Below are 57671 nucleotides of genomic sequence, written 5' to 3'. Positions count from 1 at the left end.
GAAGTGTTTGGTGCAGACATTATGTGTGCAAGCTGTGTTAACGCGCCATCATCAAAAGATACATATGAGTGGCTACAAGCTGCTATCGAACGAAAATATCCTGAACAACCGTTTACAATTCGTTATATTGATATTGAAGGTGTAATTGATAATGAGCGCGATCAAGATTATGCTAACCGTATTCAAGAAGATGAATTTTTCTATCCCCTTGTTTTAGTGAATGAAGAAGTTGTTGGGGAAGGTTATGTGCAAATTAAACCTGTCTTCGCAGCACTAGAAAATGCTGGCTTTAAAGCAGTTGAAGAATAATAAAATGTCCTGCGAGCAGTAAGAGCTTACAGGACATGTTTTGTATTAGTTCTCGTTTTGACGTTTGTACATCCAAAGTAAACCAGATTTCATTAAACGTGCAATACGACCCGTTACTGTTGTATCCGCTAAATGAACAAAGCCTTGTTTTTTACCAAGCGAGCCCATGAAGCCTTTTAGTTTAATTTCTGATAGTTGCTCTGGTAATGTTTCACCATTCCAACGCATACGTAGCACTTTCACAATACGCTCACCTTGCTCCTCAGCTAATTGAGCTGTTGGTGGTAAGTGTGAAGATGCACAGTCCCCTACTACATACACATCTTCATCCCCAACTACATGGTAATGATTCGTTACGATTGGACGATTGAATTTGTCCTTTTCTACGTCTAATTCACGTACGATTTTTACTGGCTGTACACCAGCTGTCCATACGATAACATCCGCTTCGATGACTTCATCGTGGTTGAATAATCGCCCTTCTTCTACACGTGTAATGTTTGATTCTGCAATCACATCTACATTATGCTTTATGAACCAAGATTTTACGTAGTGGCTTAATTTTTCAGGGAAATCACGTAAAATACGTGCAGAACGGTCAAATAATTTAATATTTAAATCTGCTCGGCTTTCACGTAATTCACTTGCAAGTTCAATACCTGAAAGACCTGCTCCTACGATTGCAACCGTTGAGCCTGCTGGTAAACCGCAAACTTTTTCAAATGTCGTACGAGATTTTGCGATTGTTTGAATGCTGTAAGTGAATTCATCAGCACCTGGTACGCCATGATACTTATCTTCACAGCCAAGACCGATAACAAGTTGATCATATGCGACTTCTTGACCTTCATCTAAATAAACTTTTTTGTCTTCACGATCGATTCGAACGATTTCTCCATATACTCGTTTTAAACGATCATGTTCTGGAAAGGCAACACGAATTTCCTTATCTGTTGACGTTCCTGCAGCTAGTGCATAAAATTCTGTTTTTAAACTATGGAAAGGCGTACGGTCCACTAAAGTGATTTCTACGTCTTTTGGTAAGTTCGGTAATAAACGAAGTAAAATACGCATATTACCATATCCGCCACCTAATAATACTAATTTCTTCATAGGTTACTCCCTCATATCTCCATTAATAAGCTTGTTCACAAATATTCCATAATCATTATAACCATTTGTGATAGATTTCACAATATCTTTAATGATATTTTGTGAAGTTTTTCACATATAAGTTTAATAATAATAATACCTTCTCAAACATAGAAATTGACGCCAACAAAAAAACAAAGTAGCATGGCTAATAGTGAGGTGAACGAGTTGAATCCATTAGTAGAGTTTTGTATTAGTAATCTCGCAAACGGTGCCCAAGAAACTTACGAAGCACTTGAAAGAGATCCAAATATTGATGTGCTTGAATATGGCTGTTTAAGCTATTGTACAAAGTGTGCAAATTCCCTTTATGCAGTCGTAAACGGCGATCTTGTCGAAGCTGAAACGCCTACTGAGCTAACTAAGCGCATTTATGAATATATCGAAGAAAATCCGATGTGGTAAAGATACCACATCGGATTTTATTATTGCTGTTTATTTTAATAGTTCTAGTAAATTGTCAACACAATAGGTTGGCAATAGCTTCTGTTGCTTAACGATATGTGTTGGTGTAACTCCAGTATTGACATGGATCGTATCACAGCCAAAATGGATACCACATAATATATCGGTGTCGTAATTATCCCCAACCATGATCATCTCCTCCTTTGAGAAGTGATGATCCTCGGCAATAATTTGCAGCATAACTGGCGACGGCTTCCCGACAAAAGTAGGCGACACCCCTGCAACATTCGCAACTAAATGTACGAAAGAGCCATTACCTGGTGCAAAGCCATCCTCTCTTGGAAATTTTATATCTCCGTTCGTACCGATTAACTGTGCACCATTTTGTACGTAAGTACTTGCTTTAACAAGTTTTTCATACGTCATTTGACGATCAATGCCCATCACAAGCACCGCACTTTGCTCCTCGGTAATTTCAATACCTTCTTGAAATAGTGCTTGACGAATTCCATCTTCCCCAACAACATTAACCCGTTTTTCTGGGCAAATTTTTGCAACGTATTTCGCCGTAGCTAACGAGCTTGAATATATATGTTCCAGTGGTGCTTGAATCCCTATATTCGCCAATATTTGCTGGAGCATTTCACGAGTTTTCGATGAATTGTTTGTTAAATAAAATGGTTCGATATTTTGTTGCTGTAAGTAGTGAACAAATTTCACAGCGGACTCTATTTCTGCCCTCCCACGATAAATTGTCCCATCTAAATCAAAACAATATGCTTTGTAATTGATCATTGATGATCCTCTGGTAAAAATGCTGAAACAGGACCTAATTCATTTGTTAAATAGTCATGTACTTTTCCAGAGAATTGCTTCATTGATGCTAAATTTGCTGTTAAGACATTTATAATTTCTTCGTTATCTACTGCAACAAATTCACGTACAATCATTTTACGCAAGCCAACTACTGCCTTCAATGGGGCGTCCATATCTGGTGTGATAACCTTTTCATCAACAAAAATATCGATAATATCCTCATAACTACCAGGATCACGCATAATGAAGCCGTCGATTACTAAGTTCCCAACATCCATCATCGCTTCCATCACATTATGACCGATACGTTGTAATGCTAATTTATGAATATCATCTGATAACCAATTATCATTTGCTTCAAAAATGGCTAATAGCTCGTCTAAGTGTTTTAAGTTTAATGTAATTTTATTTCTATCTACGAAGTACATAGATAAAGCCTCCATTCAATCAATAAAAGTTGATAGTGTTTTCCCTTATATAGTACCATATTCTTTAGAGATGGAAGGGGTTCAAAACAAAATGGAACGATTTTTCTTATATGATGATGTAGAAGATACAAAAACGCGCTTTGTCAGCTTTGCTGGAAAAACACTGCGCTATGATTTAGCCATATTACAAAGCAGTCGTTTTTTTGGTAAAGTACTTGTTTTAGATATTCAGTTCGGACGCTTTGCGATTATCGGCGCAGATGATGTGGAAGAGCCTGGCTATTTAGAGCATGTGTACAATCGTTCTGAAGCAGACACTGTGGAATTACGCGAGTACTTACGTGAATTATTAAGTTAGCATTTTATTCATTAAAAACCGCCACAACATAATAAAACGGGGAAGCAAAATAATCGCATCCCCGTCTTGTTAACTTTCTAATGTGTCTAGCTCTAAATCTTCTGCAAATTCCTCAGCTACTCGCTCTGGTGCACGCCCTGTTTTTTGAACAATAAAATACGCACAACCGAAGTTGCAGTATTCAAATAAATAATCCTCAATTGTACTAATCTTCGTATCGAAAGTAGATTTTTGATTTCGATCATCAAAAAATCCCTTTAATCGTAATTGACCGTATCCCCAGTCCCCTACAATATAATCATATTTCGATAAAATATCTGAATAACGTGCAATAAACGCATCTTCCTTAAAGCCATCCCGCACATTTTCGATTACTTCATAAATAAAACCTTCTACAATTACCAAATTGCACACCACCTATCTTCATTCCATGTTAAAGAATATTAATACCGAAAGCAATATTCCTAACAAATTTTGTAGGTATATGAATTGAAATCTCTATTGCATAGAATGATTCTTTTTATTGTCTTCTGCTCCTGTCGCTTCGCTTTCGTCGCAAATCAAACGGGTCATCATACGGAATGACTCGTTTTTATTGTCTCCTGCTCCTGTCGCTTCGCTTTCGTCGCAAATCAAACGTGTCATCATACGGAATGACTCGTTTTTATTGCCTCCTGCTCCTGTCGCTTCGCTTTCGTCGCAAATCAAACGAGTCATCATACGGAATGACTCGTTTTTATTGTCTCCTGCTCCTGTCGCTTCGCTTTCGTCGCAAATCAAACGAGTCATCATACGGAATGACTCGTTTTTATTGTCTCCTGCTCCTGTCGCTTCGCTTTCGTCGCAAATCAAACGAGTCATCATACGGAATGACTCGTTTTTATTGCCTCCTGCTCCTGTCGCTTCGCTTTCGTCGCAAATCAAACGAGTCATCATACGGAATGACTCGTTTTTATTGTCTCCTGCTCCTGTCGCTTCGCTTTCGTCGCAAATCAAACGAGTCATCATACGGAATGACTCGTTTTTATTGTCTCCTGCTCCTGTCGCTTCGCTTTCGTCGCAAATCAAACGAGTCATCATACGGAATGACTCGTTTGATTCGCTGCATTTACTTGTTCATCTGCATGATAGCTACTACGTACTAAAGGACCTGCTTCACAATGGCTAAAGCCTTTCTCCATCGCAATTTTACGTAGTTTACCAAATTCAAGAGGTGAATAATATTTTTTTACTGGTAAATGTTTTTTCGTTGGTTGTAAATATTGTCCGATTGTCATAATGTCTACGTTGTTTGCACGGAGATCATCCATGACCTCATAGATTTCTTCTAATGTTTCACCTAAACCAATCATTAACGAAGATTTCGTTGGAATTGTCGGCTGTAACTCTTTTGCACGACGTAAAAATTCAAGGGAGCGTTCATAAGTTGCTTTTGCACGTACTCTTGGTGTTAAGCTACGTACAGTTTCAATATTATGATTTAATATGTCTGGCTTGGCATCCATTAGTAAGCGTAAGTTTTCTTCATGACCACCTAAATCGGAAGGTAAAACTTCAATCGACGTTAGTGGACTTTTTCGACGAATTGCTCGCACTGTTTCTGCTAAAACTTCAGCGCCGCCATCTTTTAAATCATCACGAGCTACCATTGTAATTACAATGTGCTTTAAATTCATTAAAGCTACTGAATCAGCTACGCGTTCTGGTTCAGCTAAATCTAATTCATTCGGTAAACCTGTTTTGACAGCACAGAAGCGACAAGCACGCGTACATACGGATCCTAAAATCATCATTGTCGCTGTACGACGTTCGCCCCAACATTCATGAATATTTGGGCAGCGGGCTTCCTCACAAACTGTATGCAAATTTTTCTCACGCATTAGTTTTTTTAACGCTTTGTACTCGTCGTTTGTATTAAGCTTTATTTTTAGCCATTCAGGTTTTCGTAAATGTTCTTGTTTAGTATTAGTTGGTTTACAAGATGTCATATTATTTCTCCCTTTCACTCAACTATTTCTATAATGTTGCTGTTGTCAATGTAACATATTCCACTAGTTGCAACAACTTACTTTTCTTATAAATTTGATTATTTCAATTTCTTTTAATACGAAAGCAAATTGGTATTATTCATATGGAACTGGTACTTCTAAAGATGGTTGAGGGCCTTCCCCCGCACTATAAATATGTGGTACAGTCCCTCTTACTAAACCTATCGCAACTGGGATTACTTGTTCTACAGATGTTGAACTACTAGCAAAAGGTATAATTATTTGCACATTCACGTTAATAAATATATTTACTTCAACCTTCGCATTATTAATTCCAAACTCTTGAATATCCGTGTCAACAGTACTATCTACACTACCGATAATATGGAATCTTATTGGAATTTTCGGTCCTAGATTTCCGATAATTGGTATATTCATTGCTTGCCCGAGTGGTACAAAAAATACAATCCCATCACCGGCTTCCATTTTACCAACATCATATTCAACATTTTCTAAGTTTGGTAAAGTTGCTAAATCACCGTTTTCAGCTTGCTCTAAATATTCCTTTACTAATGTTACGGTTTCTGAACGGACTTGATTAATAATATCTGTATTAAATTTTGTTGTAATCATATCATCTGACTGCGTCGGTAAATCAACAATTATTTCATTAATATCCAGTACACTTGATGTTCTGGAGTTAATTGCTTTCGTAACCACGTAGGAAGCTACTTTATGTGTTTGTACTTCTGCATATTCTAAATAGATTGGCATTAATCGCATATTAATTACATATATACTAATACTTACTGTTATAACAAGGCTCACCAGTAAAATGGTAATTAAATTCTTCCATTTTTTCTTTGGTTGAACAAAATGCATCCGCCTCTTTTTCGGAAAACGCAAAAAAATCCCCCTTACTCATAAAATATGAGTAGGAGGTGCTATCTATTCCGAATATACGACAAAATTCGTATCAACTTTTTCTATATTTAAGATTGGATAATCACTTAAACAAATTTCATATGTTGCTTCTAGTAAAATATTGTATTCCTCAAAAATACGAATCCACGGACGTGTTACATCGACTAGATTCTGCTTTGAAACGATACCCCGTCGTCCATCACTTAATAACACAATTGTTCCATTTGCATAATGCACAACACTGCGCTTTAACGCCTCAACTACCCGCTCATCAAATTGAATCCCTTTACCTTGTTCAATAATTCCTATAGCTTCCTTTGGTAATGTTTTATTTCGGTAAACACGATTCGAGGTTAATGCATCAAATACATCCGCCACAGCTATAATTTTTGCAAATGGGTGGATTTCAAAATCAACTAATCCTCTTGGATAGCCACTACCATCAATTCGTTCATGATGCTGATACGCGCAATGTGCAACTAGTAGCGACACAGAATGTAAATTTCTAAGTAAATCAAAACCATATCGTGTATGCTGCTTTATTTCCTCGAATTCTTCATTCGTTAGCTTTGTTGGCTTCATCAAAATCTCTGAAGGAATTAATAATTTACCAACGTCGTGCAACAAAGCTCCGATTCCTATTATGCGAATATCATCAGCGGGATAGCCCATTTCTTTCGCAATTGCAATGGCGTACATTGTTACTTGGAACGAATGTTGATATATGTATTCATCAAATAAATATACATCCGTTAATACCATTAAAACTTCGTCACTGTTAGTAATTGAATTCAAAATATCTTCTACAATCAATCCTATAACTTTCGATTGTTGATCCAGTACATACGAGGCTTGAGAAGATTTCGCTTGCTTCACTTCATTAAAGGTTTTTGTAATATTTTTAACTGCCTCAATTCGCTTTGTCGGAGCGACTGTTTCTTCTATTTCAATGCCGTTAGATATATCGTCCTCAATGTATAAATACTGTATATTAAGCTCACGTAAGCGCTCCACAATTCGGCTCGTTACGATAACATCTTTATGTAGTAATGGGTGGCCGGCTTCATTCCAAATCGTTCGACCTACCACCATTCCTTTTTTTAGTACATCAATAGATATTAATCGCATGTAATTGTAATGTCTCCAATCTATTGTTAAGTTACGTATCATTATATATTCCAAATTATTCAATGAAAAGCGGTATTTTCATTTTCTATGCGAATTTCTTGCTACAATATTCTTTAAAAATATCCCGAATAAACTCTGGTAAATAGTACTGTTTTTTTGCATACTTAAAGCTCGGAAAGAAAAAGCCAAATGTATACATATCCAATGTCGCTAATCTATATTCTTTATCTGGCTGGATTAATTCCCCGTTAATGTAAAATTCACGTTGCTTATTCATTGTTAGTCCATAATTTAACATTTTACCGAAAATAACCCCTCGGAAACCTAATCCTTTTAGTTCTAACCTTGGCCACTCTTCATTTTCTGACTGTAAATATATCTCTTTTAACTCATTACCTGTCAATTGTATAACACAAAGATTAATTGGATGTGGTAATATTTTGTGAATATCGTAAGAAGTGACGAAACCTTTATTCAAATTTTCTACAAAAATGCCCGCGTTAAACATACAACAATCAGCATTTGTATATTCATATAAGCACTCTGCAAATAAATTAGAAAGTTGTGAACGATGAAACCATTCTTTATTTAATGGCTTTGTTAATGCAAATGCAGGCTTTTCTAATACATCCTTTGCTTGCTTTTGAAGCTCGTTAAGCCATGCATTCTCTTCCTCTACTTCAGGTAAAAGTGCATTTTCATATAAACGGTCGGATTTGTGTACTAATTGATGTTTTACATGGTCAAATTCTAGTGTTAAATGTCCTGTATATTGTCCAAACTTCCCTCCACCTGTTAGAAGAACACCATTGTCTATTTGTCCTTGTTCAAAAATATGATGGGTATGTGCACCAAAAATAACATCTATCGCTGGGCATTCCTTTGCTAATAATTCATCTTCAGTAATTCCTAAATGCGATAAACAAATGATAATATCCACTTCATTTTGAAGTTGTAGTACTTGTTCAATTAGTAAGTCGCGAGGAGGTACAACAATCCAACCAAGCTCTTTATAAAATGCATCAAACTGAGCTGTTGCTGCAATGACCGCAATTTTAGTACCATACTTTGTCGTTAAAATCGTATACGGCTTTAACCACCCTGGATTGTCTCCACATTTTGACTGTAAATTACCTACAACTACCTCAAATTGAGCATCATCATATAAATGATATAGCTCATTATGAGGTAAAGTAATTCCTTCATTATTCCCGATTGTCACGACATCATATTCAGCTTCGTTTAGCATATTGACATTGCCTTTTCCTAACGTAGCCTCCGTATATAAATTCGAACGATCTATATGATCGCCAATATCTACTAAAAAACTCGTCTCGCCTCGAGCTGACAGCAAACGGCGCTGCATTTGTATAAACGACTGACTACGTTTCCAATAGTTAAAATGACTATGTAAATCATTTGTATGAAAGAAATGAATTACTTCCTGCACCTTTGCCACCTCTATTCATTTATTTTCGCTTAATTATTCATCAAAAAATTTCATTTGTTTTGGTGCTAGTCCATCAAACTCGAGCTGTAGTATTTGCTGCATACGCTTTGCATTTTTCGCAGCATGTCCACCAGAGTTATTATTAAATAGAACGTAAACTTCTTTTGCCTGTTTATTTAAAAAGGATATTTGCTCACCTAGTTTTCGTAATTCATCCTCATTATAATCATATAAAAAGCGCACTTTACGCCAATTTTCCCCATGACCAATATTACGCCACCCATGTACATTTCGCCCATGAATACGGACTAGCACCTTATCATTTGTTGCAATTGGAACAAAAGGAACAGACCCACTCCCCGCTTGTGGCTCATCACATACTGTATGAATGAGGCCATTATCCTTTAAAAATTGCAATGTCTTATCCTTCATTTGCTGTGAATACCAAGTCTGATTGCGGAATTCAATGGCGATTGGAAAGCCATGTAATCGTTGCTTCATATATCGAATATATTGCACATTTTTCCCTTGGCAGTCAAACCATGGAGGAAATTGCACTAAAATCATTGCTAGTTTACCATTTTTTTGGAAGGCGTCCGCACATGCACGGAATGCATTGAACATATCATTGCGTGTTTCAAATGGGAGCTCATCCCTTAGATGCCCTGTCATCCCTTGATATGTTTTTACAACAAATTGAAAGTTACCCGGTGTTTCCTTACACCACTTTTCTACATTTTCTACAGATGGTATCGCATAAAACGATGTATCTAATTCGACAATTGGAAAATGTCCGCTATAATCAAATAATTTATCTTTTGCAGCTGTTACTTCACTATATACATCTGGGTGATCCCCCCAGCCAGTTAATCCGATTGAAATCATCCCTATCACCTCACTCCTATTGTACAACATCAACTATTAAATCGTTGTAAAGTGATTGCAATTTCCAAGTAGAGCACTATAATTAACTGAAAAAGGAGGCACTTATTCATGCAAATATTACAATCAATTGAGCAATTTGAAGAATTAAGAAATGGGGCACCGGTTATTTTTGAATTTACCGCAGATTGGTGTGGGGACTGTCGTTTTATCGACCCGTTCATGCCTGAGGTAGTAGAAAAATTCGCTGACTTTACATTTTATAAAGTCGACAGAGATCGATTCATCGATTTATGCATCGAGTTAGGGATTATTGGAATTCCAAGCTTTCTAGCATATGAAAGCGGGGTAGAGTTAGGACGCTTTGTAAGTAAGGACCGTAAAACACAAGAAGAAATCGAACAGTTTATTGCAACCTTGAAATAATTCATTTAAAAAAGGTGCTGCAAACGCTCAATCTGCGTTTACAGCACCTCCTTTAATCGAGAATAGATTATTTTATAACCCCTTCATGCTCTTCATTTTTCCATAGCTTACCGCTCTTTTTTTGTCCTAATGCATAGAAAATTACGAGTACTGCAACGACTAAGACAACAGATGGTACCCCTAACGTAATTGGCCAAAATAAGTTTTCCATATAAATTCGCTCCCTTATCAAATTAGATTCAATTAATGACTTCTTGCATTAATTATTTCATCGGACGAATTTATTGTAAATATTTTCTAAGTTAACAATTAATGAACAATGCCCTGTAACGTCTATTTTTCACTAAAAATACATATTTCCTGCTATGTTTCAATGTTTATATTCGAAATCTCAACTCACCGTTCCCAAAAATATACCACCATTTTACTCTTCCTTATTTTCAATAATTTCTTTAATGACTTTTGCAAGAATATCAGCCGTTCTATAAGACTCTTCTAACGTATTTTCAGTCCCACCTATTTCTACTAATGTAGAATTTATATGGAGATCCTGATTATACGTGTTTCTTGGATCCACTCCTTTTTCAAAAACACCTTTTGATAATTGAGGATACAATTCTTCCAATTTTTCGTGAAGGAGATTTGCAAACTCCCTATTCTCCTTATAGTTATCAGTCGTTTTAGAGACAACAAATAAAACCTTTGCATAATCAACTCCATCAATATTTACAGTCCTATCTGCTTGTCCTAGTGATCCCCTGTGTATATCAAAAACCATTTTCACAGTATCATGTTCATTTAATAGGTTTGTAAGTATTTCCCTTGTAACTGCATACGAATCGGTAAAACGTAAGTTACGTTCCTTTAAAATTCCCATTACATCCGTATCATCAAAGACCGTGTTAATATTATTTCCTTTTAACGCATTACTTAATGCCCGTCCTACTAATGTTATATTAGTAGATTCACTATATGGATTTTTAGTTTCTGGAATAAATGATTCATAATTGTGCGTATGATAAATGAGAACTAATGGATCTTCATTTTCAATAGTCGAAAATACTGATTGATCTTTTACATTATTTACATCATTTATTATTTCCTTCCCATAAAAAAAGAATATCCATGTGAAAGCTAAAGTAAAAAGTAAAATGCTACTAGAAATTAAAGAAAACTTTTTAATCGTCCCTTTTTTATTCATGCCTCTTGCTTGTTGTCTAAGTTTATTTTCAACTGTGACGATAAACTCTTTTCTTGGATTTTGTGGGTAAGTGTCCTTAATCAAATCAAATAATTCTTTTTCATTTTGCATTTGTAAAAACCCCTTCCACATCAAAATTTAGTTTTCGTTTAAGTTCTTTTAATGCTCTGTGATAATCGACTTTCACCTTAGATTCACTACATTGCAAGATTTCTGAAGTTTCTTTTATGGAAAATTCATTTATTCCGCGAATAATAACTACTGCTCTATATTTAGGCTTTAATTTTGAAATCGCCTCATGGACAATTTGTTTTATTTCTGTAATTTCATACACTTCATCCGGTTTATTTCCAGTAAACTCTAGTTTATTGAAGAAACCGTCCTTAAAAACCGATGCAAATTTCTTTTTCCGATAATGATCAACCGCTACATGCTTTGCTATGGAAAAAATCCATGTTTTTAAATTGTTTTGGCCATTAAAGTTGGGCAAATTTTTTAATACCCGGATAAATACTTCTTGTGTCATGTCTTCAGCATCGTTTTGATTTCCTGAAAAACAAATAAGAAATTTGTACACGTTTAAATAATGATCATTATAAATATTAACAATACGAGACTCTAAACTTTTAGAATCAAGCAAACTTTTCCCTCCTTTTTATGTAATCACTTATTATTCGTTTGAGGTTTGAAAAAGGTTACAATTATTTTCGGTACTTTAAGAAAAGTCCACTTTGAATATCCCGTGCATAACAGACATGATGCATACTTCCACTACGTTCCAACATATTATTAAAAAAAAAGAGATTTCAAGCAACGGTTTGCTGCTTGAAATCTCTTGATGTTTGAATATTAAATTATCCGATAGAACCTTCCATCTCGAACTTGATTAGACGGTTCATTTCTACTGCGTATTCCATTGGTAATTCTTTTGTGAATGGCTCAATGAAGCCCATTACGATCATTTCTGTCGCTTCTTCTTCAGAAATACCACGAGACATTAAGTAGAATAATTGCTCTTCAGATACTTTCGAAACTTTCGCTTCGTGCTCTAAAGATACGTTATCATTTAAAATCTCATTGTATGGAATTGTATCAGACGTTGATTGATTATCCATAATTAACGTGTCACACTCGATGTTTGCACGAGCACCTGACGCATTTTTACCGAACTTCACTTGACCAAGGTATGTTACTTTACCACCTTGCTTCGCAATCGATTTAGAAACGATTGTAGAAGATGTGTTTGGTGCTAAGTGAATCATTTTGGCACCAGCGTGTTGGTGTTGACCTTTACCTGCTAATGCAATTGATAATGTCATACCACGAGCACCTTCGCCTTTAAGGATACATGCTGGGTATTTCATTGTTAGTTTAGAACCGATGTTACCGTCGATCCATTCCATCGTACCGTTTTCTTCAACTACAGTACGTTTTGTAACTAGGTTGTATACGTTGTTCGCCCAGTTTTGGATTGTTGTATAACGGCAATATGCGTTCTTTTTAACGATAATTTCTACTACAGCTGAGTGTAGAGAGTTTGTTGTGTAAACTGGTGCTGTACATCCTTCTACGTAGTGTACAGATGCATCTTCATCTACAATGATCAGCGTACGCTCGAATTGACCCATGTTTTCAGAGTTAATACGGAAGTATGCTTGTAATGGTGTATCTAATTTAACACCTTTAGGCATGTAGATGAATGAACCACCAGACCAAACTGCAGAGTTTAAAGCCGCAAATTTGTTGTCAGTGTAAGGGATTACTGTACCCCAGTGTTTTTTGAAGATTTCTTCGTTTTCTTTTAATGCTGAGTCTGTATCTTTAAAAATAACACCCATATCTTCAAGGTCTTGCTTCATGTTGTGGTAAACTACTTCAGATTCATACTGAGCAGATACACCTGCAAGATACTTTTGCTCTGCTTCAGGAATACCTAATTTATCAAATGTTGTTTTGATTTCTTCAGGTACTTCATCCCATGAACGTTGTGTCGCTTCAGATGGCTTTACATAATACGTAATTTCATCGAAGTTTAATGAGCCAAGGTCGCCGCCCCATTGAGGCATTGGCATTTCGTAGAATTTTTCAAGAGCTTTTAAGCGGTAGTCAAGCATCCACTGTGGCTCTTCTTTCATGTTTGAGATTTCACGAACGATTTCTTCTGTTAGTCCACGCTCAGAACGGAAAATTGATACGTCCTTGTCATGGAAGCCATATTTGTAATCGCCGATATCAGGCATTTTTTTAGCCATGTTGTCTCCTCCGTTCATTATATGAGAAGTGTGCTAAAATGCATGATGCAATCATTCATTTTAGCCTTACTTACAGTCATTATTTCATTTCGTTATTAACGCCTTTTTCCATCGCTTTCCAGGCTAATGTAGCGCATTTAATACGTGCTGGGAATTTTGCAACACCTTGTAGTGCCTCTACGTCCCCAAGGTCATATTTTTCATCGTCGAAGTCTTCACCTAGCATCATTTTTGAGAAAATGTCTGCAAGTTCAAGTGCTTCTTCTAATTTTTTGCCTTTAACGATTTGTGTCATCATTGATGCAGAAGACATCGAAATTGAACAGCCTTCACCGTCAAATTTCGCAGCTTCTACAATGCCGTCATTCAGCTTTAGTGTTAAATGGATACGGTCGCCACATGTTGGGTTATTCATATCGATTGTTACACTGTTTTCTTCTAGTGACCCTTTATTACGTGGGTTTTTATAGTGATCCATAATTACGGAACGGTATAGTTGATCTAAGTTATTAAAAGACATCGCCAAAATACTCCTTCGCTGAGCGCAATCCAGCAACAAGACGATCGATATCCTCTTCATCATTGTACATGTAGAAGCTTGCACGAGCTGTTGCTGTTACTTGAAGCCATTTCATTAAAGGCTGAGCACAGTGATGACCCGCACGAACTGCAATACCACTCATATCTAGTACAGTTGCGACATCATGAGGATGCACATCATCTAAATTGAATGTTACAAGTCCGCAGCGTTTCATTGGGTCACGTGGTCCGAAAATCGTTAAACCATCAATTGTTTCTAATTGATCCATCGCATAGCCGGCTAATTTATGCTCATGCGCTGCAATGTTGTCCAAACCGATTTCTTCTAAAAAGTCGATTGCTGCACCTAATCCGATTGCACCTGCAATGATTGGTGTACCACCTTCAAACTTCCACGGTAACTCCTTCCATGTCGATTCCTGTAAACCTACAAAATCGATCATTTCGCCACCAAACTCAACTGGTTCCATGTTTTCAAGAAGCTCTCTTTTACCATATAGTACACCAATTCCAGTAGGAGCACACATTTTATGTCCTGAAAACGCGAGGAAGTCACAATCTAAATCTTGCACGTCGATTTTCATATGAGGAGCTGCTTGAGCACCATCTACAACCATAATTGCACCATTTTTATGGGCAATTTTAGCGATTTCCTTTACTGGATTAATTGAACCTAATACGTTTGATACATACATTACAGACACAATTTTCGTTTTTGGCGTAATTGTTTCACGTACTTTTTCTATAGAAATCGTACCATCTGCTTCTAAATCAATGTATTTAAGTACCGCTCCTTTTTCTTTTGCAAGCTGCTGCCAAGGAATAATGTTCGAATGGTGTTCCATGTACGTAATGACAATTTCGTCACCTTCTTGCACATTTTGACGTCCATAAGCTGCTGCTACAGTATTTAAAGAAGTCGTTGTACCACGTGTAAAAATAACCTCTTGTGTCGAACTTGCATTAATGAACTTACGAACTTTTTCACGTGCACCCTCATAAGAATCCGTTGCACGATTCCCTAATGTATGCACACCACGGTGAACATTTGAGTTATCTAAGTGATAATAGTTCGTTAAAGCTTCAATTACCTGGATTGGCTTTTGAGATGTAGCGGCACTATCCAAATAAACTAACGGATGTCCATTCACTTCCTGATTTAAAATCGGAAAAAAGCTTTTAATGTCTTTTGATATCATTATCGAACTTTCCTTTCGATAACCTCCGTCAGCTGCTTTTTAACACCTTCGATTGGTAAGTTAGTAACAACTGGCGCAAGGAATCCATGAATTACAAGGCGCTCTGCTTCTGTTTTTGAGATACCGCGGCTCATTAAGTAGTAAAGTTGAGTCGGGTCAACACGTCCAACAGATGCTGCGTGTCCTGCTGTTACATCGTCTTCATCAATTAAAAGAATTGGGTTTGCATCACCACGGGCTTGTTCAGAAAGCATTAATACGCGAGATTCTTGCTCTGCATTTGCTTTTGTACCGCCATGCATGATATGACCAATACCATTAAAAATTGATTGTGCGGCATCTTTCATTACACCGTGCTTTAAGATTTGACCGTCAGAGTTTTTACCCCATTGACGAATTAATGTTGTAAAGTTTAATTTTTGGTTGCCGCTACCTACAGTTACCATTTTGAAATCAGAAGTTGAGTTGTCACCAACTAAGTTCGTTGTATTTTCATAAACAGTATCTGAGTTCGTCATTAAGCCTAATGCCCAGTCGATTTTTGCATCACGCTCTGCATGACCACGACGGTTTACATAAGCTGTAAATCCTTTAGCTAAGTTGTCTACTGCACCAAATGTAACTTGTGCATTATTTGAAGCAATTACTTCTGTTACAACGTTTACTTGACCTTTCGCTTCTTCAAACGTAGATACATAAGTTTCTACATATGTTACTGCTGAAGATTCTTCTGCTACCACTAAAACGTGATTGAATAATGAAGCTTCTGGATTGTCATTTACGAAGACAACTTGCAATGGTGCATCGATAATAACGTTGCGAGGAACGTAAACGAAAATACCGCCATTAACAAGAGCTGCATGGTAAGCAGTCAATTTATGCTCGTCCACTTTTACAGCCGTTGTCATAAAGTATTTTTCTACTAAATCCGCATGCTCGCGAATTGCAGTTTGAATATCTGTGAAAATAACACCTTTATTCATAAGTTCTTCTGAAACTTTAATGTACGCTGGTGTGTTGTTACGTTGAATGTATAGGTTTTCTTGATTTTCTATATCAATAATTGCCTTTACTTCTTCTGGTAACTCTTCAAGTGATGCGTATGCAGCACTTTCTACAGTATGCGCAGGAAAATCAACGAAATTCCATTTTGCAATATTCGTTCTATCTGGTTTTGGTAATTCAAGCGCAGCAGCTTTTTCTAATGCGCTCACACGGAAATCAGCAAATGCTGCTGGTTCGTTGTTCATTTCAGAGAACGAGCGTACATCTTGTGCTGATAACGCTAATTTTGTTTCAACCGTCATCTTAGTCGTCCTCCTTAATTATGCTTCTTCTGTAACAGCATCAGTATTCTCAATACCTAGCTCTTGTTTAATCCATTCATAGCCTTCTGCTTCTAAACGTTGTGCTAATTCTGCACCACCAGATTTAACTACGCGCCCTTGCATCATTACGTGTACGTGGTCCGGAGTGATGTAGTTAAGTAAACGTTGGTAGTGTGTGATCATTAAGCAACCGAAGCCTTCGCCGCGCATTTCGTTAATACCTTTAGATACTACTTTTAATGCGTCGATATCTAAACCAGAGTCAATTTCATCTAAAATACCGAAAGTTGGTTTAATCATCATCATTTGTAAAATTTCATTACGTTTTTTCTCACCGCCAGAGAAGCCTTCGTTTAAGTAACGTTGCGCCATTTCTTCTGGCATTTCTAAGAATTCCATTGTTTTGTCTAATTCACGGATGAATTTCATTAATGAAATTTCATCGCCTTCTTCACGACTAGCGTTAATTGCTGAACGTAAGAAGTCTGCATTTGTAACACCTGCGATTTCTGATGGATATTGCATAGCTAAAAATAGACCTGCTTGAGCACGCTCATCTACTTCCATTTCTAATACGTTTTCACCATCGATTAATACGTCACCTTGTGTTACTACGTATTTTGGATGCCCCATAATTGCTGAAGCTAAAGTTGATTTACCAGTACCGTTTGGACCCATGATCGCGTGTACTTCGTTTGTGTTAATTGTAAGGTTTAAACCTTTTAAAATCTCTTTTCCGTCGATTTCAACGTGAAGATCTTTAATTTCTAAAGTTGCCATTAGATTACCTCCAAATGTTCATTTGCATGACAAATGCATGCCAAATTAATATCATTACAATCTTACCCGAAATGAATGTTTGTTGCAAATAGTTTAGAATGATTTTAATTAAAAAATCTTTATTAATCTTTAAAAACGCTTTTATTTAGTTTGTTTCTACTATATAAATAGAGTTTATTATGAATCCATCATTTTCAATTCGAAACTTCTAATTGAGAATCAATTTCACTTATTCGTTGATTATCAGTATTAACGATTAAAAGTGAGAAAAAAAACGTCATTTCGATTAGCCGAAATGACGTTTTTAAAATGTTTAGTTTTTAACTAGTACATCCGTTAAATAGTAATGTACGCTTGCTGCAACCGCACGCCCTTCTTTAATTGCCCATACGATTAAGCTTTGACCACGGCGCGCATCACCTGCCGCAAAAACACCCGGTACTGAAGTCTCGTAATCTTTAATAGAAGCACGAATCCGATTATTCGTTACATCAACACCAAAATGCTCTGGTGTTTCTTTTTCTGTCCCTTCAAATCCGATCGCTACGAATACATGTTGTGCCGGCCACACCTTTTCAGTACCCGGAAGCTCTTTAAAATAGTGGAAGCCATCTTCACCTAGTATTTTTTCCATTTGAATAGTGTGAAGTTCTTTCACATTATTGTTTGCATCCTTAATAATTTTCGTAGTTTGAATACAATACTCACGTGGATCACGTCCAAATTTCGCATCAGCCTCCGCATACGCATAGTCTAACGTATAAATGTTAGGATCCTTTGGCCACATCGTCTCATCAGTACGCGTTTTTGCCTGTTGAGGGTGCTTACCGAATTGGTATACTGAGCGACACTTTTGACGTAGCGACGTTGCTACACAGTCCGCACCAGTATCACCACCACCGATCACGATAACATCCTTTCCTTCCACGTTTAATGCCTTTTTATCCTCAAAGTTGGAATCGAGCAAGCTTTTTGTAACACACGTTAAATAATCCATCGCTAAATGAATATTGCCTGCATCGCTACCTTCCATATGAAGCTGACGTTGCTTTTGTGCACCAGTACATAAAATGACAGCATCAAAATCAGCTTGCAGTTGTTCTTTTGTTACATCTTTTCCTACTTCAGTATTTGCAACAAAGCGTATTCCTTCTAATGATAGTAAGTGTATACGACGTTCTATAATTTCCTTTTCAAGCTTCATGTTTGGAATACCATACATTAGCAAGCCACCAAAACGGTCTGAACGTTCAAATACTGTTACGTTATGTCCCATTTGATTTAATTGATCAGCTGCTGCTAACCCAGCAGGTCCCGATCCAACGATTGCTACTTTATAAGTAGTACGCTCCTTTGGAACACGAGGTGTTACCCAACCATCCTCAAAGCCTTTATCGATAATCGTACGCTCAATAGATTTAATCGCGACAGCTGGATCTGTAATAGCTAACGTACAGGAACCTTCACAGGGCGCTGGACAAACTCTCCCTGTAAATTCAGGGAAGTTATTCGTCATATGCAAGCGATCTAATGCTTCCTTCCACTTGCCTTTATATACTAAGTCATTCCATTCTGGTATTACGTTGTTAATTGGGCAACCTGCTGCCGTACCGCGAATTTCGATTCCCATATGGCAAAAAGGTGTACCACAATCCATGCAACGAGCCCCTTGAGTTTGTAATTTTTCATCAGAAAGCTTACTTGCATATTCATTCCAGCTTGAAATGCGCTCTAGTGGAGGTTTTTCCTGTACTTTTTCACGTTTATATTCCATAAATCCTGTTGTTTTTCCCATGCTAGAACCCTCCTCTTATTTTGAACTCACAAGCTTTTTTTGACTTTCTGTTACTTCTACAAACGCCTGCATCGCTGCATTATCTGCCGTTAACCCATTTAATTTATGCAGTTCAATTTTTTCGATAATCGCTTTATAATCTGACGGTACAACTTTCACAAATTTTGGAACAAATTTCTCCCATTTCGCTAAAATATCTAACGCATACGAACTATCCGTTTCCTCTAAGTGTTTAATAATCATTTGACGCACTGATTCAATTTCATGCTCCTCGGTTAACTTTTCAAATTCAATCATCTCCATGTTGCATTGTGCTTTAAATTGTTCTTCGTCTGTCGGTAACACATAACCGATGCCGCCTGACATCCCTGCACCAAAGTTTTGACCAACATCACCTAAAATGACAATTTTACCACCCGTCATATATTCACAACCGTGATCGCCAATACCTTCCACCACTATGTTTGCACCTGAGTTCCGGACACCAAAACGATGACCTGCGCGCCCATTAATAAACGCTTTACCGCTCGTTGCACCATATAAACAAACATTCCCAGCAATAACGTTTTTCTCTTGCTCTCCTTTAATGGGTGCAATCGCTACAACTTTACCACCAGATAGGCCTTTACCAAAGTAGTCATTGACATCTCCAACAACGCGCATTGTCATTCCTCGTGGTGCAAATGCACCGAAGCTTTGACCTGCATGACCAGTGAAATTAAGTTGAATTGTATTGTCTGGTAAGCCGACTTCCCCGTATTTACGTGAAATTACACTACCTACAATTGTCCCCATAACACGATCTGTATTTTTTATCGGATAATCAAGTTCTACTACTTGTTTTTCAGCAATTGCTTTTTCGACTTTTGGTAATAGCTCACGTACATCGAAACTTTCTGCAATATGATGATCTTGCTCTACTTGCTTTGTACGAGTACCTTGTATTTGATAAAGTAGGGCAGTTAAATCTAACTGACTTGCTTTCCAATGCTTTTTCGTACGTTCTGAAATTTGCAATACATCTGTTCGCCCAACCATTTCTTCTACAGTACGGAAACCTAGAATACTCATATACTCTCGCATTTCCTCTGCAATGAAACGCATATAATTAACAACGTGATCTGCATTCCCCATAAATTTTGCACGTAGCTCTGGATTTTGTGTTGCTACGCCTACCGGACATGTATCTAAATGACACGCACGCATCATCACACAGCCTAAAACGATTAATGGTGCTGTTGCGAATCCGAATTCTTCAGCTCCTAATAATGCTGCCATAATAACATCTTTACCTGTCATTAGCTTTCCATCCGTCTCTAAAATAACGCGGTCCCTTAAGCCATTTAACATTAATGTTTGATGAGCTTCTGCTAATCCTAGCTCCCACGGTAAACCTGTATGCTTAATCGACGTCTTCGGGGATGCACCTGTACCACCGTCATATCCTGAAATAACGATTACATCAGCAGCACCCTTCGCCACACCCGCTGCAATCGTACCAACGCCTGCTTTTGCGACAAGCTTTACTGAAATGCGAGCATAACGGTTTGCATTTTTTAAATCATGAATCAATTCCGCCATATCCTCGATCGAATAAATATCATGATGTGGTGGTGGTGAAATTAAACCAACGCCAGGTGTCGAGCCACGTACTTCTGCTACCCAAGGATATACTTTATTGCCCGGTAATTGACCACCTTCACCTGGCTTCGCTCCTTGTGCCATTTTGATTTGAAGTTCATCAGCATTAACTAAATAATGCGATTTTACGCCAAAACGACCTGATGCGATTTGCTTTATTGCTGAACGCTTACTATCACCATTAGTTTCTGGTGTAAATCGAGCAGGATCTTCCCCACCTTCACCAGAATTTGAACGTGCACCTAATTTATTCATCGCAATTGCCAATGTTTCATGCGCTTCTTTCGATAAAGAACCAAATGACATCGCACCTGATTTGAATCGTTTAACAATTGACTCAACTGATTCAACCTCTTCCATCGGTAAACGACGTTCTGCCTTTTTAAACTCAAAAAGATTTCGTAAAAAACCAATTCTCTCTTCATTAGCCATTTCAGCAAACATGCGATATAGACCATAATCATTTTTGCGTGTCGCCCATTGCAAGGTATGAATTGTTTTTGGATTGAAAGCATGATGTTCACCGTCAGCACGCCATTGGAAATCTGACCCTGATTGAAGCTCCGGATTCATTGACAATACAGCTGCCTCATGGCGTCGTGTCGCTTCCTCGCCAATTGTCGCTAAATCAATGCCATCTATTTGAGAAGCTGTACCTGTAAAATATTCTTCAATAACAGTCTTTGAAATACCTACCGCCTCAAATACTTGTGCGCCACGATAAGATTGTACAGTTGAAATCCCCATTTTTGACATGACCTTCACAACACCATCTGCCGCTCCTTTGCGGAATTTTTGTATGGCCTTTTCATAAGCAATGTCTAAATGATCCTTTTCAATTGCTTCTGCAATCGTTGCATATGCTAAATACGGATGAATGGCATCAACACCAAAGCCGATTAATGCAGCAAAATGATGTACCTCACGAACTTCACCACTATTCACAACGATACTTACTTTTGTTCGTAAGCCAATTCGTACCAAATATTGGTGGATTGCACTAGCCGCAAGTAAAACTGGTATTGTAAGTTGTTTTGCATCCTCTACATAATCCGATAACACTAAAATCGTTTTACCACCAAAAATTGCCGCTTCTGCCTCTGCTTTAATTCGATTTAATTCACTTTCTAAATTTTCAGTAAATAATAAAGAAATTTCAGCTACTTCAAAATCTTCTTCTTTATTATTTATTAATTGCTCATACTCAGCAGTCGTTAACACTGGTGTATTTAAAATTATCCTACGCGCATTTTGAGCTGTTGGATGTAATAAATCACCTTCTGCCCCTAAAAGCGTCATTGTCGACGTTACAACATGTTCACGAATCGAATCAATTGGTGGATTTGTTACTTGTGCGAAAAGCTGCTTAAAGTAATTAAATAATGATTGTGGTCGCTCAGATAATACAGCAAGCGGTGAGTCGTTCCCCATCGAGCCTAGCGGATCTTTTCCTTCTTTAGCTAATGGCACAATATATTTTTGAACGTCTTCATATGTGTAGCCGTGAATTTTTTGACGTAATGTAATATCTGTTACCTCTGCAAGCTTTTCTACTTTTGTTTCAAGCTTTAGCATATTTTCTTCCAACCACGTTGCATACGGCTGTGCAGCTGCCATTTCTGATTTCAACTCTTCATCTGAAATGATTCGTCCTTGCTCTAAATCGATTAGAAGCATACGCCCTGGGCTTAAACGGTCTTTATATAAAATATCTTCCTCTGCGTAATCAACAACACCCGTTTCTGATGAGAAAATGACATGGTCATCTTTCGTTACATACAAACGTCCTGGACGTAATCCGTTGCGATCTAAAATTGCACCGATTTGTTTCCCATCGGTGAAGCAAATGGCTGTCGGACCATCCCATGGTTCCATTAAACTTGCGTGATATTGATAAAATGCTTTGCGGTCTTCCTCGATGCGTGGATTTTCTGTCCATGGCTCTGGAATCATCATCATAGCTGTTTGTGCTGGAGTACGACCTGCTAACACGAAAAACTCAAAGGCGTTATCAAGCATTGAAGAGTCTGAACCCGTTGTATCAATAATTGGTAGTAATTTTTCTAGATCATCACCAAATGCTTCCGATACAAATTGCTGTTCACGGGCACGCATCCAATTAATATTGCCTCGTAATGTGTTAATTTCACCGTTATGAATAATATAACGATTTGGGTGCGCACGCTTCCAAGATGGGAATGTGTTTGTTGAATAACGGGAGTGTACAAGGGCTAAAGCAGATACGAAGCTTTCATCCTGTAAATCAATATAAAAGTCACTAACTTCTTCCGGGGCAAGTAATCCTTTAAAAACCATTGTCTGGCTTGACATACTAGGAATGTATAATTCATATCCTTGTTCGTTTGCCCAATGCTCTAACTGCTTACGGATTACATATAATTTTCGCTCAAATGCTTTGCCATCGCTTTCTGTTGATTTGATAAATACTTGACGTACAACAGGTGCACTCGATTGAGCGATATCACTTAAGTTTTCTTTATTTGTTGGAGCTGTTCTCCAGCCGATCAATTGTTGACCTTCTCCAGTAATCAGCTCGTTCATTTTTTGTTCAATTTTTTGTGATTGTACTCCATTTTCCGTTAAAAATAATTGACCTACACCGTACTTTCCCTTTTCAGGTAAATCTAACTCGGGACAGTTTAATTTGAAGAAGGCATCTGGAATTTGTACCATTAGTCCTGCGCCGTCGCCCGTTTTACCGTCTCCCCCACGTCCTGCACGGTGTTCTAAGCGACATAACATTTCTAAACCGTTTTTCACGATGGCATGTGATGCGATACCTTTCATATTGGCATACATTCCTATCCCACATGCGTCATGTTCGAATTCCGGATTGTATAGTCCTTGTGCTTTAGGTAACTGGTGAAAACTCATTATAATTCCCCCTCATTCTTTCAATAACGTATTTACATTTTAAAGTTTTCGAAATAATATAAACAATATATAGTTTGGATAGGAACAATCTACTTTTTAGATAAATGGGGTGTAACTAGTGGAATTACGACAATTACGTTACTTTGTCGAGGTAGCTGAACGGGAGCATATTTCGGAGGCAGCAGAGCATTTACACGTTGCCCAGTCTGCAATTAGCCGTCAAATTGCCAACCTAGAAGAAGAGCTTGGAGCACCACTTTTCGAGCGAGTTGGACGTAACGTCAAACTCACACCGATTGGGAAAACTTTTTTAGAACACAGCATTGCCGCTCTCAAGGCTATTGATTTTGCTGCAAAGCAAGTTGAAGAGTATTTAGACCCAGCAAAAGGGACAATTAAAGTCGGCTTCCCAACGAGCTTAGCAAGCTATGTTCTGCCGACTGTTATTTCAGCATTTAAAAAAGAGTACCCTGAGGTTTCTTTCCATTTACGCCAAGGATCGTATAAATATTTAATTGAAGCGGTAAAGAATCGCGAATTAAATTTAGCGTTACTCGGTCCATTACCTCCAAAAGATGAAACAATTGATACGACTGTTCTATTCAGCGAAAACATTCATGCTTTACTTCCAGCGACACATCCACTTGCAAAAAAAGAGAGTATTAACTTAATTGATTTACGAAATGATGATTTTGTACTATTCCCGGAAGGGTTTATTTTACAAAAGGTAGCAGTAGATGCATGTCGTTCAGTTGGATTTGTTCCAAATATTACATCTGAAGGCGAAGATATGGACGCTTTAAAAGGGTTAGTTGCTGCTGGAATTGGGGTAACACTTTTACCTGAAAGCTCTCTTTACGACTCTACACCGCGCATGACGGTTAAAGTACCTATCGCAACACCTGTCATCCGTAGAAATGTCGGAATTATTGCACCAACAACAAGAGAACTCGCACCATCTGAACAAGTATTTGTAGATTTTGTTTCTAAATTCTACTCGCGACTTACACGATTCCAATAAAAAAATCCCGATTTTTGATATTCAATCAAAAGTCGGGATTTTTTAGTTATTTTAGTTATTATTTTTCAACTGGAACTACCGAACCGCCCCACTCTTTTAAAATGAAATCTTGAATTTCTTTTGAGTGTAACGCTTCAACTAATGCTTTAATTTCTTTCGAATCTTCATCACCAGATTGTACTGCAATAATGTTGACATATGGTGAAGATTCACTTGATTCGATTGCAATCGAATCCTCTAATGGATTAATGCCATTATCGATGGCGAAGTTTGAATTGATTAATACTGCATCGCCCTCTTCGTTTTCATACATTTGTACTAACATTTCAGCAGCTGTATCGTAATCAAATACAAAGTTTTTCGGGTTTTCTACAATATCAGATAACTCTGCTTTTGTTTTATCAATACCATCAGCTAATTTAATTAAACCTTCTGTTTCAAGTAATGAAAGCATACGGCCATGGTCCGCTACTGAGTTTGAAAGTAAAATTGTTGCACCTTCAGGAAGTTCCTCTAAAGATTTATACTTTTTAGAATAAATACCGATTGGCTCGATGTGAATTTCCCCAGCATTTACAAAGTCATACCCAAAGTCAGCTTTTTGAGCTTCAAAATATGGAATGTGTTGGAAGTAGTTCGCATCTAAATCACCAGATTCTAAATCCTGGTTTGGTAATACGTAATCTGTATATGGTTCGATTTTTAACTCGATACCTTGCTCTTCTAAAATTGGTTTCACTTTTTCTAATATAACTGCGTGCGGAGTGTTCGATGCACCTACTACTAATTTTTCATCTTCCCCACCACATGCTGCAAGTGCAAAAACTGAAGCACCTAAAATAACGCTTGATAATAATTTTTTCATTGTTTTACCCTACCTTATTTTTAAATTTTTGATTTAGTTTTACGAAACATTTTTTATATTCAGTAAATTCTCCGTGAAGACGCGCCACTAATTAAGTGTGCGTCTATTTTTTAAATACAAAAGCTTCAAAACTAAATCAGTATAATTACGGCCTGCGCCTCTAACTATCGCTTGTCTACCTTTGTTGTAATAAAATCTCCGATGTATTGAATAATAAATACCACGACTAAAATTAAGATCGTCGCCATTAATGTTACGTCAGTACGGTTTCTCTGGAAACCATCTAAGAATGCCAGGTTTCCTAAACCACCTGCACCGATAATTCCAGCCATTGCTGTATAGCCTACTAATGCAACGGCTGTAACAGTAATCCCTGAAATTAGAGCAGGTAAGCTTTCTGGAATTAGCACTTTCCAAATGATTGTTGACGTTTTCGCACCCATTGATCGTGCCGCTTCAATAACTCCTTTATCAATTTCTCGGAGTGCGATTAATACCATACGAGCATAGAATGGTGCAGCACCAATAATTAATGCAGGTAATGCTGCATTCGCACCACGAATTGTTCCTAGAAGGAACTTTGTGAATGGAATTAATAAAATGATTAAAACGATAAATGGAATCGAACGGAAAATATTTACTATTGATCCAGTTAAAAAGTGTGCGGCTTTGTTCGCCCACAACTGATTGTCACTCGTTAAAAAGAGAACAATTCCGATAATAATCCCTAACACGAATGTAATGACCGTAGCAATTGTTGTCATATACAATGTTTCGTATGTTGCCTCCATCATTTTACCCCAGTCAACATTCGGAAATAATTGCTCAAGCATGCTCAATCACCTCCGTTTGAATTTCATGTTGCGCTAAAACATTTAATGCGGCAGTCACTTGATCTGGAGTACCGTCAATATGAATGTATAGAGTACCTAATGAACCACTAGTTGTTGTTGAAATTTTACCGTGAACAATATTTACGACAATATCAAATTGCTTAATGATTTGTGAAATAACAGGTTGCTCTGTCGTTTGACCAACGAAGCTTAATTTTACAATCTTACCAGATGGATGATTCGCTAAAATATGCTCGATGGAAGCTTGCATTTCTTGTGTTTCCCCTGATGCTTGTGATACAAAGTTTTTCGTAATTGGTGCTTGAGGCTGTTGGAATACTTGAAGAACATCCCCTTGCTCAACTACCTTACCGGCTTCCATAACAGCGACACGATGGCATATTTTCCGAATAACATGCATCTCATGGGTAATTAGAACAATCGTTAAGCCGATTTTTTTATTAATGTCTAACAGTAACTCTAATATTGATTCCGTTGTTTCTGGATCAAGTGCTGATGTCGCTTCATCACACAATAAGACTTCTGGATTGTTGGCAAGTGCTCTTGCTATTCCGACACGTTGCTTTTGCCCACCCGATAGCTGTGATGGGTAAGCTTTACCGCGGCCAGATAAACCTACAAGCTCAATTAATTCTTCTACACGCTTTGCACGTGCTTCTTTTGGTACTCCAGCAATTTCTAATGGAAATGCAATATTCTCCTCAACTGTACGAGACCAAAGTAAATTAAAATGCTGAAAAATCATGCTAATCTTTTGTCGCGCTTCACGTAGAGTAGTTCCGGAAGCCTTCGAAATATCTTGGCCGTTGACAATAACTGAACCGGTAGTTGGCTTTTCTAACCCATTTAACAGGCGAATCATTGTACTTTTACCGGCACCACTATAACCGATAATGCCAAATATTTCTCCATTTTTAATCGATAAGTTTACATTATCTACTGCTTTAAGCTCGCCGCTTTTCGTCTTGTAAACTTTCGTTATATTTTGTATATCAATCATTGTTTAAACTCCTTTAATCTGAAATAACCAACCAGTTATTTTCAAAACATTCCTGCACATTTCGCATCTTCGAAATCGAACAAAGGCGTTAAAAGCGCCATCTAACAATAAAAAACCTCTCTACAAAGACAAGTAGAAAGGTTTTCACATATACGCTGAACCGTTCTCTCATCTCTCAAAGATAATCTTTGTGTGAATTGGCACCTTTTCATTAAATATAATGCTGGTTGCCGGGCTTCATAGGGCACTTCCCTCCACCACTCTTTATAAGAGTAACGCTATTAAGTTTATTTATTATGAATGTTACTTTATCATGGTAAACTGCATACGTCAATTATTTTTTTAATATTTCATACAAAAAAGGTACGGATTGAAATGCATATATCTTTTCTGTAATTTGACCATCTTCTGAAATAATTAAGCAAGGTACGCTTTCAATTTTCAATTCGTAAGCTAATTGCTCCATATAATTGATATTTGTCATACCTAATGGAAAATCCGGTAATAATTGCTCAATTACTTCTAACATTTTTTTTGCTACACCACATGTGCCACACATTGGTGTATAAATATATAAGGCTGTTTTCCGATGTTGCTGGATTTGTTGTTCCCATACTTCTTTCGTCCACTGTTCCATCTTGATGTCATCCTTCTTTAATAATAAATTTCGCATCTTTAAGAAGCTTAATTAAAACTTTGGTTGGTGTTTCGGCTACTTCTCGAAATTGAAATGGAATAATTAAATGTTGCGCCTCTGAATAGACGCGGTTCATGAGCTTACGTAATTTTTCACCATTTCGATCTGCATCAAACATCGTCACCATTTCATAATGCTCATATGGTTCTAATAATTCAATTAAATCGTCTTCACTAATTGTACCATTTGTACAAAGAATCTCTACTTGTTCATTAAAAAGCGGGGTAATTTTTAGCTTATCTGAACGTCCCTCAACGATAATACATTTTTCCATTGTGAGCCTCCTTCATAGCTTCTCTAATACTAAGAGCATACCATATGACTCATTATTAAGAATCCTCGCCTATTTTATATTATAAAAAAAACGCTAAAACCTGATCACTCAGATTTTAGCGCAAAAATTAATTATTGTTCGATTAATTCCGCATAAGCGTCAGCATCCATTAAATCTTCTACTTCTGCTTCTACCGATAATTCTACTGTAATCATCCATGCCGTGCCGTATGGAGATTCATTAACGTATTCTGGGTTGTCTGAAAGTTCTTCATTAATAGCTACTACAGTACCTGATACAGGCGCGTATAGTTCAGAAACTGTTTTTACAGACTCAACGCTACCGAATGGCTGGTCTTTTGCAATCTCGTCACCTACTTCTGGTAACTCAACGAATACGATGTCACCTAATTCAGATTGAGCGAAATCAGTAATTCCGATTGTAGCTTTGCCGTCTTCAATTTTTACCCACTCGTGCTCTTTTGTATAACGTAATTCTTTTGGTGTGCTCATGAGAAAACCTCCAAGTAATATGTAGTACATTCATGTTCAGTTTGCCATATTTCGTTCGGAAATTCAACAAGAATAGCGCTTTATTTCCAAGTTTCCGAGAAGTCAGACTCCTTAAATCCTAATGTTAATTTATTACCATCTGTAACGATAGGTCGTTTAATTAACATCCCGTCTGATGCAAGTAATGTTAATTGCTCGTCCTCAGACATATTCGCTAGCTTATCTTTTAAGCCAAGCTCACGGTACTTTTGACCAGATGTATTAAAGAATTTTTTCAATGGCAAGCCACTTGCTTCATAATATGCTTTTAATTGCTCTTTAGAAGGTGTTTGCTCGACAAGATGAATGTTTTCGTATTGGACCCCATTTTCGTCTAACCATTTTTGAGCTTTTTTACAAGTTGTACATTTTGGATATTGAATCAATTGAATTGTCATGCTGGTACTCCTTTTTATCGTGAACTTTCTTCTTATTGTAACGGATTCGCTAGCACAACGCAAAATCGGATGCAGCGTCCTGCACCCGATTTTTTTTTAGTAACTATTAAACTACATACTTTTCAGCTTCAATTAGTTTTGCCGAAGCTTCACGCTTTTTCGGAATTAAGTTGTAAGGGTTGCTACGAGTTAATTTACGTAACGCTGATAAGATCATACGACCATTATCTCCTTCAACTGAAGCAAGTAATGTTTCTTTTGCTTCTTTTTCGATTTCTGCAAATGCTTCTTGACAGAAAATTTGTGTGTATAGAATTTTTTGTGCTGCTTTTTCTTCACCGTCACGCTCAATTGCTTTTTGCGTACGGATTACTGCAGATTCCATTGCATATAATTGGTTTGCAATGTTGGCGATATTCACTAGTACTTCTTGTTCTTGATCTAACTTGGCACCAAATCTTTGTGCCGCTGCACCAGCTACAAGAACAGCAATCTTCTTCGCGTTTTTCACTAAATATTTCTCTTGCTCTAATGCCGCTTCACCAATTTCCTCAGGCATTAACATTAATAGCTCATTTTGTAACTCTTGAGCAACTTGTAATAATGGTAACTCACCTTTAAGTGCTTTTTTCATGAATGTACCAGGTACGATCATACGGTTGATTTCGTTTGTACCCTCAAAAATACGGTTAATACGTGAGTCGCGGTAAATACGTTCTACCTCATACTCTGCCATGAAGCCGTAACCACCATGTAATTGCACTGCTTCATCCGCTACAAAGTCTAATGTTTCAGAACCAAATACTTTTGCAATTGAACATTCGATTGCATATTCAGCAATTGCAGCAGCAACTGATTTACCATCTTTTTGTTCGTCATCAGATAGCTGACTTAAGCGGTCCTCAAAGTAACCAACAGTTCGGTAATTTAATGACTCAGATGCGTAAATATGTGACGCCATTGTCGCAATTTTTTCTTTTGTTAAGTTGAAATCAGATAACTTTGTTTTAAATTGTTGACGTTGATTTGTGTAAGCAACAGCAAGCTCAAATGCACGTTTAGATGCACCTACTGTACCTACCCCTAGTTTGTAACGTCCGATATTTAAAATGTTGAATGCGATTACGTGACCACGACCTACTTCACCAAGTAAGTTTTCAACTGGAATCTCTGCATCTTCTAAAATTAAAGTACGAGTAGAAGACGATTTAATGCCCATTTTCTTCTCTTCTGGACCTACAGAAACACCTGGGTAAGAGCGCTCTACAATAAATGCAGTGAATTTCTCGCCGTCAATTTTTGCATAAACTACAAATACATCAGCGAAACCAGCATTTGTAATCCATTGCTTTTCACCGTTTAAAATGTAGTGTGTTCCAGCATCATTTAATTTTGCAGTAGTTTTTGCACCTAATGCATCAGAACCTGAACCCGGCTCAGTTAGTGCATATGCTGCGATTAACTCACCAGAAGCCAATTTTGGTAAGTAGTGCGATTTTTGCTCATGATTACCGAATAATACGATTGGTAAAGAACCAATCCCTACATGGGCACCATGTGTAATGGAGAAGCCACCAGCTGGTGACATTTTTTCAGCGATTAATGCTGACGAAATTTTGTCTAAGCCTAAGCCTTCATATTCTTCTGGCACATCCGCAGCTAATAAACCTAACTCACCCGCAGTTTTTAATAAACGTACTGAATGTTCGAATTCATGATGCTCTAAGTTTTCAATCACAGGTACGACTTCATTTTGTACATACTCTTGTGTTGTTTGAGCAATCATTTTTTGCTCATCAGTAAAGTCTTCTGGTGTAATTACGCGATTGATTTCTACGTCCTCAATTAAGAAGCCGCCACCTTTAATAATGCTTTTTGTTTGTTCCATAATAAATTCCTCCCTAAGGTCTTTGTAATCTGTTTATAAAAGTTAAAGTACTTCAAATACTCCAGCTGCGCCCATTCCGCCGCCGATACACATTGTTACAACACCGTACTTACCGCCACGTCGTTTTAACTCATTAATTAATTTGACAGTTAAAATAGCACCTGTTGCGCCAAGTGGGTGACCTAATGCGATAGCACCACCGTTTACATTCACTTTATCCATATCAATTCCTAACTCACGAACAACTTGGATTGATTGAGATGCGAATGCTTCGTTAATTTCCCAAAGGTCTACTTCATCTTGTGTAATCCCCGCAATTTCTAATGCTTTTGGAACTGCTACAATTGGACCGATTCCCATTACTTCTGGTGGTACACCACCAACTGCAAAGCCTAAAAATTTTGCAAGTGGTTGAATGCCTTGCTTTTCAGCCTCTTCACGGTCCATAACTAGCACCGCTGCTGCTCCGTCAGATGTTTGTGAAGCGTTACCAGCTGTTACTGATCCTTTCACGTTAAATGCTGGGCGTAACTTCGCTAAACCTTCTAGTGAAGTACCTGGACGTACGCCTTCATCTGTATCAAAGGTAGTTTTCTTCTCTTGTAATTTATTATTTTCGTCCACATAGTACTCCGTCACTTCTATTGGAACGATTTCGTCTTTAAATTTTCCTTCTTTAATCGCCTTTTCAGCTAATTCATGAGAACGTACTGCAAATGCATCTTGATCTTCACGCGTAACGTTGTAGCGATTTGCTACTTCTTCTGCTGTATGCCCCATACCGATATAGTATTGAGGTGCCTCCTCGGCTAATTTTGGATTTAAGCGCACTGTGTTACCAGTCATCGGAATCATACTCATAGATTCAGTACCACCTGCAACGATTGCTTTTGAGTGACCAAGCATGATGCGCTCGGCAGCATATGCAATTGTTTGTAAACCTGATGAACAGAAGCGGTTTACTGTTAATGCTGGTGTTGTATCAGGTAATCCTGCTAGTGCTCCAACTAAACGTGCAACGTTCATTCCTTGCTCTGCTTCTGGCATCGCACATCCCATAATTAAATCATCAATCGGACCTTCATAGCCCGCACGCTTTAACGTTTCCTTAACTACTACTGCACCAAAATCATCTGGACGTGTATTGGCTAGTGTCCCTTTTTTTGCACGTCCGATTGGTGTTCTCGCTCCTGCAACGATAACGGCTTCACGCATAATGATGTTTCCCCCTTGTAATCGCTAGCAGCAATATTGCCGCTAGCGCAAAATATTTAATAGAACGTTTTACATTAGTTACGTAATGGCTTTCCTTTTACAAGCATGTGTTGCATACGCATTTGTGATTTTGAGTCTGCAACTAATTGTAGGAATGCTTCTTTTTCAAGGTTTAATAAATAATCTTCCGAAACTTCTGTTCCATATGGTACTTTACCACCGGCAATTACATAAGCTAATTTCTTTGCAATTTTAAGATCATGCTCTGAAATGAAGCCTGAATCAAACATACCTTGAGCTCCAAGTAATAATGTTGCATATCCCGGTGCACCGACCACTTTCACTAACTTTTTCACTGGCGGTGTGTAGCCAGCTTCAGCTAGTGCTAATGCTGCCTGTTTTGCATCATAAATTAAGTGATCTGGGTTCACAGAAATACCATCCGCAAAGTTTAAGAAGTTGTTTTCACGTGCTTCTTCACCAGAAGTCGAAACTTTTGCCATTGCAATTGTTTCAAATACTTTATTCGCAATATGCTGGTAATCTACTTCTACACCATTCGGTAAGCCTTTAATGAATTTTTCATATAGACCGATGTTACCGCCACCGCCTGGAATTAGGCCAACTCCTACTTCAACAAGACCCATATATGTTTCTGCTGAAGCTTGAATATGTGCAGCTGGTAAACATACTTCTGCTCCTCCTCCTAACGTCATTTGGAATGGAGCTGCTACAACAGGTTTCGAACTATATTTAATACGGCGCATCGCTTGTTGGAATGACTTAATAACGAAATCTAATTCGAAAATATTATCGTCTTGTGCCTCCATTAAAATCATCCCTAGGTTAGCTCCCACACAGAAGTTTTTACCTTGGTTACCAATAACAAGGCCTTTGAAATTTTTCTCTACTTCATCAATTGCATAGTTAATCATTTGAATGATATCTAACCCAATTGCATTTGAACGAGAGTGGAACTCAAGTAATGCAATGCCATCACCAATGTCTATTAAACTTGCACCTGAATTTGCTTTAATAACACCATGTTTTTTCTTATAACGTTTTAAATCAATTGCTTTTTCATTTATTGGTACTTTTACATACTCTGTACCATTATAGTAAGCTAGGTCCCCATCAATTTCTGAATAGAACGTTGTGAATCCATTGTCTAGTAAACTTGTTACGAAAGCAGGGATTTCACGCCCTTCTTCTTTCATTTTTTCGATTGATTTTTCTACCCCGATTGCATCCCACATTTCGAATGGACCTTGTGCCCAGCCGAAGCCCCATTTCATCGCATTGTCAATTGCTACGATGTCATCTGCAATTTCACCTAATAGCTTGGCAGAATAGATTAATGTTGGAGCAAATGAGTTCCATAATAATTCACCAACGCGGTCTTTTGCGTATATTAATGTTTTTAATTTACCGCCAGGACCTTTTGCTTGTTTTGCCATTTCAAGAGAAGGGGCAACAAGTTTTTTTGTTGGCTCGTATTCAAATGTTGATAAATTTAATTCTAAAATCTGTTTTCCTTCCTTTTTAAAGAAGCCTTGACCAGACTTAGCACCTAACCAACCATTTGAGATCATCTTGTTTAAAATTGGTGACTCTTCAAATACCGCTTGCTCTTCACCCGTTGTATGGTCATATACGTTTTTAGCCACATGCGCAAACGTATCAAGACCTACTACATCAAGTGTTCGGAATGTCGCCGATTTTGGACGACCAATAATTGGCCCCGTCACTGAATCTACTTCACCTACTGAATAATTACGGGCAACCATTTCTTGCATTGTTACTAACAAACCGTATGTTCCTATACGGTTGGCAATAAAGTTTGGTGTATCTTTTGCAATTACAACACCTTTACCAAGTACGTCTTCACCGAACACTTTCATGAACTCGACAACTTCTGATTTTGTAGTGTTTGCTGGAATGACTTCTAGTAATTTCAAATAGCGTGGTGGGTTGAAGAAGTGTGTTCCAAGGAAATGTGCTTGGAAATCTTCTGAACGTTCCTCCGCCATTGCGTTAATGCTTACCCCTGATGTATTCGATGATACAATTGTGCCTGGCTTACGCACTGCATCAATCTTTTCAAATAAACCTTTTTTAATTTCTAATTTTTCTACGATAACTTCGATAATCCAGTCTACATCTTTCAACTTATCTAGATCATCATCAAAGTTCCCTGGCGTAATTAATGCTAGATTTTTTTTCGATGAAAGTGGCGCTGGTTTTTGCTTTAATAGTTTTTGTAGTGCACCAGCTGCAAAACGATTTTTTACAACCTTTGAATCTAGTGATAATCCTTTAGCTTCTTCTTCTTTCGTTAGCTCATTTGGCACGATATCAAGTAATAGTGTAGGAATCCCGATGTTTGCTAAATGTGCTGCAATACCTGAACCCATAACCCCTGAACCTAAAACAGCTACTTTTTGAATTTTGTAAGACACGAGCACTTCCCCCTTCTCCTTTGAATGAACAGTCATTCATTTTGAAATGAAAAAAAAACTTCAAACAGCTTTTCTGTTCTTAGTGTAGATTATTTTGATAATTTGCGCAATAATTTTCTCACAATTTTTAGAAAAACATATTGCTTATAAACATAGCTCAAATTAATAGCTTCTCTTAAGTGAGGTTCTATTTTCTTAAAGTCTCTAAATAAATATATTATTCTAATTTAATACACAAAAGGCAAATACACGCTTTCAATCTTTTGAAGCTTAATTACTTTTCGTAATTGTCCTTTCTGTGTACAATGAGCATAAGGAGCGTGATAAATATGCAAGAAATTACTACGATTGAACAATTTACTGAATTAACAGGAACAGACAAAAAGGTGATTATTAAATTTTATGCTGGCTGGTGTCCAGATTGCACACGTATGGATATGTTTATCGATCCAATTATTGAAGAGCATAATCAATTTGACTGGTACTCAATCAACCGAGATAACTTCCCTGATCTAGCTGAAAAGTATCAAGTAATGGGAATTCCTTCGTTATTAATCTTCCAAAACGGCGAAAAGCTAGCACACTTACATAGTGCTAATGCTAAATCACCAGCTCAAGTTGAGGAATTTTTAACTGCACAAGTTTAATTTATATGAGCCCATCTTATCGTGATAATAAAACGATAGATTGGGCTTTTATTTTATTCACTCGTGTTTGTGTATCAGATTGTCATATATTATTGTAGTTTTGTCCTATTTCATCATCATTTTGTCCATTAACCCCCATATTGTCCTTTTCCATTAACTAATAGTCTCTTCAAACCAAAAATTGTCCATTATGGCTATTACTCTTATACAAACGAGATTTGTTTTCATATCCATTCCATATTACAATGGACTACATGAAAAAATTGTTTTTTAGGAAGGAAACATCATGACGACAGATCAACGAAAGAAATTAGCATTACTAATGCTCAACATGTTTATTGCAGTTGGAAGTTTTGGAATCATTATTCCCGTTATTCCTGCATATTTAAAAGAAATTGGTCAAGGTGGTACAGCCGCTGGATTAATTATTGCAATCTTTGCCTTTGCACAATTTTTAGTGTCTCCTATTGGAGGTAAATGGACAGATAAATATGGACGTCGACCGTTAATTAATATCGGGCTTTTAACGTTAGCAATCTCGATGTTTATTTTTTATTTTGCAGACTCCATTGTTTTACTTTATATTTCTCGCGCTATTGGTGGTATTGGTTGTGCATTTTTAATACCTGCTATTTATGCGTATGTCGCGGATATTACAACGATGGACCAACGCGCTAAAGGCAATAGCTTTATTTCGGCTGCTATGTCTTTAGGAATTGTTATTGGTCCTGGAATCGGCGGATATTTAGCACAATTTGGTTTAAAAATCCCACTATTAGTATCGGCTATTGTCGGATTACTTGCCTTTGTCGTGTCATTCTTCACACTAAAGGAAAGCCAGGTAGAAAAGCCTGAAATATTCGATATTCCAAACCAATCGATGGTGAAAGACATCATTTTATCCGTGAAAAAACCGTTTTTTATTCCTTTAGTTATTACGCTTATTATGAGCTTCGGATTAATGGCTTATGAAACAGTACTTGGACTATATGTTGATAACCAATTTGGTGCGACACCAGAGGAAATAGCCTTTATGGTAACTTCAACTGGTCTTGTCGGAGTGATTATGCAGCTATTTGTAGTGGACCGAATTGTGAAATCGATAGGCGAGCTAAATGTATTAAAATTATTTTTAATCGTGACAGCTATTGGATTTTTCCTATCGATAATTGCAGGAAGTTATGCAATGTTCTTTGCGATTTCATTATTAATCTTCCTCGCAACATCTATTTTACGTCCTGTTTTAACAACGCTTATTTCAAAACTAGCTGGTAAAGAACAAGGTTTTGCCATGGGAATGAATAATGCATATATGAGTATCGGAAATATTTTAGGTCCTTTACTTGCTGGCGCACTATATGATGTTCAAATTTTATATCCATTTATTGCAGGGCTCATTATTTTAATCTTTACGATTGGCTTAACCTTTATGTGGAAAGGTGCAAAGCAGACACAAACGAATGAAATAAAGGGAGGATTCCAATGAAAATCATTGTCTTTGGTGCAACAGGTGGTGTTGGCCAGCATTTCGTAGAAATGGCTTTGGCTGCTGGTCATGACGTAACTGCCTTTGTTCGAACACCTGAAAAATTAAAAACGACAGATGTCACAATTATTCAAGGAGATGCATTTAATGCGAATGATGTAGCGAGTGCAATTCCTGGTCATGAAGCCGTTATATCTTGTTTAGGCTCCAGTACGGGCATGAAAAAATCAAACGAGCTTGAAGCAATGGGGAAAAATATTGCAGACGGAATGGTAAAAGCAGGCGTAAAGCGTCTTGTATATTGTGCCTCAGCAGGTGTAGACGGAGAAATTCCAGGCATACCAGGAAAGCTAATGATGAAGATGCTTGCTAATCCTTTAGCTGATCATCGCAATGCACTAAATTACTATAAAACAAAGAACATCATTTATACGATTGCTCGACCAATGGGACTTAAAAATGACTTACTTGTAACAGACTATAAGGAAGCTTTTGAAGGTGTACCAAAAGGCTCCTCATCCATACCAAGAGCCAGTGTTGCCCATTTTATGTTGAAAGCTTTAACAGATCCCGCCTATGAAAATAAATCGGTTGGATTATGTAGATAATTGGGTTAAAAGAAAGACGACTATGCATTCATTCCATCATGAATACATAGTCGTTTTTTTACTCTGATAAATACATCCCTGTTGTAAATTCATTCCCCTTGTCATCAATAAATACACGTTCCGCAATTCTGGTCAACGTCATTTCAAAACCGTCATCTCCTGTAATGTAATACGTACTATCTTTTACAGTTACTTTAATATTTTTATAAGTAGCATCTATTGCTTCTAAATGATTTTTATTTTTATTCTTAGCATAAGGGCTAGGGTCAATGTCAGGGCGAAGTACGACCCTTAACTCATCGTTATAAAACTCAAGCCGATTAAATCCTCGTCCAATCAAAAATAACATGTTTAAATGACTAACCTTTGCCTCTAATGGCTTGTCATATAATACAACTTCTAACTTATCAAACTGTTGGAACCGATAATATTGTGACTTTTGGAAGTCATCCTCAGAGTATTTCAACAAAATCATATCCCCTTCTGCTTCAACATTGTAAAATTCTACTGGACCAATCAAATTTGCTGATTCCAAAATAGGGGCATTAACTAAAATTCCGTCACGAATAGTTGCAATTGTAGGGTCTTGACCTCCCCAAATAAAAAAAGGATTCTCGTGAAAGCCTAATTGATTATTGATCATACCTTGCCTATCTGTACTACCACTTAAATGCTGAAATTGCCCTTCACGATTTTTATAAAGAATCTCTACCTTTGAACTCTTTTCGTCTACGATATAATACTCGTTTTTAGCAATCCCTGTTGCATATGACTGACCACTACTCACAATCGGAAATTCGAACAGATCACCTTCCATTGTTTCGATAATTCTCCATGTTCCTTTTGTCGTTTTTAATTGATATAGCTTTACCCCGTCTTCGTAAGTTTGCGTTTCAAATGCTTTCTGATATTTTCCTAAATCGAAATTTTCTAATTGTACTGCAAACGGAGCAGGACGGTACTGTAATGGAATAGAAGTTGGTAAGTGAATGTTCCTATATTCAGTAAACTTGTTGTCATTACTAAGGGTGATTTTTCTACTGTTCTTAACTAGGTTAAGCTGGTTTATAAAGTAATGTCCTTCTCCTTTAGGTAACAAAACAAATACTGTGTAAGAATCTTCATATTCAATTGTTTTTAAAATAGTAAGTGGCTCATTTAACTTATAATTACTGTACTGATGAAAGATTTCCTTCGCATCTTCATCTGAAACTTTTGCGAAGGCTTGCGCATTTTTCAATGAAATAGCTTCGAAATAATGACGAACAATTGCTTCATATTTTGCTGGTAATTCATTATTTTCTATTGTTGTCGCTTGGCGCTGTTCGTTTGGCATAAAATAGAGAATCATTCCGATGAAGAACACTAAGCTTAATACAATAATAGGATGTACCCATGAAACTTTGTTTAGTATCTTTTTTGGAACCATTACTCTCTTAACAAAAGCATCATTTAACAAGGGCTTGTTACTTATCATCTCATCTATAGCCTTTTTCAATTGATTGTCCTTCATCTAAATCACTTCCTTCCAATTTGATTTTCAGCTTCTCGCGGGCACGTCGTAGGCGCGTTTTGATTGTATTGTCCGAAACACTTAATAATGCGGCGATTTCTTCAATTTTCAGCTCTTTATAATAATAAAATATAATGACCTCTCGATATTTCACTGGCAATTCAAAAACCGCTCTTCCTAGCATATTATTTTCGGATAATTCCATTACTTGTTGTTCTGCAGACTTAGATCCATTAAATATTTTTTGAATTTTATTCGTTAAAACGGTATTTTTATAGCTCCAGCTGCGTAAATAATCATAACTACGATTAATTGTTAATCGGTATAAATAGGTGCGATAGCTAGATTCACCTCGAAATTGTTGTTGTGCTTCAAAAGCCTTTAATAGCACATCTTGTACAATATCTTCTGCTACTTCTTGGCTTTTCACATATGTATACGCAAGCCGTAGCAGTTCCTCTCCATGGGTTCGAATGAATAGTTCAAGTTGCATTAAGTACCCCCTTGTTTATTTAGTTTTCCGTTAGACGGAGTGCTCCCTTTTTTAGTTTCACTTTCAAAAAGGTTAACTTTTTATTATTTGGGTATATTATATAGTTGTAAGGTGAACCTTCAATCAATGGAAGCATTATCCATTGTTTGCCTTCATCAATCGTGCATTAACGGGCAGTTAATTTCATACTGTCCGTGTTAATACGGATACGGTAAATTTCATTCTCTGGAGAGGTTCCTCATCTCCACAGATTATTAATAAAAACAATCCATTGGAGGTAAATGATATGCGTGTACAACTTAACGTTAATGGAAAATCACAATATAGTTCGGATATACGTCCTGAATTTCAAAATTCTGCCTGTGGACCGACAACTGCACAGGTAATATTAAATTATTTAAATCAAGAAAATAAGGACCTTGCTAATAAAGATATTAATGAGCTCTATGAATATCTAGGAGGGACGAAAATTGGTCTCTTTAAATGGCGGATGATTCGAAACCTTCGACGCTTACTTGGAGAACAATGGTGTATAGAAGAGTGCACAATTACCGAAGCAATTGAACAATTACGATTTGGAAATCCGGTCGCAATGAAATTTGATGTGTATTTCACGGGTCAATTCTTTTCAAAAAATAAACCCCTTTATAAATATCATTGGGTGCCGCTAATTGGCTATGAAATAAAAAACAATGAATTATACTTAATGATTCATGACAATGGCGGTAAAAACCGTGAAAGTCAAGTTCGTTCTTTTAAATACGACGATAACCGCAAAGTATTAAGCTATGTAAAAATCGAACAAAAAAAGTAGCCTAATCGCTACTTTTTTTATTGTTTATTGTTGCACTATTATTATTTTACTCTATAATAAATTCTTGTGCTTAGAAAGCAACAAACAACTTAGAATAGGTGGAGTGATAAATGAAAAGAACCCTTACAGCAGTTTTAGCATCTGCAATGTTTCTGGGTGCATGCTCAGGAGAAGAAAATCAAGACAATGCGGAAGCTCAAGTAGACACAAATGCGTCAGCAGAAACTACTGTGGCAGTTAAACCAACCCCAATTAAAGGTGAAGATTTCGATGAAGCAGGTGGTGCAGATGCATACGCAAATGCAGGCGATCATCCAGAATCTCGCTATTACAAAGCACCTGATTTTTACAATTTAAAATCAGATAAAAACTTAACGATTATTGAAAACTTCCAAACGATGCAACAGACGACAGAATGGTCTTGTGGTCCAGCTACTGCGTTAATGGTCGCGAATCATTTCGGATTTGACGAATTGACTGAAATGGATATTGCAACGCAAATGAAGGCAATGACAGATTTAGATGTAGAGGGAGCATTACCTGGATCAGCTAATAATTTCCATGAATATGGTTCTGATGTTTCTCAAATACACGATTTCTTTGTTAGCTTAGAAGGCTTTGAAGTTGTAGAATCTAGCTACCGCACAGATTACAACGAAGCGGATTTAATTCAAGCGGACTCTGGTGCTACAGGTAGCAATGTTGGTAATTTACCAGAAACATTTACTTGGAATAGCTTATATTCTTCAGAGAACAGTGATACAACTGAGGCTTGGGTTAGTGATGCTAAAGATAGCTATTTCGTAAAATGGCTTACTGACCACTTAACAAATGAACGTCCAATTATGGTTGAATGGGGCGACTGGGGTGGACATTGGCAAGCAATTATCGGATACGATAACATGGGTACTCCAGGTATCGGTGATGACGTATTAATTTTTGCGGATCCATATGATACATCAGATCATTGGCAGGACGGGTATTACTATTATCCACTTGAACGCTGGTTCGGCATGTGGAATGACCGTAATATTGCACCAAAGCCATTCCAATTACAACCGTACATCGTAGTTGATTATAAAAAATAACGGACAAAACGCACTAAAGTAATACACTTTGGTGCGTTTTTATTTCTTTTTCCTCATACACCGTTTAAATATGTATTTTCTTTCCAATACTACTTTTAAAAAACGTGAGGATCTAAAATGAAAAATATTGAATCAATTAGCATTTTACATATTATTTTTTTATCAATGACTGTAATAGGTTTAAAAAACCATGTTACGATTATCCCTTCTTTACTAAATGGCGCAGGACGTGATGCTTGGATGTCCGTTATTGTTGCCACAATTCTATTAATCCCTTGGTTACTTTTACTTTTATTTATTCAAAAAAAACTAGGGGATAAGTCTTTACGCGCAAATCTACTAGAGAATTACCCTAGATTAGGAAAAGTATTCATTTACGTTACTGTATTTTATTTATTGCTAATGGCTGCATTTACATTACGCGAAACGTTGCAATGGGTAGCAATAACTTTTCTTGTTGAAACCCCTGTTCTATTGCTCTTTTTCTTTTTTGCAATTATTTGTTTAGTTTTTGCAATGTCATCGATTCTAAGTATAACAATGGTTAATGTTATCGTACTGTGTGGAGTACTTGTACTTGGTTTTTTAGTTGCCTTTGTAAATATTCCAGTAAAAGATTACATGTTGTTGTTACCATTTTTGGAGCATGGTGTTACACCCGTGTTAAAAACTGTTTTGTTTCCAGCATCCGGTTTTGTAGAGTTATTACTATTTATTTTCATCCAACATCATTTCAAATCGAAGTTAAAATTCAGACATTTATTACTAATGCTTTTTTTACTTTTCGGCTTAACACTTGGTCCTCTAATTGGCGCCATTACGGAATTTGGTCCTACTGAAGCGGCAAATCAACGTTACCCGGCCTTTGAAGAATGGCGTATTGCTGCTATTGGTAGCTTTATTGATCATATTGATTTCTTCTCTATTTACCAATGGCTCACAGGTGCATTTGTGAGAATCGGCTTTATTTTATATGTGGTCATTGAGTTATTAGATTTAACAGGTAATAAAAAAAGAATATGGTCTACCGTTGCTCCTGCCTTTATTTTTTGTACGTTACCGCTATTTTTATTGCAAGACAGTATATTTATTAAATTAAAGGGACAATATTTTTTAATAAGTACTTGTTTATTTTTATTCATTTTATCGTTTCTTATAGCACTTCTCTTAAAACGAAAAAAAAATAATAAGGCGGCAGATTATGCATCCAATTGATTTAATTACATTAAAGGACCAATTTGAGAATTGTGCAGATGTCCGTTTTCAAACGTATCAATTTCAAGCAAGTAATGTGACTCTCGTTATTTGTGAATCGATGATTGACAATTATTTATTAAATGAAGTTGTTGTCCCCCGGTTGCAATCGGTTTGTGACCAAAAACAATTACCAGAAAAAAAAGCGCTACCTCAAAGTTTATTTCTTCCTGGTCTACAGCAAGTCGATAAATTACAGGATGCAGTAACGAATGTTTTTAGTGGGTTTGTATTAATTTATATTGAAGATACTAAAATTTTACTTTCGAGTAATATTGAAAAGAAACCGAATCGAAGTCCTGAGGAAACAAATTTAGAAGTACTTATTAAAGGACCCAGAGATAACTTCATTGAAGATTTAGGCGTTAATATTGCTCTAATTCGTAAGCGGCTGCCTACAAATTCTCTTTCTGTAGAAAAACTAACTCTAGGTAAACGGTCAAAAACAAAAATAGCCATTTTATATTTTAAGGATATTGCCAATTTGTCTATTTTAAAGGAGGTAAAAGGAAAGCTTAATTCAATTGATACTGATGCTATTTTAAGTGGTGAGCTATTAATGGAAAGACTAAATAGTAATTCTTATTTAGTCCCTTTGAATGATACGACAGGACGTCCAGACTTTGCTATTCAATCTTTAATTACAGGACGTTTTGTCCTTCTAATTGATGGAATCGCATATGCTATGATTACACCCGTTAATGTGCTAATGCTACTTAAATCGGGAGAGGACAATGATTACCCAGTTTTTTTCAGTTCACTAGAACGATTATTACGATTTGCGAGTATATTAATTGCAATATTACTACCAGCTTTTTGGTTAGCTTTAACAACTTTCCATCAAGAACAACTACCAATTCAATTACTTGCAACTGTCGTTCAATCAAATACTGGTTCACCTCTTCCATCAGCGATTGAAATGTTAGGGATGCTTTTTATGTTTGAATTATTTCGCGAAGCTGGTTTACGCTTACCAAGTATTTTAGGGGGGACGATTAGCGTTGTTGGAGGACTAATTATTGGAGATGCTGCAATTCGTGCTGGGATTACTAGTCCTGCAATGATTGTTATTATTGCGATCTCTACTATTGCAACGTTTACACTTGTCAACCAATCCTTAGTTACATCAGTTAGTATAATGCGTATAGGGTTTATTTTTATTACCTCTTTATTTGGCTTATTCGGTTTCTTTCTGTCAATCTATATTGTTTTGATTTTTCTTGGAAACATTCGAATTTTTAGTTATCCATATTTGGGTATTGCTGCAGATTTAAGTTGGGATAATATAAAGAAAACGATTTTTCGTCCACCTTCTAAAGAATATAAAAAACGCCCTTCAATTTTAGACCCTAAAGATAAAACGAAGGAGGGAAATTAATGAAGAAACTTTTATTTTTCCCATTTTTACTATTATTAGCTGGTTGCTGGGATACAAATCAAGCTGAGCGAATGTATTATATTCATGGACTTGGATTTGACTATAAAGACGAAGAATACAAAATATATGCTCAAATTATTGATTTTACTAACATTGCAAAATCAGAACAGCCAAACCCTGAAGCAACACAGGTAGAAGTCGGGATTGCCAATGGCAGAACATTTGATGAAGCCTTTTTCAACTTATACAATTCAATGGATGAGCGCTTATTTTTTGGACACTTATCATATGTTATTTTTTCAGAAAACATTGTGAAGGAAAATAAGGCGCAACCTATAGTAAACGCATTTATTCGCTATCGCGAACTACGCTATACTACATGGGCATATGTTACGAATTCATCTATTGACGAAATAATGTCTACAACACCCATTTTAAATAAATCAATTACACTTTCAAAATTATCAGACCCATTAAATTCCTTTAGTCAGTCATCCCTTATTCGACCGATTCGCTTTCGAGAGTTAATGATTCAACTGGACGAGCCAAGCCATGAGGCACATATTCCATTTGTTGAAGTTAAAGAAAATTGGACTACAAATAAAGGTGAAGATACTATTCATGGATTTTCTGGCATGTCCATCATTTCAAAAAAATCTGGATTAAAAGGAACTATACCTCTGGATCAGGCAAGAGGTTTGCAATTTATGACAGACAAAACAAAACGCTCTAGTTTAACAGTTAAATATCCTGCCCTTGACGATCCATACATTACACTTAACGTCGATAAAGTCAAACCTGAAATCATTCCAATTGTTACTAAAGATGGCGTTCAATTTGACATTACCGTTAAAATAATTGTGACAGCAAACGAATTCCCAGCGGAGGAAAATGAAGATAAATTTCAAGATGCTGTCAAAAAAGAGATGAAGCATGAAATTGAAAAAACCTACAAAGCAGGGTTAGAACAAGATATCGACATTTATAGGTTATCAGAAGTTGTTTATCGGAAAGAACTTAAGGCGTGGAAGAAATTTCAAAATGACGGGAAAATTCCTTTGAATGAATCTTCCATTCGAACTTTGAATATTGACTTTGCCCAAATAAAAGGCGAGCGAATAATTACAGAAAAAGGGGAGTATGATCTATAAGGATCATACTCTCCTTTTATTAATAAATCGAACGAGCATGTTTTGAAATCAAACGGTAGCCCCTTTGCTCAACAATATCGAATAAATCAGTTGTATAGCTTGATAGTCGTAATGACTCTAAACCTACCTCTATCTCCGCACTACAATGGATTGTTGCCAATTGATGTGACAAGCGTAGCATTGCTTCATTTTCACTAATTTTAATACGTTGACCAGGTTTTAAAGTTGGTAAAGCTTCCATTACCCCATCGATCGATCCATGATTTTGAATTAATTGAAGTGCTGTTTTTGGGCCAATCCCCTTTACACCAGGATAACCATCACTTGTATCCCCCATAAATGCCTTCACTTCAGCAAATTGCTTTGGCGTAATACCATATTCATCAACAAATCTTGATTCTGTGTATACATCGTATTCTGAATATCCTTTTTTTGTAAATGCGATTGTCGTTGAGGGATTTAGTAATTGCAATAAATCTTTGTCACCACTAATGACCGTAATTTGTGCCTCATCCTTCCACTTTTCAATCATAGAACCGATTAAGTCATCTGCCTCTAAACCAGGTATACCAAAGTTTTGCCAACCAATCATTTGTGATACTTCTTTTGCCATATCAAATTGTGGCAACATTTCTTCTGGTGGCGCTGGACGATTTGCCTTATAGCCTTCAAATAGATCATTACGGAACGTGTGTGCTCCCATATCCCAACATACCGCTAAATGGGTAGGTTTCATTAAACTTTGTGCTGTTAATACGTGACGCGCAAAGCCTTGTACGCCATTGGATGGGGTACCATCTTCCAAACGGATAAATTGATTCATCGCTGCCGATGCAAAAAACGAACGGAATAATAATGCCATACCATCAACTATTAATAAATGTGGTTTTGTCATACTATAACTTCCTCTCTATCTACTAGGCATTATTATAGCAAACAAAAACCACGTATTGCGCCTAGAATGACTTATCATACTGATAAGAGCGTAACAATGCGATTCACATCTTTACTAAACACACGATCTTCTGTCATGCTAGGCGCAATTGCACGAATTTCATCCCATTTTTGTCGTAGCTTTGGTGACATATTTTTTATTCCTCGATATTCTACAGCTTGCGCTGCACAAAATGCTTCAATTGCTAGTACATGGCGCACATTTGAAATAATCATACGCGCGTGACGAGATCCAGTTGTACCCATGCTAACATGATCTTCTTGATTGGCTGATGATGGAATGGAGTCAACAGATGCTGGGTGAGCTAATGTTTTATTTTCCGATACTAAGCTTGCTGCACTATATTGTAAAATCATAGCGCCTGATTCCAAGCCAGGGTTTGCACTTAAAAATGCAGGTAGCCCTTCATTCAATTGAGGATTGACTAAACGTTCAATACGACGTTCTGAAACATTCGCTAACTCTGCCATTCCAATTTTTAAAAAGTCCATCGCAAAAGCAATTGGTTGACCGTGGAAATTCCCCCCTGAAATAACGACGTCTCCATCCTCAAAAATAAGTGGATTATCTGTTGCAGCGTTCATTTCAATTTCTAACTTTTCTTTTACATACTGAAGCACTTGCCAACTTGCTCCGTGTATTTGTGGGATGCAACGTAAAGAATATGGATCTTGTACACGCTTTTCTCCTTGATGGGTAATGAGCTGACTGTCCGTTAACCAGTCACGCATACGCTTTGCTACATCCATTTGTTCCTTCATACCGCGCGCCTCATGAACAGCTGGATGGAACGCATCGATAATACCGTATAAGCCTTCCATCGTCATTGCCGCAATCCATTCACTCGCATAAGCTAGTTTTTCTGCCTCAATGTAATTTACAACACCTTGCGCTGTCATTGCCTGTGTCCCATTAATAAGAGCTAATCCTTCTTTTGCTTGTAATTCAATTATAGTTAAGTTATTTGCCTTAAAAACTTCTTCTGCAGGTTGAATGATTCCATCAACCCACACTTCGCCTTCACCAATAAGTGCTAATACTAAATGGGATAATGGCGCTAAGTCACCTGAAGCGCCAAGTGAGCCCTGTTGTGGAATAACCGGAATAATCTCTTCATTAATCATCCATAGTAAACGTTCCAATACTTCCATTCGTATCCCCGATAACCCTTTTAATAAGGCGTTTAAGCGGAGCACCATCATTGCCTTTGATACTTTTACCGGAAATGGTTCACCAAAACCACATGCATGAGAACGAATTAAATTTAATTGAAGCATACTTACTTCTTGCTCTTGGATTTTAACATCGCTAAATTTCCCAAAACCAGTATTAATTCCATATACCGTTTTATCTTGCTCTACAATACGTTCTACTGCTGTACGGCTTTTTTCAACGCGCCTAATTGCTTCCTCTGCAATTTGCACTTTTTCATTTTCGTATAAAATACGGGTCATCTGCTCAATTGATAAACTTTGCCCATTTAATTTAATCATATTACCATCCCTTTACATTATTATCTCAATCAATTAAGTACTTAATTTTATTATTATTTAAATAACAATTTATTTCTACATTTTTTCGAAAATAAATCAATTATTTTCTCCTAAATACGTATTTTTTCTTTAACATAACAGAATTTTCATCATAATAAACTAATACATTATCACACTATCACTTTAATATTTTATTATACTAAAGTAATAGTTTGATGAAATTTATCAAACAAAAAAGAGACCCTAAATTGGATCTCTTATACGAATTATTTTGTTCGTTTTGTATCACGTATCGCTTGGATTGATAAACGTACTAGCAAGATTGCGCATAAAAATAACCCTAAATATGCTGTTGTATTTAAGTAAACAGCATAAGCATTATGCATAAATTGAGAAATGGCGAGCAACGCAACGGATATAATACCGAATGTCACACCAACGATTAACAGGACAAAGCGGGAGAAAAGCTGTGTAATAAACATTGCATTCGTTTTATCTGAAAAAATGTCATGATGCAATATAATTTTACCACTTTCCACCTTTTTAAAAAGCTGATCAATGCGTCGGGGGATTTTTCTTAAGTTCGGTAAGACGAGCGCTAATTCTTCCTCAATACGTTCTTTTGTGGCACTTGGATTTTTTAATGGCTTTAAAAAATTGGCTTTCAAATAATCATTTGAAAAGTCCTTTATTTCATTAAAAATTTCAAAGTTTGGACAGATGATTGATAATGTCCCATCAATCGTAACGAATGCACGAAGCGCACCACTAACTGCTGGATAAAAATGCAATCCAAAATCCCGTACAATCGAAAAAATTGAGTAAACAAGTACATCAGTTGGAACTTTTGAGACGTAGCTAATGCGTAATAATACTTGGCTAATCGCCTGTTCCATTTCTTGTTCGTTTATATCTTCTGCATTTTCAACAAGTAAGCGTATCCCATCTACTACTAATGCTGCGTCGTTTTGATGGATACCAACTAAAAAATACTTCAATCCATCTTGTTGCTGAACAGCTAACCTACCTACTGCTCCATAGTCAAGCATCGCTAATTGCCCTGTACCTTCTTCAATATACATATTGCCCGGATGTGGGTCTGCATGGAAAATACCTGAAACCAATGCTTGTTCTAAAAATGAATGAAGTAGCGTTTTGGCAAACTCATGTCGATTAATTTGTTGTCTTGTAAATAGATCTCCGGCAACTGTTACAGATTTCCCTTTAATATATTCCATTACGAGTACATTTTCATTGCTATGCTGTAAATATACTTTTGGAACTTTCGCATTGATATTTCCTTTTTGCACAATTAGCGCAACTTGCTCCATATTACGTGCTTCAATATTAAAATCCGTTTCTTCTCTTAACGCTAAGCTAAATCCTTTTGCTAAGTCATAAAAGCCTATATTTTCTGCCCATTGTGATTTTGTTGAAATCCAACTGGCAAACTCCATTAAAATGGATAGATCTTCAGTCATAACATTTTTTACTTCTGGACGAAGGAGCTTTACGACTACTGGCTCATTTGTCTCACGAAGTACCGCCTTATGTACTTGACCAATAGAGGCAGAGGCAATCGGCTGCTTACTAAAATAACTAAAAATTCCATCGACATGTCCATTAAAATTTTCTATTAAAATTTGGTCCACTTGTTCCTTAGAAAGTGGCTTTACATGTTGCTGAAGCTTTTCTAACTCTTCAATAAAAATGGGAGATAATAGCTCTTTTCTTGTTGAGAGCACTTGTCCAAATTTCACAAAGAGTCCACCACATTGCTCAAGAGTATCTCGTAATGCTTTAGCTAGCTCTCGTTCATCCTCACGAGCACGTGCATATTTGACTGTTCGAGTTATGCCATTTTTCACTGCAATACTTACTACTTGGCGCAAACGTTTTTGTCGCTTCCAATACGTAATAAGCGTTTTAATACCCGAACGGCGATCAACTGGCTCACCATTTTCATTTAGTTCGATTGGATCGAATAGCTCAAATAATAAATAGAGTAGCATAGAGATCAGTAGCATGCTTCCAAGCCACAATAGGGTCGCTATATTTACTACATTCGACACAATTCCATTATCATAATAGCTAGAGTCGCGTAAATACGTATACCAAAACACAAATGTTGTAAAAACAACACTAATAATGACAGAAAAGATTCGTTTACTTAAACTAACATGTGACCCAATAAGTCGTCCGCTAATAAAAAAAATTATTATGGATGCTAATACTAATTGTATTATTGCAGAAAGTATATCCATCAAATCGCCCCTCTACTTTATCGTGAGATGTACTTGAATGTTTACATTCCCTTTTAACGCTTTACTAATCATACAAGTTTCTTCCGCCTTATATGCATATCGTTCTGCTAGTCGGCTTTCTTTTTCACTTTGCTCATTTAATTGCATTTCTACATAATGGTGAATTTCCTTGTAAGTAAACACACCATTTGTCACATCCACTTTGCCTTCTGAGTGCAATGTTAACTGTGCCTTTATATTACTTCGCTCTAGCATTGCAGCTAATGTAATAATATAGCAAGTAGCGGCAGCACCTAGAAGCATTTCATCAGGATTGGTTCCAATACCTGGGCCTTCCATTTCAGGTGGAATTGAAATTTTTGTATGTAATCTTTCAGCCGATAAATCTCCAACATGATTACGACCTCCAGGCCAATCAATTGTTAGTTTAAATGTATGTACTGTCATAACCAACCGCCTTCTCATTTTTATTTAACTATATCATTTTTCACCTAGTATTTCGCTTAACACCATATATCAAAAAACCCAACTATAAGATTTTACTCTCTTAGTTGGGTCCAAGTCTTTTTACCAGACGTTTTCTTTATATTTTTTATAGTAATTCACTTGGCGCATAAACATATATACTTTACGTTTTAAATGCTTGTCCTGTTTATAAAACAACGGATTGACAATTTTCTTTTCGTTAATTAATCGCTCAATATCATGTTTGACTACTGGATCTTCTACGAATTTTTTAAGTACGATTTTTGGGACTACTGAGAAGAGTAAATCCCCCTTTAAATACGTACAAGGCTTTGGAATATCATAAATTAAATCTTCCACAAAGTAGCGTGCCATATTGTGACCCATTGCTGTCACATAATAGCTTGAACGCCCTTGGCGAATATTCACTTCGAAAACTTTAAACTTGCCATCACGCTCATCGAATTTCAAATCGAAATTACCGAATCCACGGTAACCAACGTCTTCGAGAAAGCCGCGAAGCTTTGTCATCACTTCTTCATTATATCGACTAATTAGTGCGGTATAATTCCCGATTGCTGTTTTCGTATGCTCTTGTAATACTACTTGTGCAAACGATACAAGCTGAGTTTCTCCTTTTGAGCTTACGTATACAACAGAATCCCACATTGCTGTATCCTCGCCTGGAATATAGTCTTGAATAATTAATTCATCTTGATAGCCGCTATTTTTAATCATTTCGATTACTTGCTGTACTTCTTCTTTACTTTCGACTTTAAATACTTTCGCTTGTCCTTCAAATGGATGGCTGCTATATTCAATCCCGTTGCTTGGCTTAATAATAACCGGATACATCATGTCCTTTGAAAACTCATCATCTGTTTTGCAATTAAAAAATACCGTTGTCGGGATATCGATGCCATATTGCTCACAAAGTTTATAGAAATTCGATTTAAGTTGTAGGTCATTCATTAACTTTTCTTCAATATAGTTAAAGACGAAATAATCCTTTAAAATATCACGGTTTTCAATAATTAAACGTACATATAAATCATTCGTACCAATTAAAATTAATTTTTCCGCTTCACCTTCGTATTTTTTTGCTACACTAATTAAAATTTTTGCGAACTGAGTAGGGTCCCCTAATTTTTGATCATACTCAATTGCACGAGGAATTGTACTTAAATTCGTAAATGGTAAAACGCCCTTCCCTACTAAAATCGGACGAATTTTATATTCTTCATGGAATGAAATTGCCATGTTGTATGCATTAATATCTGTTCCTACGATAATTGGTAAAAATAGTTGTCGGCTCATCGGTTTCTTCCCCTCAATCTATATACAAAGCTATGCTTCATCAAAATATTATCACTTACATATCATACACCACTGACACAAATTATGCCTTATTTTACAAGCTTTTTTCGTACATTTCAGATGAAATTATTGAAACTTCCTCTCGTTATAAACGTACTTATAACTAGAGGTGATAATTATGAATGACCCATTGCAATTATTCTTTGATAATCTTGAAAAAATTAATCTTTATTTTGGATCAGATGCAAATAGTTTTGGCAAAGATTTAGCAGTCAAATTAACTGTGCGCAATGTTCCCTTTTATTACGAAGACTACGAAAAGGTGCAGTATCAAATTAAAACGCATACGAAATGGTACTATCTTGCACGAAGCAACTCTTCGATTAATCAGGCTTATTATGTTCATTTTGCCAAAACCCCTGAAAAAGTATCCGATGCAATACATATGTATAAAGTTTTGACACAGAAGTTCAATCGTGGCGAACAAAGCTACTTATCTGCGCTCTATTTGAAATCCAATGAAGATATGGCAAAGCTAATTACATTAATGGATGCATTAAAAAAGCAGCCTAGCTTAAAATATGGTTTCCCTTCTACTTTAGTATGCTCAATTTTAGCAAACCGGCCTGAAGATCCAACAACACTCGCGGATAGCTATGAACGTTATTATGAAGCCCTTTTATCAATTGGTTTTAAGCGTTCTAATGAAGCAAAGTCTACAGCTCTATTATTAACTGTTGGTACTGGAACGTTTTGTAAACAAACTTTCGCCACTTTGAAGGAGATTGCAGCGTTTATTAAACAGGCTGAAGCACTTATACGAGTAAGTCATTATAAAACAATTGGCCTTCTTGCATTAGCACGATTTGAAGTACAGCAATTCCCAGCACTTTTTGATATGCATGAAGAAATATGCCGTCAATTAAAAATAAAGCCCTCACAAGCTAATACACTATTATTAACAACACAAATTTACACGTCGAATGAGACAATCGGTAATTTATACGCCAACAAGATCGAATTTTCAGACTTTGCACATATGTTATTAAATGATAGCTTTGATTCAGATAGTAGTCATGATGGTGGTGCAACGAGTGGTAGTGACTAAATATCCATAAAAAAGGCTTTATCGCATAATACGATAAAGCCTTTTTATATGTGTGATGCTTTAATTAAGCACCTACCAGTTAATTTTCTTTTCGTTCTTTGGCGTATTCTGCCGCTGCTGTGAATACGATGTCTGAAGATGAATTTAATGCTGTCTCACATGAATCTTGAATAACTCCAATAATAAATCCAATAGCAACTACTTGCATGGCAATATCATCTGAAATTCCAAATAGGCTACATGCAAGAGGAATTAATAATAATGACCCTCCGGCAACCCCAGAAGCACCAGCTGCTGATACTGCTGATAACACCATTAAAATAACTGCTGTAATGAAATCCACTTCGATTCCTAATGTATTAGCTGCTGCCATCGTTAATACGGAAATTGTAACTGCTGCACCTGCCATGTTAATCGTTGCACCTAGTGGAATGGATACAGCATACGTATCCTTATCTAGCTTCAGTTTTTCTGCAAGCGCCATATTTACTGGAATGTTCGCTGCAGAACTACGTGTAAAGAATGCTGTAATACCACTTTCTTTTAACGCTGTTAATACGAGCGGATATGGATTACGACGGGCGACTACAAATACGATTAATGGGTTAACGACTAATGCCACAAAGAACATTGTCCCAACTAATATAATAATTAATCGTCCATATTCTGCTAAAGCAGATAAGCCTGTTGTTGAAATTGCTTCAAACACAATTCCCATAATCCCGAATGGTGCTAAGCTAATAACCCATTGTACAATTTTTGTCACCGCATCAGAGACGTTAGCTATAACCGATTTTGTTGTATCACTTGCTACCTTTAGTGCGATTCCTAATACAACTGCCCATGCAAGGATACCTAAATAATTCGCATCCATAATAGCACTTACCGGGTTTGATACAATATTAAATAATAATGACTCTAATACTTCGAGAATACCACTTGGTGGTGCGACATCTTGTGCTTGTGTTTTTAATGTTAATGTTGTTGGGAAAATAAAGCTTACAACAACTGCAACTAAACCTGCTAAAAACGTCCCAATAGCATATAAAACTAAAATCATTTTCATATTTGTCGCTTTTCCACTCACATGTGAAGCAATTGCATTAATGACTAAAACAAATACTAGGACAGGTGCCACTGCTTTTAATGCTGCGATAAAAAGTGTTCCTAATATTGTAACCCCACTTAACGCATCTGGTACTGTTAATGCTAAAACAACACCAATTATGATCCCGGCAATAATGCGATTAACAAGATTAATGCTATTCCATTTTTCAAATAAGCTCTTCATAAATTCCCCCGCCATTCTTGTTGCTATAATAGTACACTTCTTTTTTCGTTTTTTGTTATATCACAATAGTACATTGTATCACTAAATAACACAACTGTATTTTCTAGGAGGACACCTAAATTTCAATCGCCTACCACATAAATTATTGGTACACAAGATTTCTCTTCGAATTTGACTACAAAAAATTGTTAATAATTAATAGAGAATCTATCAAAAATTTATCATATACGTACAATGAATGAATAATTGTTTCGTTACATTCGAGTTATTTTAAAAAACAATGAAGCTAATACTTGTTGAAACAGCATGCCAAATACTACCGGCATTGCAACTTTTGAGGGGAAATAGGTCGTTGCAATTACGACACCTACCGCAATATTTCGCATGCCTCCATTAAAAATAAAGGTTGCCTGATCTGCGCTCGATTTCCAAAATAAGCGACTTAAAATATAGGAAAAAAGATAACCGGAAACAGCTAAAAATAAAACTAATCCAATCACACCAGCTAATTCAGCATTGATGTTTTTCACATAGGGAGCAATCGCACTGCTATTTATCATAATGATGCTGAATAAACACAGTTTTGATACGAGTGAAAGCTGTTTTCCGTATTGTTCATCCACCTTTCCTTTCATCCATTCATTCATTACCATGCCTAATACAGAAGGTAAGACAATCATCCAAATTAAATCTACAATAAGAGAAGTCGTTGCAAATTTAATGGTTTCTCCTACAACAAGATGGATGGTCATTGGCATTAATAATGGCGCTAACAACGTGTCGATTAATATAATTGCCAAGCATAGTGGCAAATTCCCTTTACTTAATGTCACCCATATGACACTTGTTACACCTGTTGGTACAGCTACGGATAATATAAAACCAATTGTCAACAATCGATCATCAAAAATTATTTCTGCTAAAAAATACGCCCATAACGGCATTAAAATATGTAAAAATGCGATTACAAATAAAATTGTTTTTGGATACTCTTTAAATACCTTAATATCATGAAATTTTAAACTAAGACTACTGATGAATGTCATACAAGCGAATAATATTGGTACTAAAAATAGTAAATGTCCTCCGATTCCTTCTAATAAAACACCGATAACTAAACTAAGCGGTGTTAATATTGGCATCCATCGCTGAATAAATTGATTGAGCTGTTGAACCATATGTAATGCCTCATTTCTAGTTGTCATTTTTCCATTTAAATTGTAGCGCACATTTGACGAAGGCTCTATATTTTCTTACATAGCTTCCTTTAAATACTAAAAAACCTTAGCTTTCACACCAAAATTGTGTGGAGCTAAGGTTTTAGTTTTATACTGTTTTTGATTTATCAATAAAGAATGTAACAGCTATAAATAAAACGAACGCAATTAATAAAATAGTACCACCAACAATAAAGTAAATCATATTGATTGTTTCATTTATATTTAGTGGATTTAAATTATATAGCCACATACCTGTTGTTAGCCCGAATGCACCAAGCATTCCAAATAGACTTTGCCATTTCACTAAAATTGCTTTAGTAACTGGTACTGTATAGTAAAAGATTCCCCATGCAAATACCGATAACCAACCGACTAAAAGAAGATGTGCATGTATAGGTCGTAATGAATAGTCCATATTCCCACTCATTTTAGACCCTAAAAATACACCTATAAAGCCACAAATTGCCGCAAAACGGATTAAACGAACTGCCCATTTACGCTGATTTTCCAAAATAAATCCCCCCAAATAGTTTTTCATGTAATACTTTACAGTAGGAATATAAATTTCATGTGAACTTTAAATGTCCCGCATATTTCTCTATAAAATCAATAAATTATAATATATACGATTAAAATTCAAACAAATAGACTAAAATTGGCGAATACATCTTCCATAATACCAGTTGTTAAATCACATAGATTGCGAAGGAGAAATACTATTTTTTTATTTCGGTAAACCTATTAATAGTATTTCCAGCATGATTTATGTTATTTTAATCAAGAACATTTTCGGAACGGAGGAGGGAAAACCTTGGAATTACAGAAACGTGGCTACCTCTTATTATTAATAGGGATTATTTTACTCATACTTTCAGTGTTTGTAACAGTAGATTGGGGTTTTTGGGCATGGAGCATAGTATTTTTCATTAGTTTGGTACTTTGCGCTGCTGGTATTATTATGCTAATCATAAACTTATTTAAACAAATCAAAGCAGACAAAATAAATAAGTTTTAATGTAAAAGTACACGAAACCGCTATATCTAATAGCCAATTCGTGTACTTTTCTCATTTCATTAGTATGGGAAGGAGCACATTCATTGCATGCTTAGCTTCAGGAATTGGAAATACAGGGAAAACGTGATTCATTTTTGGATATTCAAAATATAAAATTTCGACTTCCTGTTCGTTTGCCTTTTGTAAAAGCATATGAGCATCGACTAGTAGCATCTCAGAAGTTCCTACAAACATCGTTATTCTACCAATATCCTTTAACTCTCCGTGCAATGGGCTAACTTTATAATGTTTTACATCTTGACTGTTCGCCCAAAGCTTCCCTAACTTCTGTGCACCGCGCAGCCCTAACATAGGATCAATTTTCTGGAGTTCTTGGTATTTTGGATGTTCTCCCGTCACGTCTAACCAAGGAGAATGTAGGACGATTTGTTCGGGTTGCTTTAATCCTTGAATTTTTACATCTTGAGCGAAAGCAAGTGCCAATCCCCCACCTGCTGAGTCTCCCATAAAAATAAATGGGGCATCATAGCGTATTACGAGATTAATAAATAATGCATGCAATACTTGAAAAGCATCTTCATGAGTATAACGTGGTAATTTCGGATAAATTGGGACTACAATTGTAAAGTTCGTCTTTTCTGAGAGCTTAACTAAGTATCGCCAATGAAATATGAGGGGCTCATTAATATACGCACCACCATGAAAATAATAAATAACCTTATGTGGATTTGGCTGTTCATTAATGATATAGTATGACATATTTTCAATTTCAGATTTCACTATTCGATGGTCACGTTGAAATTTAGCATCTAATTCATACGATTTTTCGCTATATTTACTCGCAATAAATTCCTCCATCAACTTTAAGTCTATAAATTTTTTCTTTGATCCTCTTAATAGTAAAAACTTTTCAAAAACAACACTTTGCCAGCTACGCATTATAGAGAACCCCTCCCTTTACTCATCCTCATTAATATATGCATCTACTAATT

The 57671-nt window shown here is 36.6% G+C and carries 56 protein-coding genes, 1 pseudogene and 1 riboswitch (2 of these 58 only partly in view); of the genes and pseudogenes, 15 read left to right on the top strand and 42 right to left on the bottom strand.

Translation table 11 applies throughout. From position 1 onward, the window contains the following. Positions 1-20 (bottom strand): annotated as a pseudogene (locus MKZ17_RS04620) (NifU family protein) (it extends 345 nt beyond the left edge of the window). Between MKZ17_RS04620 and MKZ17_RS04615 the strand changes: the two are divergent. Beyond that, a protein-coding gene (locus MKZ17_RS04615; RefSeq protein WP_340722629.1) for a YuzD family protein crosses the window boundary here: on the top strand, positions 1-309 show its 3' portion. Its footprint begins 24 nt before the window's first position; the window shows 309 of its 333 coding nt (coding positions 25-333); its start codon lies off the left edge, out of view; the stop codon is at positions 307-309. The pseudogene MKZ17_RS04620 and the gene MKZ17_RS04615 sit on opposite strands and share 44 nt — an antisense overlap. Positions 310-354: 45 nt before the next feature. Here the strand turns inward: MKZ17_RS04615 and MKZ17_RS04610 are convergent, their stop codons facing one another. Further along, positions 355-1422, bottom strand: coding sequence for an NAD(P)/FAD-dependent oxidoreductase (locus MKZ17_RS04610; protein WP_340722628.1), 1068 nt, complete (start codon positions 1420-1422; stop codon positions 355-357). A 207-nt stretch (positions 1423-1629) separates the two neighbouring features. Between MKZ17_RS04610 and MKZ17_RS04605 the strand changes: the two genes are divergently transcribed. Next, positions 1630-1866: a YuzB family protein gene (locus MKZ17_RS04605; protein ID WP_340722627.1), complete on the top strand. Its 237-nt coding sequence runs from the start codon at positions 1630-1632 to the stop codon at positions 1864-1866. Between the two features lie 30 nt (positions 1867-1896). Here the strand turns inward: MKZ17_RS04605 and MKZ17_RS04600 are convergent, their stop codons facing one another. Beyond that, on the bottom strand, positions 1897-2661 hold the full coding sequence (locus MKZ17_RS04600) for a TIGR01457 family HAD-type hydrolase (RefSeq protein ID WP_340722626.1): 765 nt from the start codon (positions 2659-2661) through the stop codon (positions 1897-1899). After that, positions 2658-3110: a DUF86 domain-containing protein gene (locus tag MKZ17_RS04595; protein ID WP_340722625.1), complete on the bottom strand. Its 453-nt coding sequence runs from the start codon at positions 3108-3110 to the stop codon at positions 2658-2660. The genes MKZ17_RS04600 and MKZ17_RS04595 overlap by 4 nt, the downstream gene beginning before the upstream one ends. A gap of 91 nt (positions 3111-3201) precedes the next feature. On the opposite strand from MKZ17_RS04595, the gene MKZ17_RS04590 reads away from it, so the two are divergent. Beyond that, positions 3202-3468: a DUF3055 domain-containing protein gene (locus MKZ17_RS04590; RefSeq protein ID WP_340722624.1), complete on the top strand. Its 267-nt coding sequence runs from the start codon at positions 3202-3204 to the stop codon at positions 3466-3468. 69 nt (positions 3469-3537) lie between these two features. Here the strand turns inward: MKZ17_RS04590 and MKZ17_RS04585 are convergent, their stop codons facing one another. From MKZ17_RS04585 to MKZ17_RS04555, 7 genes are all read right to left on the bottom strand, one after another. Then, the gene (locus MKZ17_RS04585; RefSeq protein ID WP_340722623.1) at positions 3538-3873 is read right to left on the bottom strand and encodes a YutD family protein; all 336 of its coding nucleotides are present in this window, start codon (positions 3871-3873) and stop codon (positions 3538-3540) included. Between the two features lie 93 nt (positions 3874-3966). After that, positions 3967-4548, bottom strand: a complete 582-nt coding sequence (locus tag MKZ17_RS04580; protein ID WP_340722622.1) for a hypothetical protein — start codon at positions 4546-4548, stop codon at positions 3967-3969. Next, entirely contained in the window at positions 4545-5456 is a 912-nt protein-coding gene (gene lipA, locus MKZ17_RS04575) for a lipoyl synthase (protein WP_340722621.1), read from the bottom strand. Before lipA ends, MKZ17_RS04580 begins: the two co-directional genes overlap by 4 nt. Before the next feature lie 135 nt (positions 5457-5591). Beyond that, positions 5592-6338 (bottom strand): sporulation protein YunB, encoded by a 747-nt coding sequence (gene yunB / locus MKZ17_RS04570; RefSeq protein WP_445326938.1) that lies wholly within the window; start codon positions 6336-6338, stop codon positions 5592-5594. A 66-nt stretch (positions 6339-6404) separates the two neighbouring features. Then, positions 6405-7508, bottom strand: a complete 1104-nt coding sequence (locus MKZ17_RS04565) for an HD-GYP domain-containing protein (RefSeq protein WP_340722619.1) — start codon at positions 7506-7508, stop codon at positions 6405-6407. Positions 7509-7593: 85 nt separating this feature from the next. Further along, the gene (locus tag MKZ17_RS04560; RefSeq protein WP_340722618.1) at positions 7594-8958 is read right to left on the bottom strand and encodes a bifunctional metallophosphatase/5'-nucleotidase; all 1365 of its coding nucleotides are present in this window, start codon (positions 8956-8958) and stop codon (positions 7594-7596) included. 33 nt (positions 8959-8991) lie between these two features. Continuing rightward, positions 8992-9843, bottom strand: coding sequence for a DUF72 domain-containing protein (locus tag MKZ17_RS04555; RefSeq protein WP_340722617.1), 852 nt, complete (start codon positions 9841-9843; stop codon positions 8992-8994). 108 nt (positions 9844-9951) lie between these two features. Here MKZ17_RS04555 and MKZ17_RS04550 point away from each other — a divergent pair, with 108 nt between their 5' ends. Further along, positions 9952-10266 carry a thioredoxin family protein gene (locus tag MKZ17_RS04550; RefSeq protein WP_340722616.1) on the top strand — a complete coding sequence of 105 codons (315 nt, stop codon included), beginning with the start codon at positions 9952-9954 and terminating at the stop codon, positions 10264-10266. 67 nt (positions 10267-10333) lie between these two features. Here MKZ17_RS04550 and MKZ17_RS04545 read toward each other — a convergent pair whose 3' ends face one another. The 10 genes from MKZ17_RS04545 to gltB form a co-directional block, all read right to left on the bottom strand. After that, positions 10334-10477 (bottom strand): hypothetical protein, encoded by a 144-nt coding sequence (locus MKZ17_RS04545; RefSeq protein ID WP_340722615.1) that lies wholly within the window; start codon positions 10475-10477, stop codon positions 10334-10336. 213 nt (positions 10478-10690) lie between these two features. Beyond that, on the bottom strand, positions 10691-11578 hold the full coding sequence (gene spoIIP / locus MKZ17_RS04540; protein WP_340722614.1) for a stage II sporulation protein P: 888 nt from the start codon (positions 11576-11578) through the stop codon (positions 10691-10693). Beyond that, on the bottom strand, positions 11568-12107 hold the full coding sequence (locus MKZ17_RS04535) for an RNA polymerase sigma factor (RefSeq protein ID WP_340722613.1): 540 nt from the start codon (positions 12105-12107) through the stop codon (positions 11568-11570). The genes spoIIP and MKZ17_RS04535 overlap by 11 nt, the downstream gene beginning before the upstream one ends. Before the next feature lie 214 nt (positions 12108-12321). Then, on the bottom strand, positions 12322-13719 hold the full coding sequence (gene sufB, locus MKZ17_RS04530) for a Fe-S cluster assembly protein SufB (protein WP_340722612.1): 1398 nt from the start codon (positions 13717-13719) through the stop codon (positions 12322-12324). A gap of 79 nt (positions 13720-13798) precedes the next feature. After that, entirely contained in the window at positions 13799-14239 is a 441-nt protein-coding gene (gene sufU / locus MKZ17_RS04525; RefSeq protein WP_340722611.1) for a Fe-S cluster assembly sulfur transfer protein SufU, read from the bottom strand. Further along, positions 14229-15458 carry a cysteine desulfurase gene (locus MKZ17_RS04520; RefSeq protein ID WP_340722610.1) on the bottom strand — a complete coding sequence of 410 codons (1230 nt, stop codon included), beginning with the start codon at positions 15456-15458 and terminating at the stop codon, positions 14229-14231. The genes sufU and MKZ17_RS04520 overlap by 11 nt, the downstream gene beginning before the upstream one ends. After that, positions 15458-16765: a Fe-S cluster assembly protein SufD gene (sufD, locus tag MKZ17_RS04515; protein WP_340722609.1), complete on the bottom strand. Its 1308-nt coding sequence runs from the start codon at positions 16763-16765 to the stop codon at positions 15458-15460. The genes MKZ17_RS04520 and sufD overlap by 1 nt, the downstream gene beginning before the upstream one ends. A gap of 18 nt (positions 16766-16783) precedes the next feature. Beyond that, the gene (gene sufC / locus MKZ17_RS04510; RefSeq protein ID WP_340722608.1) at positions 16784-17566 is read right to left on the bottom strand and encodes a Fe-S cluster assembly ATPase SufC; all 783 of its coding nucleotides are present in this window, start codon (positions 17564-17566) and stop codon (positions 16784-16786) included. 313 nt (positions 17567-17879) lie between these two features. Further along, positions 17880-19361 carry a glutamate synthase small subunit gene (gene gltD, locus MKZ17_RS04505; RefSeq protein ID WP_340722607.1) on the bottom strand — a complete coding sequence of 494 codons (1482 nt, stop codon included), beginning with the start codon at positions 19359-19361 and terminating at the stop codon, positions 17880-17882. A 15-nt stretch (positions 19362-19376) separates the two neighbouring features. After that, the gene (gene gltB / locus MKZ17_RS04500) at positions 19377-23897 is read right to left on the bottom strand and encodes a glutamate synthase large subunit (RefSeq protein ID WP_340722606.1); all 4521 of its coding nucleotides are present in this window, start codon (positions 23895-23897) and stop codon (positions 19377-19379) included. Positions 23898-24015: 118 nt separating this feature from the next. Between gltB and MKZ17_RS04495 the strand changes: the two genes are divergently transcribed. After that, on the top strand, positions 24016-24918 hold the full coding sequence (locus tag MKZ17_RS04495) for a LysR family transcriptional regulator (RefSeq protein ID WP_340722605.1): 903 nt from the start codon (positions 24016-24018) through the stop codon (positions 24916-24918). 58 nt (positions 24919-24976) lie between these two features. On the opposite strand, the gene MKZ17_RS04490 is transcribed toward MKZ17_RS04495, so the two are convergent. The 10 genes from MKZ17_RS04490 to MKZ17_RS04445 form a co-directional block, all read right to left on the bottom strand. Continuing rightward, positions 24977-25783, bottom strand: coding sequence for a MetQ/NlpA family ABC transporter substrate-binding protein (locus MKZ17_RS04490; protein WP_340722604.1), 807 nt, complete (start codon positions 25781-25783; stop codon positions 24977-24979). A 164-nt stretch (positions 25784-25947) separates the two neighbouring features. Then, entirely contained in the window at positions 25948-26616 is a 669-nt protein-coding gene (locus MKZ17_RS04485; RefSeq protein WP_340722603.1) for a methionine ABC transporter permease, read from the bottom strand. Then, on the bottom strand, positions 26609-27637 hold the full coding sequence (locus MKZ17_RS04480) for a methionine ABC transporter ATP-binding protein (protein ID WP_340722602.1): 1029 nt from the start codon (positions 27635-27637) through the stop codon (positions 26609-26611). Before MKZ17_RS04480 ends, MKZ17_RS04485 begins: the two co-directional genes overlap by 8 nt. A gap of 165 nt (positions 27638-27802) precedes the next feature. Continuing rightward, positions 27803-27910, bottom strand: a riboswitch (SAM riboswitch). Positions 27911-27971: 61 nt separating this feature from the next. Continuing rightward, positions 27972-28274 (bottom strand): thioredoxin family protein, encoded by a 303-nt coding sequence (locus MKZ17_RS04475; protein WP_340722601.1) that lies wholly within the window; start codon positions 28272-28274, stop codon positions 27972-27974. A gap of 7 nt (positions 28275-28281) precedes the next feature. Further along, positions 28282-28608, bottom strand: a complete 327-nt coding sequence (locus MKZ17_RS04470; protein WP_340722600.1) for a toprim domain-containing protein — start codon at positions 28606-28608, stop codon at positions 28282-28284. A 131-nt stretch (positions 28609-28739) separates the two neighbouring features. After that, on the bottom strand, positions 28740-29120 hold the full coding sequence (gene gcvH, locus MKZ17_RS04465; protein ID WP_340722599.1) for a glycine cleavage system protein GcvH: 381 nt from the start codon (positions 29118-29120) through the stop codon (positions 28740-28742). Positions 29121-29200: 80 nt separating this feature from the next. Beyond that, positions 29201-29557 carry an arsenate reductase family protein gene (locus tag MKZ17_RS04460; protein WP_340722598.1) on the bottom strand — a complete coding sequence of 119 codons (357 nt, stop codon included), beginning with the start codon at positions 29555-29557 and terminating at the stop codon, positions 29201-29203. Between the two features lie 106 nt (positions 29558-29663). Continuing rightward, positions 29664-31445: an acyl-CoA dehydrogenase family protein gene (locus MKZ17_RS04455; protein WP_340722597.1), complete on the bottom strand. Its 1782-nt coding sequence runs from the start codon at positions 31443-31445 to the stop codon at positions 29664-29666. A 42-nt stretch (positions 31446-31487) separates the two neighbouring features. Beyond that, complete coding sequence (locus tag MKZ17_RS04450) at positions 31488-32660, bottom strand: acetyl-CoA C-acetyltransferase (protein ID WP_340722596.1); 1173 nt, start codon at positions 32658-32660, stop codon at positions 31488-31490. Between the two features lie 74 nt (positions 32661-32734). Further along, positions 32735-35119, bottom strand: coding sequence for a 3-hydroxyacyl-CoA dehydrogenase/enoyl-CoA hydratase family protein (locus MKZ17_RS04445; protein ID WP_340722595.1), 2385 nt, complete (start codon positions 35117-35119; stop codon positions 32735-32737). 329 nt (positions 35120-35448) lie between these two features. Here MKZ17_RS04445 and MKZ17_RS04440 point away from each other — a divergent pair, with 329 nt between their 5' ends. The 3 genes from MKZ17_RS04440 (at position 35449) to MKZ17_RS04430 (ending at position 37860) form a co-directional block, all read left to right on the top strand. Continuing rightward, positions 35449-35766: a thioredoxin family protein gene (locus MKZ17_RS04440; protein WP_340722594.1), complete on the top strand. Its 318-nt coding sequence runs from the start codon at positions 35449-35451 to the stop codon at positions 35764-35766. Between the two features lie 286 nt (positions 35767-36052). Then, a complete protein-coding gene (locus MKZ17_RS04435) occupies positions 36053-37252 on the top strand; it encodes an MFS transporter (protein ID WP_340722593.1) in 1200 nt (399 codons plus the stop codon). Then, entirely contained in the window at positions 37249-37860 is a 612-nt protein-coding gene (locus MKZ17_RS04430; RefSeq protein ID WP_340722592.1) for an NAD(P)-dependent oxidoreductase, read from the top strand. The genes MKZ17_RS04435 and MKZ17_RS04430 overlap by 4 nt, the downstream gene beginning before the upstream one ends. Positions 37861-37918: 58 nt before the next feature. On the opposite strand, the gene MKZ17_RS04425 is transcribed toward MKZ17_RS04430, so the two are convergent. Continuing rightward, on the bottom strand, positions 37919-39373 hold the full coding sequence (locus MKZ17_RS04425; RefSeq protein ID WP_340722591.1) for a hypothetical protein: 1455 nt from the start codon (positions 39371-39373) through the stop codon (positions 37919-37921). Continuing rightward, positions 39339-39866, bottom strand: a complete 528-nt coding sequence (locus tag MKZ17_RS04420) for a sigma-70 family RNA polymerase sigma factor (protein ID WP_340722590.1) — start codon at positions 39864-39866, stop codon at positions 39339-39341. The genes MKZ17_RS04425 and MKZ17_RS04420 overlap by 35 nt, the downstream gene beginning before the upstream one ends. Positions 39867-40152: 286 nt before the next feature. On the opposite strand from MKZ17_RS04420, the gene MKZ17_RS04415 reads away from it, so the two are divergent. The 5 genes from MKZ17_RS04415 to MKZ17_RS04395 all read left to right on the top strand — a co-directional run bounded on the left by MKZ17_RS04415 (position 40153) and on the right by MKZ17_RS04395 (position 45551). Then, positions 40153-40680 carry a C39 family peptidase gene (locus tag MKZ17_RS04415; RefSeq protein WP_340722589.1) on the top strand — a complete coding sequence of 176 codons (528 nt, stop codon included), beginning with the start codon at positions 40153-40155 and terminating at the stop codon, positions 40678-40680. Between the two features lie 110 nt (positions 40681-40790). Further along, positions 40791-41768, top strand: a complete 978-nt coding sequence (locus MKZ17_RS04410; RefSeq protein ID WP_340722588.1) for a papain-like cysteine protease family protein — start codon at positions 40791-40793, stop codon at positions 41766-41768. A gap of 117 nt (positions 41769-41885) precedes the next feature. Further along, on the top strand, positions 41886-42983 hold the full coding sequence (locus MKZ17_RS04405) for an endospore germination permease (RefSeq protein WP_340722587.1): 1098 nt from the start codon (positions 41886-41888) through the stop codon (positions 42981-42983). Then, positions 42970-44400 (top strand): spore germination protein, encoded by a 1431-nt coding sequence (locus tag MKZ17_RS04400; protein ID WP_340722586.1) that lies wholly within the window; start codon positions 42970-42972, stop codon positions 44398-44400. The genes MKZ17_RS04405 and MKZ17_RS04400 overlap by 14 nt, the downstream gene beginning before the upstream one ends. Next, complete coding sequence (locus MKZ17_RS04395) at positions 44400-45551, top strand: Ger(x)C family spore germination protein (protein WP_340722585.1); 1152 nt, start codon at positions 44400-44402, stop codon at positions 45549-45551. Before MKZ17_RS04400 ends, MKZ17_RS04395 begins: the two co-directional genes overlap by 1 nt. Before the next feature lie 19 nt (positions 45552-45570). On the opposite strand, the gene MKZ17_RS04390 is transcribed toward MKZ17_RS04395, so the two are convergent. The 5 genes from MKZ17_RS04390 to MKZ17_RS04370 all read right to left on the bottom strand — a co-directional run bounded on the left by MKZ17_RS04390 (position 45571) and on the right by MKZ17_RS04370 (position 52045). Further along, entirely contained in the window at positions 45571-46446 is an 876-nt protein-coding gene (locus tag MKZ17_RS04390) for a 5'-3' exonuclease (protein ID WP_340722584.1), read from the bottom strand. A gap of 74 nt (positions 46447-46520) precedes the next feature. Continuing rightward, positions 46521-47999 (bottom strand): histidine ammonia-lyase, encoded by a 1479-nt coding sequence (gene hutH, locus MKZ17_RS04385; RefSeq protein ID WP_340722583.1) that lies wholly within the window; start codon positions 47997-47999, stop codon positions 46521-46523. A gap of 266 nt (positions 48000-48265) precedes the next feature. Beyond that, positions 48266-50263, bottom strand: a complete 1998-nt coding sequence (locus tag MKZ17_RS04380; protein ID WP_340722582.1) for an ABC1 kinase family protein — start codon at positions 50261-50263, stop codon at positions 48266-48268. A gap of 12 nt (positions 50264-50275) precedes the next feature. Beyond that, on the bottom strand, positions 50276-50710 hold the full coding sequence (locus tag MKZ17_RS04375) for an SACOL1771 family peroxiredoxin (RefSeq protein WP_340722581.1): 435 nt from the start codon (positions 50708-50710) through the stop codon (positions 50276-50278). Between the two features lie 120 nt (positions 50711-50830). Beyond that, entirely contained in the window at positions 50831-52045 is a 1215-nt protein-coding gene (locus tag MKZ17_RS04370) for a carboxylate--amine ligase (RefSeq protein ID WP_340722580.1), read from the bottom strand. Between the two features lie 178 nt (positions 52046-52223). On the opposite strand from MKZ17_RS04370, the gene MKZ17_RS04365 reads away from it, so the two are divergent. Then, positions 52224-53153: a DUF4003 family protein gene (locus MKZ17_RS04365; protein ID WP_340722579.1), complete on the top strand. Its 930-nt coding sequence runs from the start codon at positions 52224-52226 to the stop codon at positions 53151-53153. Between the two features lie 79 nt (positions 53154-53232). Here MKZ17_RS04365 and sstT read toward each other — a convergent pair whose 3' ends face one another. From sstT to MKZ17_RS04350, 3 genes are all read right to left on the bottom strand, one after another. After that, positions 53233-54444, bottom strand: coding sequence for a serine/threonine transporter SstT (sstT, locus tag MKZ17_RS04360; RefSeq protein ID WP_340722578.1), 1212 nt, complete (start codon positions 54442-54444; stop codon positions 53233-53235). A 254-nt stretch (positions 54445-54698) separates the two neighbouring features. After that, positions 54699-55673 carry a bile acid:sodium symporter family protein gene (locus MKZ17_RS04355; protein WP_340722577.1) on the bottom strand — a complete coding sequence of 325 codons (975 nt, stop codon included), beginning with the start codon at positions 55671-55673 and terminating at the stop codon, positions 54699-54701. A gap of 97 nt (positions 55674-55770) precedes the next feature. Beyond that, positions 55771-56175 (bottom strand): hypothetical protein, encoded by a 405-nt coding sequence (locus MKZ17_RS04350; protein WP_340722576.1) that lies wholly within the window; start codon positions 56173-56175, stop codon positions 55771-55773. Between the two features lie 300 nt (positions 56176-56475). Here MKZ17_RS04350 and MKZ17_RS04345 point away from each other — a divergent pair, with 300 nt between their 5' ends. Next, complete coding sequence (locus tag MKZ17_RS04345; RefSeq protein ID WP_340722575.1) at positions 56476-56679, top strand: hypothetical protein; 204 nt, start codon at positions 56476-56478, stop codon at positions 56677-56679. A 51-nt stretch (positions 56680-56730) separates the two neighbouring features. Here MKZ17_RS04345 and MKZ17_RS04340 read toward each other — a convergent pair whose 3' ends face one another. After that, positions 56731-57618, bottom strand: coding sequence for an alpha/beta hydrolase (locus MKZ17_RS04340; protein ID WP_340722574.1), 888 nt, complete (start codon positions 57616-57618; stop codon positions 56731-56733). Positions 57619-57671: the final 53 nt, after the last annotated feature.

Origin of the sequence: Solibacillus sp. FSL R7-0682 (assembly GCF_038005985.1) — a bacterium.
Classification (GTDB): Bacteria; Bacillota; Bacilli; order Bacillales_A; family Planococcaceae; genus Solibacillus.
This window is presented reverse-complemented; position numbering and strand designations above follow the sequence as displayed.

Excerpts from the sequence above, each read along its gene's own strand:
- MKZ17_RS04595 (WP_340722625.1), bottom strand. The coding sequence starts at position 3,110 with ATGTACTTCGTAGATAGAAATAAAATTACATTAAACTTAAAACACTTA.
- MKZ17_RS04425 (WP_340722591.1), bottom strand. The coding sequence starts at position 39,373 with ATGAAGGACAATCAATTGAAAAAGGCTATAGATGAGATGATAAGTAAC.
- MKZ17_RS04555 (WP_340722617.1), bottom strand. The coding sequence starts at position 9,843 with ATGATTTCAATCGGATTAACTGGCTGGGGGGATCACCCAGATGTATAT.
- sufB (WP_340722612.1), bottom strand. The coding sequence starts at position 13,719 with ATGGCTAAAAAAATGCCTGATATCGGCGATTACAAATATGGCTTCCAT.
- hutH (WP_340722583.1), bottom strand. The coding sequence starts at position 47,999 with ATGATTAAATTAAATGGGCAAAGTTTATCAATTGAGCAGATGACCCGT.
- MKZ17_RS04420 (WP_340722590.1), bottom strand. The coding sequence starts at position 39,866 with ATGCAACTTGAACTATTCATTCGAACCCATGGAGAGGAACTGCTACGG.
- sufC (WP_340722608.1), bottom strand. The coding sequence starts at position 17,566 with ATGGCAACTTTAGAAATTAAAGATCTTCACGTTGAAATCGACGGAAAA.
- MKZ17_RS04370 (WP_340722580.1), bottom strand. The coding sequence starts at position 52,045 with ATGAGCCGACAACTATTTTTACCAATTATCGTAGGAACAGATATTAAT.
- sufU (WP_340722611.1), bottom strand. The coding sequence starts at position 14,239 with ATGTCTTTTAATAACTTAGATCAACTATACCGTTCCGTAATTATGGAT.
- MKZ17_RS04520 (WP_340722610.1), bottom strand. The coding sequence starts at position 15,458 with ATGATATCAAAAGACATTAAAAGCTTTTTTCCGATTTTAAATCAGGAA.
- MKZ17_RS04405 (WP_340722587.1), top strand. The coding sequence starts at position 41,886 with ATGAAAAATATTGAATCAATTAGCATTTTACATATTATTTTTTTATCA.
- MKZ17_RS04390 (WP_340722584.1), bottom strand. The coding sequence starts at position 46,446 with ATGACAAAACCACATTTATTAATAGTTGATGGTATGGCATTATTATTC.
- MKZ17_RS04610 (WP_340722628.1), bottom strand. The coding sequence starts at position 1,422 with ATGAAGAAATTAGTATTATTAGGTGGCGGATATGGTAATATGCGTATT.
- lipA (WP_340722621.1), bottom strand. The coding sequence starts at position 5,456 with ATGACATCTTGTAAACCAACTAATACTAAACAAGAACATTTACGAAAA.
- MKZ17_RS04600 (WP_340722626.1), bottom strand. The coding sequence starts at position 2,661 with ATGATCAATTACAAAGCATATTGTTTTGATTTAGATGGGACAATTTAT.
- MKZ17_RS04380 (WP_340722582.1), bottom strand. The coding sequence starts at position 50,263 with ATGGATATACTTTCTGCAATAATACAATTAGTATTAGCATCCATAATA.
- MKZ17_RS04550 (WP_340722616.1), top strand. The coding sequence starts at position 9,952 with ATGCAAATATTACAATCAATTGAGCAATTTGAAGAATTAAGAAATGGG.
- MKZ17_RS04485 (WP_340722603.1), bottom strand. The coding sequence starts at position 26,616 with ATGCTTGAGCAATTATTTCCGAATGTTGACTGGGGTAAAATGATGGAG.
- MKZ17_RS04460 (WP_340722598.1), bottom strand. The coding sequence starts at position 29,557 with ATGACAATTCAATTGATTCAATATCCAAAATGTACAACTTGTAAAAAA.
- sufD (WP_340722609.1), bottom strand. The coding sequence starts at position 16,765 with ATGACGGTTGAAACAAAATTAGCGTTATCAGCACAAGATGTACGCTCG.
- MKZ17_RS04430 (WP_340722592.1), top strand. The coding sequence starts at position 37,249 with ATGAAAATCATTGTCTTTGGTGCAACAGGTGGTGTTGGCCAGCATTTC.
- MKZ17_RS04580 (WP_340722622.1), bottom strand. The coding sequence starts at position 4,548 with ATGATGACTCGTTTGATTTGCGACGAAAGCGAAGCGACAGGAGCAGGA.
- MKZ17_RS04440 (WP_340722594.1), top strand. The coding sequence starts at position 35,449 with ATGCAAGAAATTACTACGATTGAACAATTTACTGAATTAACAGGAACA.
- sstT (WP_340722578.1), bottom strand. The coding sequence starts at position 54,444 with ATGAAGAGCTTATTTGAAAAATGGAATAGCATTAATCTTGTTAATCGC.
- MKZ17_RS04565 (WP_340722619.1), bottom strand. The coding sequence starts at position 7,508 with ATGCGATTAATATCTATTGATGTACTAAAAAAAGGAATGGTGGTAGGT.
- MKZ17_RS04490 (WP_340722604.1), bottom strand. The coding sequence starts at position 25,783 with ATGAAAAAATTATTATCAAGCGTTATTTTAGGTGCTTCAGTTTTTGCA.
- gcvH (WP_340722599.1), bottom strand. The coding sequence starts at position 29,120 with ATGAGCACACCAAAAGAATTACGTTATACAAAAGAGCACGAGTGGGTA.
- MKZ17_RS04455 (WP_340722597.1), bottom strand. The coding sequence starts at position 31,445 with ATGGAACAAACAAAAAGCATTATTAAAGGTGGCGGCTTCTTAATTGAG.
- MKZ17_RS04590 (WP_340722624.1), top strand. The coding sequence starts at position 3,202 with ATGGAACGATTTTTCTTATATGATGATGTAGAAGATACAAAAACGCGC.
- MKZ17_RS04450 (WP_340722596.1), bottom strand. The coding sequence starts at position 32,660 with ATGCGTGAAGCCGTTATCGTTGCAGGAGCGAGAACACCAATCGGACGT.
- yunB (WP_445326938.1), bottom strand. The coding sequence starts at position 6,338 with ATGCATTTTGTTCAACCAAAGAAAAAATGGAAGAATTTAATTACCATT.
- MKZ17_RS04340 (WP_340722574.1), bottom strand. The coding sequence starts at position 57,618 with ATGCGTAGCTGGCAAAGTGTTGTTTTTGAAAAGTTTTTACTATTAAGA.
- MKZ17_RS04400 (WP_340722586.1), top strand. The coding sequence starts at position 42,970 with ATGCATCCAATTGATTTAATTACATTAAAGGACCAATTTGAGAATTGT.
- gltB (WP_340722606.1), bottom strand. The coding sequence starts at position 23,897 with ATGAGTTTTCACCAGTTACCTAAAGCACAAGGACTATACAATCCGGAA.
- MKZ17_RS04480 (WP_340722602.1), bottom strand. The coding sequence starts at position 27,637 with ATGATTGATATACAAAATATAACGAAAGTTTACAAGACGAAAAGCGGC.
- spoIIP (WP_340722614.1), bottom strand. The coding sequence starts at position 11,578 with ATGCAAAATGAAAAAGAATTATTTGATTTGATTAAGGACACTTACCCA.
- MKZ17_RS04415 (WP_340722589.1), top strand. The coding sequence starts at position 40,153 with ATGCGTGTACAACTTAACGTTAATGGAAAATCACAATATAGTTCGGAT.
- MKZ17_RS04375 (WP_340722581.1), bottom strand. The coding sequence starts at position 50,710 with ATGACAGTACATACATTTAAACTAACAATTGATTGGCCTGGAGGTCGT.
- MKZ17_RS04545 (WP_340722615.1), bottom strand. The coding sequence starts at position 10,477 with ATGGAAAACTTATTTTGGCCAATTACGTTAGGGGTACCATCTGTTGTC.
- MKZ17_RS04395 (WP_340722585.1), top strand. The coding sequence starts at position 44,400 with ATGAAGAAACTTTTATTTTTCCCATTTTTACTATTATTAGCTGGTTGC.
- MKZ17_RS04365 (WP_340722579.1), top strand. The coding sequence starts at position 52,224 with ATGAATGACCCATTGCAATTATTCTTTGATAATCTTGAAAAAATTAAT.
- MKZ17_RS04410 (WP_340722588.1), top strand. The coding sequence starts at position 40,791 with ATGAAAAGAACCCTTACAGCAGTTTTAGCATCTGCAATGTTTCTGGGT.
- MKZ17_RS04470 (WP_340722600.1), bottom strand. The coding sequence starts at position 28,608 with ATGGAAAAATGTATTATCGTTGAGGGACGTTCAGATAAGCTAAAAATT.
- MKZ17_RS04475 (WP_340722601.1), bottom strand. The coding sequence starts at position 28,274 with ATGGAACAGTGGACGAAAGAAGTATGGGAACAACAAATCCAGCAACAT.
- gltD (WP_340722607.1), bottom strand. The coding sequence starts at position 19,361 with ATGGGAAAAACAACAGGATTTATGGAATATAAACGTGAAAAAGTACAG.
- MKZ17_RS04435 (WP_340722593.1), top strand. The coding sequence starts at position 36,053 with ATGACGACAGATCAACGAAAGAAATTAGCATTACTAATGCTCAACATG.